At 68.2% G+C, this 46,387-nt stretch carries 40 protein-coding genes and 1 pseudogene (1 of these 41 running past the window's edge); 18 read left to right on the plus strand and 23 right to left on the minus strand.

Going from position 1 to position 46,387, the window contains the following annotated elements; genetic code table 11:
• The 4 genes from AX730_RS14800 to AX730_RS14815 form a co-directional block, all read left to right on the plus strand.
• On the plus strand, window positions 1-176 hold the 3' portion of the coding sequence (locus AX730_RS14800; protein ID WP_062357787.1) for a hypothetical protein. 100 nt of this gene lie to the left of the window's left edge; 176 of the gene's 276 nt are visible here — the last part of the coding sequence; its start codon lies off the left edge, out of view; the stop codon is at window positions 174-176.
• Window positions 177-239: 63 nt separating this feature from the next.
• On the plus strand, window positions 240-947 hold the full coding sequence (locus tag AX730_RS14805; protein WP_062357789.1) for a fumarylacetoacetate hydrolase family protein: 708 nt from the start codon (window positions 240-242) through the stop codon (window positions 945-947).
• A 76-nt stretch (window positions 948-1,023) separates the two neighbouring features.
• Window positions 1,024-1,425 carry a large-conductance mechanosensitive channel protein MscL gene (gene mscL / locus AX730_RS14810; protein WP_062357791.1) on the plus strand — a complete coding sequence of 134 codons (402 nt, stop codon included), beginning with the start codon at window positions 1,024-1,026 and terminating at the stop codon, window positions 1,423-1,425.
• 92 nt (window positions 1,426-1,517) lie between these two features.
• The gene (locus AX730_RS14815; protein ID WP_062357793.1) at window positions 1,518-2,921 is read left to right on the plus strand and encodes a M28 family peptidase; all 1,404 of its coding nucleotides are present in this window, start codon (window positions 1,518-1,520) and stop codon (window positions 2,919-2,921) included.
• Between the two features lie 3 nt (window positions 2,922-2,924).
• Here AX730_RS14815 and AX730_RS14820 read toward each other — a convergent pair whose 3' ends face one another.
• The 6 genes and pseudogenes from AX730_RS14820 to cysD all read right to left on the minus strand — a co-directional run bounded on the left by AX730_RS14820 (window position 2,925) and on the right by cysD (window position 11,695).
• Complete coding sequence (locus AX730_RS14820; protein ID WP_062357795.1) at window positions 2,925-3,776, minus strand: TrmH family RNA methyltransferase; 852 nt, start codon at window positions 3,774-3,776, stop codon at window positions 2,925-2,927.
• Window positions 3,777-3,855: 79 nt separating this feature from the next.
• A complete protein-coding gene (locus AX730_RS14825; protein ID WP_062357797.1) occupies window positions 3,856-4,425 on the minus strand; it encodes a GNAT family N-acetyltransferase in 570 nt (189 codons plus the stop codon).
• A 12-nt stretch (window positions 4,426-4,437) separates the two neighbouring features.
• Window positions 4,438-7,611 (minus strand): efflux RND transporter permease subunit, encoded by a 3,174-nt coding sequence (locus AX730_RS14830; protein ID WP_062357798.1) that lies wholly within the window; start codon window positions 7,609-7,611, stop codon window positions 4,438-4,440.
• Between the two features lie 5 nt (window positions 7,612-7,616).
• Entirely contained in the window at window positions 7,617-8,714 is a 1,098-nt protein-coding gene (locus AX730_RS14835) for an efflux RND transporter periplasmic adaptor subunit (protein ID WP_062357882.1), read from the minus strand.
• 163 nt (window positions 8,715-8,877) lie between these two features.
• Complete coding sequence (gene cysN / locus AX730_RS14840; RefSeq protein WP_062357800.1) at window positions 8,878-10,752, minus strand: sulfate adenylyltransferase subunit CysN; 1,875 nt, start codon at window positions 10,750-10,752, stop codon at window positions 8,878-8,880.
• Window positions 10,752-11,695 (minus strand): annotated as a pseudogene (gene cysD, locus AX730_RS14845) (sulfate adenylyltransferase subunit CysD). Before cysD ends, cysN begins: the two are co-directional and overlap by 1 nt.
• Window positions 11,696-11,898: 203 nt before the next feature.
• On the opposite strand from cysD, the gene AX730_RS14850 reads away from it, so the two are divergent.
• The 6 genes from AX730_RS14850 to AX730_RS14875 all read left to right on the plus strand — a co-directional run bounded on the left by AX730_RS14850 (window position 11,899) and on the right by AX730_RS14875 (window position 18,885).
• Complete coding sequence (locus AX730_RS14850; protein ID WP_062357801.1) at window positions 11,899-13,764, plus strand: assimilatory sulfite reductase (NADPH) flavoprotein subunit; 1,866 nt, start codon at window positions 11,899-11,901, stop codon at window positions 13,762-13,764.
• A gap of 52 nt (window positions 13,765-13,816) precedes the next feature.
• Window positions 13,817-15,520, plus strand: a complete 1,704-nt coding sequence (cysI, locus tag AX730_RS14855; protein WP_062357803.1) for an assimilatory sulfite reductase (NADPH) hemoprotein subunit — start codon at window positions 13,817-13,819, stop codon at window positions 15,518-15,520.
• On the plus strand, window positions 15,517-16,230 hold the full coding sequence (locus AX730_RS14860) for a phosphoadenylyl-sulfate reductase (protein ID WP_062357805.1): 714 nt from the start codon (window positions 15,517-15,519) through the stop codon (window positions 16,228-16,230). The genes cysI and AX730_RS14860 overlap by 4 nt, the downstream gene beginning before the upstream one ends.
• A gap of 146 nt (window positions 16,231-16,376) precedes the next feature.
• Window positions 16,377-17,639, plus strand: a complete 1,263-nt coding sequence (locus tag AX730_RS14865; protein ID WP_062357884.1) for a sensor histidine kinase — start codon at window positions 16,377-16,379, stop codon at window positions 17,637-17,639.
• Entirely contained in the window at window positions 17,636-18,406 is a 771-nt protein-coding gene (locus tag AX730_RS14870) for a LytR/AlgR family response regulator transcription factor (RefSeq protein ID WP_062357806.1), read from the plus strand. The genes AX730_RS14865 and AX730_RS14870 overlap by 4 nt, the downstream gene beginning before the upstream one ends.
• A gap of 113 nt (window positions 18,407-18,519) precedes the next feature.
• Window positions 18,520-18,885: a hypothetical protein gene (locus tag AX730_RS14875; protein ID WP_062357808.1), complete on the plus strand. Its 366-nt coding sequence runs from the start codon at window positions 18,520-18,522 to the stop codon at window positions 18,883-18,885.
• A 4-nt stretch (window positions 18,886-18,889) separates the two neighbouring features.
• Here AX730_RS14875 and AX730_RS14880 read toward each other — a convergent pair whose 3' ends face one another.
• From AX730_RS14880 to AX730_RS14890, 3 genes are all read right to left on the minus strand, one after another.
• On the minus strand, window positions 18,890-19,273 hold the full coding sequence (locus AX730_RS14880; protein ID WP_062357810.1) for a ribosomal maturation YjgA family protein: 384 nt from the start codon (window positions 19,271-19,273) through the stop codon (window positions 18,890-18,892).
• Entirely contained in the window at window positions 19,270-19,617 is a 348-nt protein-coding gene (locus tag AX730_RS14885; RefSeq protein ID WP_062357811.1) for a hypothetical protein, read from the minus strand. Before AX730_RS14885 ends, AX730_RS14880 begins: the two co-directional genes overlap by 4 nt.
• 78 nt (window positions 19,618-19,695) lie before the next feature.
• The gene (locus tag AX730_RS14890) at window positions 19,696-20,679 is read right to left on the minus strand and encodes a LysR family transcriptional regulator (protein WP_062357813.1); all 984 of its coding nucleotides are present in this window, start codon (window positions 20,677-20,679) and stop codon (window positions 19,696-19,698) included.
• 175 nt (window positions 20,680-20,854) lie between these two features.
• On the opposite strand from AX730_RS14890, the gene cysG reads away from it, so the two are divergent.
• Both cysG and cysK read left to right on the plus strand, forming a co-directional pair.
• Complete coding sequence (gene cysG / locus AX730_RS14895) at window positions 20,855-22,309, plus strand: siroheme synthase CysG (protein WP_232310273.1); 1,455 nt, start codon at window positions 20,855-20,857, stop codon at window positions 22,307-22,309.
• A gap of 25 nt (window positions 22,310-22,334) precedes the next feature.
• Window positions 22,335-23,309, plus strand: coding sequence for a cysteine synthase A (gene cysK, locus AX730_RS14900; protein ID WP_062357817.1), 975 nt, complete (start codon window positions 22,335-22,337; stop codon window positions 23,307-23,309).
• Window positions 23,310-23,315: 6 nt separating this feature from the next.
• Here cysK and AX730_RS14905 read toward each other — a convergent pair whose 3' ends face one another.
• The 12 genes from AX730_RS14905 to gap all read right to left on the minus strand — a co-directional run bounded on the left by AX730_RS14905 (window position 23,316) and on the right by gap (window position 37,961).
• A complete protein-coding gene (locus tag AX730_RS14905) occupies window positions 23,316-23,783 on the minus strand; it encodes a DUF6265 family protein (RefSeq protein WP_062357819.1) in 468 nt (155 codons plus the stop codon).
• 198 nt (window positions 23,784-23,981) lie between these two features.
• Entirely contained in the window at window positions 23,982-24,368 is a 387-nt protein-coding gene (gene gloA2, locus AX730_RS14910) for an SMU1112c/YaeR family gloxylase I-like metalloprotein (RefSeq protein WP_062357820.1), read from the minus strand.
• A 1-nt stretch (window position 24,369) separates the two neighbouring features.
• The gene (locus AX730_RS14915) at window positions 24,370-25,926 is read right to left on the minus strand and encodes a DHA2 family efflux MFS transporter permease subunit (protein ID WP_062357822.1); all 1,557 of its coding nucleotides are present in this window, start codon (window positions 25,924-25,926) and stop codon (window positions 24,370-24,372) included.
• A gap of 138 nt (window positions 25,927-26,064) precedes the next feature.
• The gene (locus tag AX730_RS14920; protein ID WP_062357823.1) at window positions 26,065-27,156 is read right to left on the minus strand and encodes an HlyD family secretion protein; all 1,092 of its coding nucleotides are present in this window, start codon (window positions 27,154-27,156) and stop codon (window positions 26,065-26,067) included.
• A 9-nt stretch (window positions 27,157-27,165) separates the two neighbouring features.
• Window positions 27,166-27,639, minus strand: a complete 474-nt coding sequence (locus tag AX730_RS14925; protein ID WP_062357825.1) for a MarR family winged helix-turn-helix transcriptional regulator — start codon at window positions 27,637-27,639, stop codon at window positions 27,166-27,168.
• A 227-nt stretch (window positions 27,640-27,866) separates the two neighbouring features.
• Window positions 27,867-28,871, minus strand: coding sequence for a class I fructose-bisphosphate aldolase (locus tag AX730_RS14930; RefSeq protein WP_062357826.1), 1,005 nt, complete (start codon window positions 28,869-28,871; stop codon window positions 27,867-27,869).
• A gap of 133 nt (window positions 28,872-29,004) precedes the next feature.
• Window positions 29,005-30,474 carry a pyruvate kinase gene (gene pyk, locus AX730_RS14935; RefSeq protein ID WP_062357828.1) on the minus strand — a complete coding sequence of 490 codons (1,470 nt, stop codon included), beginning with the start codon at window positions 30,472-30,474 and terminating at the stop codon, window positions 29,005-29,007.
• A 276-nt stretch (window positions 30,475-30,750) separates the two neighbouring features.
• The gene (locus AX730_RS14940) at window positions 30,751-31,392 is read right to left on the minus strand and encodes an HAD hydrolase-like protein (RefSeq protein ID WP_062357829.1); all 642 of its coding nucleotides are present in this window, start codon (window positions 31,390-31,392) and stop codon (window positions 30,751-30,753) included.
• Window positions 31,389-32,564: a phosphoglycerate kinase gene (locus AX730_RS14945; RefSeq protein WP_062357831.1), complete on the minus strand. Its 1,176-nt coding sequence runs from the start codon at window positions 32,562-32,564 to the stop codon at window positions 31,389-31,391. Before AX730_RS14945 ends, AX730_RS14940 begins: the two co-directional genes overlap by 4 nt.
• Window positions 32,565-32,635: 71 nt before the next feature.
• Window positions 32,636-33,988, minus strand: a complete 1,353-nt coding sequence (locus AX730_RS14950) for a DUF3999 family protein (RefSeq protein ID WP_062357833.1) — start codon at window positions 33,986-33,988, stop codon at window positions 32,636-32,638.
• The gene (locus AX730_RS14955; RefSeq protein ID WP_157074278.1) at window positions 33,985-36,666 is read right to left on the minus strand and encodes a DUF2339 domain-containing protein; all 2,682 of its coding nucleotides are present in this window, start codon (window positions 36,664-36,666) and stop codon (window positions 33,985-33,987) included. The genes AX730_RS14950 and AX730_RS14955 overlap by 4 nt, the downstream gene beginning before the upstream one ends.
• 290 nt (window positions 36,667-36,956) lie before the next feature.
• A complete protein-coding gene (gap, locus tag AX730_RS14960; RefSeq protein ID WP_062357837.1) occupies window positions 36,957-37,961 on the minus strand; it encodes a type I glyceraldehyde-3-phosphate dehydrogenase in 1,005 nt (334 codons plus the stop codon).
• A 164-nt stretch (window positions 37,962-38,125) separates the two neighbouring features.
• On the opposite strand from gap, the gene AX730_RS14965 reads away from it, so the two are divergent.
• The 6 genes from AX730_RS14965 to AX730_RS14990 all read left to right on the plus strand — a co-directional run bounded on the left by AX730_RS14965 (window position 38,126) and on the right by AX730_RS14990 (window position 43,846).
• A complete protein-coding gene (locus tag AX730_RS14965; RefSeq protein WP_062357839.1) occupies window positions 38,126-38,764 on the plus strand; it encodes an OmpW/AlkL family protein in 639 nt (212 codons plus the stop codon).
• A 65-nt stretch (window positions 38,765-38,829) separates the two neighbouring features.
• Complete coding sequence (locus tag AX730_RS14970; RefSeq protein WP_062357840.1) at window positions 38,830-39,645, plus strand: S1/P1 nuclease; 816 nt, start codon at window positions 38,830-38,832, stop codon at window positions 39,643-39,645.
• A gap of 31 nt (window positions 39,646-39,676) precedes the next feature.
• Window positions 39,677-40,465: a molybdate ABC transporter substrate-binding protein gene (gene modA / locus AX730_RS14975; protein ID WP_062357842.1), complete on the plus strand. Its 789-nt coding sequence runs from the start codon at window positions 39,677-39,679 to the stop codon at window positions 40,463-40,465.
• A gap of 7 nt (window positions 40,466-40,472) precedes the next feature.
• Window positions 40,473-41,174, plus strand: a complete 702-nt coding sequence (modB, locus tag AX730_RS14980) for a molybdate ABC transporter permease subunit (RefSeq protein ID WP_062357843.1) — start codon at window positions 40,473-40,475, stop codon at window positions 41,172-41,174.
• Window positions 41,174-41,791 (plus strand): molybdenum ABC transporter ATP-binding protein, encoded by a 618-nt coding sequence (gene modC, locus AX730_RS14985; protein ID WP_062357845.1) that lies wholly within the window; start codon window positions 41,174-41,176, stop codon window positions 41,789-41,791. Before modB ends, modC begins: the two co-directional genes overlap by 1 nt.
• 108 nt (window positions 41,792-41,899) lie before the next feature.
• Entirely contained in the window at window positions 41,900-43,846 is a 1,947-nt protein-coding gene (locus AX730_RS14990; protein WP_198147211.1) for an acetyl-CoA hydrolase/transferase C-terminal domain-containing protein, read from the plus strand.
• Between the two features lie 24 nt (window positions 43,847-43,870).
• Here AX730_RS14990 and AX730_RS14995 read toward each other — a convergent pair whose 3' ends face one another.
• Together AX730_RS14995 and tkt are read right to left on the minus strand one after the other, a co-directional pair.
• On the minus strand, window positions 43,871-44,437 hold the full coding sequence (locus AX730_RS14995; RefSeq protein WP_062357849.1) for a 2OG-Fe(II) oxygenase: 567 nt from the start codon (window positions 44,435-44,437) through the stop codon (window positions 43,871-43,873).
• Window positions 44,438-44,449: 12 nt separating this feature from the next.
• A partial coding sequence (gene tkt, locus AX730_RS15000; RefSeq protein ID WP_062357850.1) for a transketolase occupies window positions 44,450-46,387 on the minus strand: 1,938 nt, incomplete at its 5' end.

Consider the following 46,387-nt stretch of genomic DNA (forward strand, 5'->3'; position numbering starts at 1 on the left):
TCGCGCTGCTGGGTGTGCTGGTGTTCTTCAGTGTGTTCGTCGGCGCCGCCATGATCGCGGCCGGTCTGGTCTACAAGCTGGTGCGCCAGCGCGGCAAGCCGCAGGCCCGCGACGCGCGCGTGGTGGATGCCGAGTACCACGTGGTTCGCAAATCGGTGCTGCCGCTGCCGCGCTGAAGCTGCGTCCGGGAGCCCGTTCCCGCCTACACTCTGCGGCCATTCCCTGCTCGACTGGCCGACATGACCGATCTTTTCTCCGCGCCACTGGTACCGCGCGCGCCTGTCCGCGGCGGCGGCACGTTCCCGGTGCGACGCATCTTCTGCGTCGGCCGCAATTTCGCGGATCACGCGCGTGAGATGGGCGCAACCGCGCCGGCCTCGAAAGCGGAGCGTGGCATGCCCGTCTTCTTCCACAAGCCGGCCGACGCCATCGTCACCGGTGACGCCGACGTCCCCTACCCGCCCGGCACCCAGGACCTGCACCACGAGGTCGAACTGGTCGTCGCGCTGGGTTCGGACGCGCCCGCCGGCCCGCTCGCACGCGACGACGCGCAAGCGCTGGTGATCGCATACGGCGTCGGCCTGGACCTCACGCGTCGCGATCTCCAGGCCGCCGCGAAGGCCAAGGGCCTGCCCTGGGACACCGGCAAGGGCTTCGACCACTCCGCCCCGATCAGCGAACTGGTGCCGGTGGCCGACGTCGCGACGCTCGAGAACCACGCCCTCACCCTGCGCGTTAACGGCGAAACACGCCAGCACGGATCGCTGCGCGACCTGATCTGGGACGTACCCGACATCCTGCACGAACTGTCGAAGCTCTATGCACTGAAGGCCGGCGATCTGGTCTTCATGGGCACGCCGGCAGGCGTGGCGGCGCTGGTGCCGGGCGATACCTTCATCGCCTCGCTGGATGGCGTGGCGACATTGAGCGGCCGCATCACGGGCTGAGCATCGCAACAACCGTCTTCATGCGCGCTATAGTCCCCGCCGATGGCGCGACGGCGCCGACAGACAGGAGGACAGCATGGGCATGATCAGCGAGTTCAAGGAATTCATTGCGCGCGGCAACGTGGTCGATCTGGCCGTCGGTGTCGTCATCGGTGCCGCGTTCGGCAAGATCGTCAGCAGCCTGGTCGATGGCATCGTGATGCCGCTGGTGGGCCTGCTGTTGGGCGGCGTGAAGTTCAGCGACCTGGCGTTGACCCTGCGCACGGCCGAGATCGATGCGGCCGGCAAGGAAATCGCACCGGCGCTGTTGCTGAAGTACGGCGCCTTCCTGCAGACGACGATCGACTTCCTGCTCATCGCCTTCGTGATCTTCCTGGTCCTGAAGGCCTACAACCGCGTGCGTGCGCCGGCGCCGGCCGCCGCCACGCCCGAAGACATCCTGCTGCTGCGCGAGATCCGCGATTCGCTGAAGAAGTAAGCGGACGCTGTATTCCGAACCGGCAACACCGGCAAGGGAACGACGAGGCCACGGGCTGTTAAGCTCGTGGCCTTCGTTTTCCGGGATATGCCATGCGTCTTGCTCCGCTGCTGCTTGCCCTGCCCCTCGCCGTTCCTGCGCTCGCCGCCGATCGCGAGACACGCATTCCCGATGCCGCCCTCGCGACCGCCGCGACGCTGCGCGAACAGGCGCTGGCCGACGATACCGGCTGGAAGGTGGTCGAATCACTGACCACCGAGATTGGCCCGCGACTGGCCGGCAGCGAGGCCGATGCGAAGGCAGTGGCGTGGGCACAGGCGAAGTTCAAGGCACTGGGCTTCGACAAGGTGTGGATCGAACCGGTGACGTTTCCCAAATGGGTACGACGCAGCGAGAGCGCTGCGGTCCTGGGGCCGAATGCCCAGCCGCTGACCATCACCGCGCTGGGTGGCAGCCCGGCCGGCAAGGTGGATGCGGAGATCGTCCGCTTCGCCGACCTGGCGGCGCTGGAGGCCGTACCTGCCGATTCGCTGGCCGGCAGGATCGCCTTCGTCGACTACGCGATGAAGGCCGCGCGCGATGGCAGCGACTACCGCAACGGCGGCGCGATCCGATCGAAGGGTCCGTCGGCGGCGATCCGCGCGGGTGCCGTCGCCTTCCTGATGCGCTCGGCCGGCACGGACAACCACCGCGTCGCGCACACCGGCATCACCCGCTTCGACGAAGGCCTGACGCCGGTGCCGTCCGCCTCGCTGACCATTCCCGACGCCGACCAGCTCGCACGCCTGCTGCAACGCGGCCCGGTGCGCGTGTCCTTGGCACTGGATTGCGGCTGGGACGGCGCGTACACCTCGCACAACGTCATCGGCGAGATCACCGGGCGCAGCTTGCCGAAGGAGGTCGTGGTGATCGGCGGCCACCTGGATTCGTGGGACCTGGGCACCGGTGCGATCGACGATGGCGCCGGCATCGGCATCACCATGGCCGCGGGCCACCTGATCGGCAAACTGAAGCAGGCGCCGAAGCGCACGATCCGCGTGATCGCCTTCGCCAACGAGGAACAAGGCCTGTACGGCGGCAAGGCGTATGCGGAGAAGCACCTGGCCGACATCACCCGTCATCAGATCGCCGCCGAGAGCGACTTCGGCGCGGGGCGCATCTATGCGTTCAATACCGGCGCACCAGACCACGCGCGCAAGGCGACCGAACAGATCGCGCAGGCGCTGGCGCCGCTGGGCATCGAGTACGCCCCCGGCAAGGGCAGCGCAGGGCCGGACATCAGCCCGTTCGCCGCCAAGGGCATGGCGTGGGCATGGCTGGCCCAGGACGGCAGCGATTATTTCCACCTGCACCACAATGCCGACGACACGCTGGACAAGATCGACCCCGCCGCGCTGGCGCAGAACGTCGCCGCCTACACGGTGTTCGCGTATCTCGCGGCGGAAGCCGATGGCGATTTCGGCAGCCAGCTCAAGGACGCCGCTTCCGCCAAGTAAGGCTCAGCGGTTGCGCTGCGCCCATTGCGCCAGGAACACGGCGGTGGCGGCGGCGACATTGAGGCTCTCGACGGCACCACTGCCAGGAATGGACAGTCGCTGGTCGCAGGCTGCGGCGAGCTGCGCGTCCATGCCCTCGCCTTCGGCACCCATCACGTAGACCAGGCGCTGCGGCAGCGTCGCAGCGAACAGCGCATCGCCACCGCGCACCACCGTCGCGGCCAGCGAGAAGCCGGCGCCGCGCAGTTGGCCGATCGCATTTTCCGCATTGCCCATCCGTACCAGCGGGACCTGTTCCGCGCCGCCCTCGGCCACGCGCGCGGCCGCGCCTGACAGCGCCAGCGTCGAGTCGCGCGGCAGCAGGATGCCGGCCACGCCGAAGTGCGCGGCCGACCGCAGGATGGCGCCGAAGTTGTGCGGATTGCCTACGCCGTCCAGCCACAGCGCGGCCACCGGCCTGCCTTCGGGCAGCGCGCGCAACCAGTCGCCCATCGGCATCGGCTCGACCTTCAGCACGTCGGCGAGCACGCCTTCGTGATGCGTGCTCGCAGCGAGGCGATCGAGATCACCCTCCTCCACCACGCGATAGCCGACACGCTGCTTGACGCACCACGCCAGCAACGGCTTCAGCGCCGGGATGCGCGCTTCGGTCAGGTAGACCTTGCGGATGGCCTCCGGCCGGCGTGCGAACACCGCGTGCAGGGCATTGAGGCCATACAGGCGCAATTCGCTGCGATTCGCGGCGTGCGCGGGCGCCTCGGTCCGCTCGGCTGGCGGGGGCGGACGTCGCGCGGGAGGAGGACCGCCCGCACGCGGGGGACGCGGCGGAGATCGTTTGTCCCAGGGACCGCTCATGTCATGCCTGCCTGAAATACCGGATTCAACGGCAATTCTTCCATGTTCGCGGCACGCTGCGAAGCAGGAGCGTCCCGGATCAGGCGACCCATAGCCGGCCGAACAGCCGCAGGTCGTGCAGGCCGTCAGCCTTCAGGATCGCGGCGCGCCGTGTCCCCTCTTCGATGAACGCGTTGTTTTGCAGCACGCGCGCAGAGGCCGGATTGGCATCCAGCACGTTCGCCTCGACGCGGCGCAGCGCCAGCGCGGGCACCACCCAGTCGAGATAGGCCGCCACCACGCGCGTCATATGGCCGTGGCCCCAGTGCGCGCTGCCCAGCCAGTAGCCGAGTTCGGCGCTGTGCGCCTTTTCGCCCGCATGCGGACGCGCCGCGATGCCGCCACAGGCCTCGCCGTCGATCTCGATGGCCAACACCGGATGCGCGAGATCCACCACGCGTCCGGCGAGGAAGTCCTCGCCGTCTGCACGCGTGTAGGGATGCGGGAAGCGGTCGCTCAACCCACGCGGCACCCGCGGATCATCCGCATGGCGCAGCAGCGCCTCCAGATCATCCTGCCGCCAGGCACGCAGCAGGAACCCGTTGCCGTCGATGCGCACGCCGTCGAACGGGCGTGCAGAGGGCCTGCCGGGGCTATGCGGGTAGGTCATGCAGGCCCTGCGTCAGCCATGACCACCGACGGAAGGCGTTTCCGCCTCCAGCTTGCTCAATTCATGCGCGACTGCTTCCGGCGAGCGCGTGAACGGCGCCAGCAGCGCGTAGAACGCCGGCACCACGTACAGCGACAGCAGCGTGGAGAAGGTCACGCCGAAGATCACCACGATGCCGATGGTCGCGCGACTGGCCGAACCCGGACCGCCGGCCACGACCAGCGGGATGGCGCCGACCACCGTGGCCACCGACGTCATCAGGATCGGGCGCAAGCGCACGCGCGCGGACTCGGCAATGGCCTGCGCGACGCTGGACCCGTCATCGCGCAACTGGTTGGCGAACTCGACGATGAGGATGCCGTTCTTCGCCGCCAGGCCGATCAGCATCACGATGCCGATCTGGCTGAAGAGATTCAGCGTGCTGCCGGTGACCCAGAGGCCGATCAACGCGCCCAGCACCGCCAGCGGCACCGTCAGCATGATGATCAGCGGATGGATGAAACTCTCGAACTGCGCCGCCAGCACCAGGTAGACGATCAGCAACGCCAGCGTGAAGGTCAGCAGGATCGCGCCGCCCGCTTCCTGGTACTCGCGCGATTCGCCCTTCCAGTCGATCTGCGCGTAGTCCGGCAGTTCTTCCGCCACCGTCTGCCGCGTCCACTCCAGTGCTTCACCCATCGTGTAGCCGGGCGCGAGGCCGGCGCTGATGGTGATCGAGCGCAGGCGGTTGAAGCGGTTGAAGGTGCCGGGCTCGGCGACCTCACTGAGTGTCACCAGGTTGGACAGCGGCACCAGCGCCCTGTCGGTGCGACTGAGCCCGAGCGACGAGATCAACGAGCCGTCGCTACCCCGCACGTAGGTCTGCGCCAGGTCCTCGACGTTGGCGCGCTTGTCGCGACCGGCCTGCAGCATGACATCGTATTCCTCGCCGTTGTCGACGTAGGTGGTCACCTGGCGCGAACCCATCATCGTTTCCAGCGTGCGGCCGATCTCCTGCACCGATACGCCGAGGTCGGCGGCGCGGTCGCGGTTGATGTTCACGCGCATCTGCGGGCGGGTTTCCTTGTAGTCGGAATCCGGATCCTCGATGCCGGGATTGCCTTCCATGCGCTGCAGGATGCGGTCGCGCCACTGCGCCAGCTCGGCGTAGTCCGGACCACCCAGCACCAGCTGGTAGCGCTGGCCGCGGCTGCCGACCAGGCCACCCGCCACGTTGGCGCGCGCCTGCACGCCGGGCAGCTTGGACAACTCGGCCCGCAGGCTGCCGACGACTTCGTCGGTCGTGACGTCGCGGTCCTTCCAGTCCTGCAGGAACACGATCACCTGGCCGGTGTGCATCTCTTCGCCGCCACCGAAGCTTCGCGGCGCGCGCGAGTTGGCGCGCACGATCGGCTTGTCGCCACCGACCTGCTCCATGACGATGCGCTCGACCTGTTGCATCTGGTTGACCATGTAATCGAAGCCCGCGCCTTCCGGGCCGTCGACCATGACGAAGAAGCGGCCACGGTCTTCCGCCGGCGCGAGTTCGCTGGGCACACGCAGGCCGAGCAGGACGATCGCGATGCCGCACAGCGCCATCGCGGCCAGCACGAGGACGAGGATGCGCTTGCCCGTCATGCCGACCATGCGCTCCACATGACGCCCGTAGCCACTGCTGATCCGCGTGAGCGTGCGGTTGGTCCACGCATTCAGGCCGCGTGGCTCGGTGTGCGGGCGCACCAGCTTCGACGACATCATCGGCGTCAGCGTCAGCGCGACGAAGGCGGAGATCGCCACCGCCGCCGCCAGCGCCACCGACAGCTCGCGGAACAGGCGACCCGTGTTGCCCTCCATGAAACCGACCGGCAGGAACACCGCCACCAGCACCGCCGTGGTCGCGATCACCGCGAACGCGACCTGCGCGGTGCCGCGGCGTGCGGCCACGAGTGGCGGCTCGCCAAGGTCCGCGCGGCGCTGCACGTTCTCCAGCACCACGATGGCGTCGTCAACCACCAGGCCGATGCAGAGCACCAGCGCCAGCAGCGTCAGCAGGTTGATCGAAAAACCGAACGCGTACAGCGCGATGAACGACGCGATCAGGCACACCGGCACCGTCACCGCCGGGATCAGCGCGGCGCGCAGGCTGCCGAGGAACAGCCAGATCACCAGGAACACCAGCAGCGTCGCTTCGCCCAGCGTCCAGTACACGCGCTCGATCGAGGCTTCGATGAAGGTGGTGCTGTCGAAGGCGACGAAGATGTCCGTGTTCGCCGGCAAGGTCTGCTGGATGATCGCGGCCTCCGCACGCGCCGCGCGCGCCACATCCAGCGCATTGGCGGTCGACGTGCGCACGATGCCCAGGCCGACGTTCGGCACGGCGTTGCTGCGCAGGTAGGAGCGGCGCTCCTCCGCGCCCAGTTCGACCTGCGCCACGTCGCCCAGGCGCACCGGATAGCCGTTCGGGCCCTTGCGCAGCGGCAGTTGCGCGAACTGCTCGGGCCGCTGGTAACCACGCTCGACACGCAGGGTGAAGTCGCGCGTCTGCGATTCGATGCGGCCGGCCGGCAGTTCGACGTTCTGCGCGCGCAGCGCCGTCTCGACGTCGTTGGTGGTCACGCCGCGCGCGGCCATCGCCTTGCGATCCAGCCAGATGCGCATGGCATACCGTTGGCCACCGCCGAGTTGCACGCGCGCCACGCCGTCGAGCGCGGACAGGCGGTCCAGCACGTAACGGTCGGCGTAGTCGGTCAGCTCCATCGTGTCCATCACGGTGGAGCGCATGTTCAACCAGATGATGACTTCGGCATCGGCCTCGACCTTGGAGATCTGCGGCGGGTCCGCTTCTTCCGGCAGGCGGTTCATCACGCGGCTGACGCGATCGCGCACGTCGTTCGCGGCGGCTTCGATGTCGCGGCTGAGGTTGAACTCGATGGTGACGTCGGCGCGGCCGTTGCGGCTGCTCGACTGGATGGTCTTGATGCCCTCGATGCCGGACAGGCCGTCCTCGAGGATCTGGGTGATGCGGGTTTCGACGACCGCCGCCGATGCGCCCGGATAGTTCACTTCCACCGACACGATGGGCGGATCGATATTGGGCAGCTCGCGCAGGGTCAGGCGCAGGAACGACATCACGCCCAGCACGACCAGCAGCAGACTCACGACGACCGCGAAGACCGGACGTTTGATCGACAGATCGGAGAGGTTCATCGCGCTCAGCCCTGGCCGTCGGCGGGCGCGTCCTGCTTGGCGGGCGCCGGGGGCGCGGCATCGGCCACCTTCACGCCGGGACGCAGCTTGCCGGTGCCGTCGATGACGATGCGGTCACCCGCCGCCACGCCCTTCAGGATCTCGACCCGTCCATCGCGGCGCACACCGGCCGTGATCGGCGCCTGCTCGACGCTGCCGTCGGCCTTGACGCGGTAAACGAAGGAGTCGCGGCCCACCTGCACCACCGCGATTTCCGGAATCACCAGTGCCTGCCGCTCGGGGCGGAACAGGCGCACGTCCAGCAGCATGCCCGGGCGCAGCTGGCGCGCGTCGTTGGGGAATACCGCGCGCACGGTCACGGCACGGGTGGCGGTGTCGACGCGCGCGTCGATCGTTGCCACCTGCCCCTCGAACGACACCCCGGGATACGCGACCGCGCTTGCCGTCACGGCGTTGCCGGTTTCGACCGTGGCCAGCGCCGCTTCCGGCACCTGGAAGTCCACGTACATGCGCGAAATGTCGTCGAGCGTGGCGATGCTGCTGCTGGCCGTGATCAGCGAACCGGGGCTGACCTGGCGGATGCCCAGCACGCCCGCGAACGGCGCGCGCACGCTGCGATCGCTGATATCCGCGCGCGCCTGGCGCACGCGCGCGGCAGCGGCATCGCGCAGCGCCAGCTGGGTGTCGAGTTGCGAGCGCGCGATCAACTGCTGGTCGGCCAGTTCCTTCTGCCGGCGGTAAAGGCGCTCGGCTTCGGCGAAGGTCGCCTCGGACTGCACCAGCGCCGCCTGCGCGGAATCGCCCCTCAGCGTCACCAGCGTCTGCCCCGCCGATACCTGTTGCCCGCTCTCGAAGTGCACGTCCTGCACGATCTCGCTGACTTTCGCCGTCAGGATGACGGATTCGCGCGCCTTCGCGGTGCCCAGTGCCTGCAGGGTGTCGCTCCACGTGGACAACGCCACGGTGCCCGTGGTGACGGGGATCGGACGCTCGGCCGCGTTGCCGTTGGCCTTCGCCTGGGCGCCCTTGTCGCCGCCACAGGCAGCGAGCAACAGAAGGGACAGCGCGACCAGCACGGCACGGGGGGCGAATCGGTTCAGCATGGACATCCCGTAATTTTCGTTATTCAGGCAGTTTACCGGCCCTGCATGACGCAAGCTGCAGTCGATGCGGCGGTTCGTGCCGGAAACGCGCCAAAGGGCGTGTGGTGCACACGCCCTACCATGACCTATGACCCTTGCCTGCCGCGGCAGGTCGGCGGGGATGCTACTCCAGGCCCAGCTTCGCGAGCACCTGGAGCGCCAGGGCTTCGGGGTCATGCTCGGCCGCATGCAGGTGCACGTCGGGCTGCCGGGGCACTTCGTACGGCGAGTCGATGCCGGTGAAATTGGGAATCTGGCCGGCACGCGCCTTCTTGTACAGGCCCTTCACGTCACGCGCCTCGGCGAGCGCCAGCGGCACGTCGACGAACACCTCTATGAACTCGCCATCGCCGAAGCGCTCGCGTGCCATCTGACGTTCCGCGCGGAACGGCGAGATGAAGCTGACCAGCACGATCAGGCCGGCGTCGGTCATCAGCTTCGCGACTTCCGCCACGCGGCGGATGTTCTCGACGCGGTCCTCGTCGGTGAAGCCGAGGTCGCGGTTGAGGCCGTGGCGCACGTTGTCGCCGTCGAGCAGGAAGCTGTGGTAACCCAGCGCGTGCAGGCGCTTGTCCACCAGGTTGGCGATCGTCGACTTGCCCGCACCGGACAGGCCGGTGAACCACAGCACCTTCGGCGCCTGGCGTTTCTGGCGCGCCCGCGCGGCCTTGTCGACATCGACATGCTGCCAGTGCACGTTGCCGGCGCGGCGCAGCGCGAAATCCAGCGTGCCGGCGCCCGCGGTGGTGTTGTCGTAGCGGTCGATCAGGATGAAGCCGCCCAGCACGCGGTTGCGCGCATAGGCCTCGAACGCGATGGGCTCATCCAGGCTGAGGTTGCAGTAGCCGACCTCGTTGAGCTCCAGCCGGCGTGCGGCCAGATGCTCCTGCGTGTTCACGTCGATGCGGTGCTTGATGTCGGTGACCGTGGCCGCGACGGTGCGCGCACCGATCTTCAGCCAGTACGGACGGCCCGGCAGCAGTGGCGCGTCCGACATCCACAGCACGTGCGCGGCGAACTGGTCGGCCACTTCCGGCGGATCGCCGCCGGCGGCGATCACGTCGCCGCGGCTGATGTCGATCTCGTCGGCGAGCGTGAGGGTCACGGCCTGTCCTGCGGACGCCGAAGCCACTTCGCCATCGGCGCCGAACACCTGCGCCACCCGCGAGCGGCGCGCCGACAGCAGCACGATGACCTCATCACCCGGCTTCACCTCACCCGCGGCAATCGTGCCGGCGTAGCCGCGGAAATGCTGGTGCGGGCGGTTCACCCACTGCACCGGCAAACGCAGGCCGCCGCCACCGTCGAGCGCTTCGACCTGCACCAGTTCAAGATGCTCCAGCAACGCGGGACCGCCGTACCACGGCGTGCGTGCGGAACGCGATGACAGGTTGTCGCCGTCCAGCGCCGACAGCGGGATGCAGGTGACCTCGGCGATCCCCAGCCGTTGCGCGAGTGCGCGATAGTCGGCGGCGATGCGCTCGAACACGGCTTCGTCGAAATCGACCAGGTCCATCTTGTTGACCGCCAGCACCACGTGGCGGATGCCGAGCAGCGAGACGATGTAGCTGTGCCGGTGCGTCTGCGTCAGCAGACCCTTGCGCGCGTCGACCAGCACGACGGCCAGATCGGCGGTGGAGGCGCCGGTCGCCATGTTGCGCGTGTACTGCTCATGGCCCGGGCAGTCGGCGACGATGAACTTGCGCCGGTCGGTGTCGAAGTAGCGGTAGGCCACGTCGATGGTGATGCCCTGCTCGCGCTCGGCCGCCAGCCCGTCCAGCAGCAGCGCGTAGTCGATGCGTTCGCCCTGGGTGCCGTGCTTGCGGCTGTCTTTCTCCAGCGCGGCCAGCTGGTCGTCGAACAGGCGCTTGCTGTCGTGCAGCAGGCGGCCGATCAATGTGCTCTTGCCGTCGTCCACGCTGCCGCAGGTGATGAAGCGCAGCAGCGGCTTGTCTTCGTGCTGCTTGAGGTAGCTGGCGATGTCGGTCGCGGCGTTCATCAGAAGTAGCCCTCCAGCTTCTTCTTCTCCATCGACGCGCCGGGGTCGTGGTCGATCACGCGGCCCTGCCGTTCGGAACTGGTGGTCACCAGCATCTCGGCGATGATCTTCTCCAGCGAGTCGGCCTCGGAGTCGATGGCGCCGGTCAGCGGATAGCAGCCCAGGGTGCGGAAGCGCACACGTCGTTGTTGCGGCACTTCGCCCTCGCGCAACGGCAGGCGTTCGTCATCGACCATCAGCAGCGCACCGTCGCGCTCGACCACCGGCCGCTCGGCGGCGAAGTACAGCGGCACCACCGGGATGTTTTCCCGGTAGATGTAGAGCCAGATATCCAGCTCGGTCCAGTTCGACAGCGGGAACACGCGCACGCTCTCGCCGCTGTGGATGCGGGCGTTGTAGAGGTTCCACAGCTCGGGGCGCTGGTTTTTCGGGTCCCAGCGGTGCCTGTCGTTGCGGAAGGAGAACACGCGCTCCTTGGCGCGCGACTTCTCTTCGTCGCGCGCCAAGGAGCGCGTGTTCTCCTTCCGCAACGACAGGCACCGCCGATGGCGGCATCGAACCTGTAGTGGTCCAGCGCCTGCTTCAGGCCCTGGGTCTTCATCACGTCGGTGTGGACGCTGGCGCCATGGCTGATCGGACCGATGTCGCGGGCGATGCCGTCCGGGTTGATGTGCACGCGCAGGTCCACGCCGGTCTCGGCGGCGCGCTGGTCGCGGAAGGCGATCATCTCGCGGAACTTCCAGCGGGTGTCCACGTGCAGCAGCGGGATCGGCGGGCGCGCCGCCGAGACCGCCTTCAGCAGCAGGTGCAGCAGCACCGAGCTGTCCTTGCCCACCGAATACAGCAGCACGGGATTGCGGAACTCGGCGGCGACCTCCCGCAGGATGTGGATGCTTTCCGCTTCCAGGCGGTCGAGGTGGGACAGGCGGGGTACGGCGGTCATCGAGGCGGGCAGCGGGGACGGTGGACCGGACGGGCTAGCCTAGCAGGCGTCGCCACGGGGTCCGGGAGGCAGGCCAGTATTCGGCCGGCCGCTCATGCGGACGAAATAAGCGGGCGACATAAGCCCATAACCATGCGTCCTTTCAGCCCGGCGCAACGCCTTCCTAACATCGGTCGTCCCAGTCGCGCCCACGGGCCACGCCGATGTCCGCCACCCAGCCAGTCCTCGCCCCCATCCCCCTCGTGGAGGAACGGCGGGCGCTGCTGGCCCAGGCGGTGGCCGGGCTGGACGGCGCCAGCCTGTGGTGGGTCTCCGGCTACGCCGCCGGCCTGGCGCAGGCGCAGCTGGCTCCACAGTCCGCATCGGCTCCCGCCTCACCCAAGGCGATTGCGCCCGCCACCGGCGCCCTGACCGCCCAGCGCCTGACCATCGTCTACGGCAGCCAGACCGGCAATGCCCGCCGCGCCGCCGAGGCCCTGGCCCAGCAGGCCGAAGCCAGCGGCCTGTCGGTCCGCCTGCTGCGCGCCGATGCCTACCCGCAGCGCGAACTGGCCAGCGAGCGCCTGCTCTATATCGTCATCAGCACCCAGGGCGAAGGCGATCCGCCGGACGACAGCATCGGCCTGGTCGAATTCATCAGCGGCAAGCGCGCACCCAAGCTCCCGGAGCTGAAGTACGCCGTGCTCGGCCTGGGCGACTCCAGCTATGCGGATTTCTGCGGCATCTCCCAGCGTCTGGATGTCCGCCTGGCCGATCTCGGCGCGACCCGTCTGCTCCCGGCCGGCGCGGCCGACCTCGATATCGACACCGTCGCCACCCCGTGGCGCGAGCAGGCGCTGACGCAGGCCCGCGATCTGCTGAAAGCACCGGCCGCCGCGACGGCGCTGGCAACCGTCACGCCGCTGCGCCCCGGCCAGGCGGCGGTGTGGTCGCACGAACACCCCTTCCCCGCCGAACTGCTGCTCAACCAGCGCATCAGCGGCCGAGACTTCAAGGGACCGCGCTTCGGCCAGCACGGCACCGCCGACAAGGATGTGCGCCACATCGAACTGTCGCTGGACGGCAGCGGCCTGCACTACGAACCTGGCGATGCGCTCGGCGTGCGCCACCGCAATCCCGGCGTGCTGGTCGAGGGTGTGCTCGAGGCGCTGCGGCTGGACGGCGAGACGGCCGTCAGCGAGGGTGGCGACACCCTGCCGTTGCGCGAATGGCTGGCGGCGCGCCGCGAACTGACCCGGCTGTCGCGCCCCTTCCTCGCCACCCATGCCGCGCATGCGCAGGCCGACGACCTCAATGCCCTGCTTGCCCCGGCGCAGAACGGCACGCTGGCGCAGCTGTTCAACACGCACCAGCTGGTCGACGTGCTGCGTCGCTGGCCGGCGGGCTGGAGTGCGCAGGAGCTGGTCGCCGCGCTGCGTCCGCTGGCGCCGCGCCTCTACTCCATCGCCTCCAGCCGCAAGCGCGTCGGCGAGGAAGCGCACCTCACCGTCGACGTCCTCGGCTACGACGCCTTCGGCCACGCCCACGGCGGCGCGGCCAGCGGCTTCCTCGCCGCCCGCGAGGAAGGCGACCAGGTGCCGGTCTACATCGAAGCCAACGAGCGCTTCCGCGTGCCGGCCGACGGCAGCCGCGACATCATGATGATCGGTCCGGGCACCGGCGTGGCGCCGTTCCGCGGCTTCGTGCAGGAGCGTGCGGAAACCGGCGCGCGCGGCCGCAACTGGCTGCTGTTCGGCGCCCCGCATTTCAACCACGGCTTCTTCTACCAGAGCGAATGGCAGGACGCGCTGCGCAACGGCGAACTGCACCGCCTGGACCTGGCGTTCTCGCGTGACCAGGCCCGCAAGATCTACGTGCAGGACCGCCTGCGCGAGCGCGGCCGCGACGTCTATGACTGGCTGCAGAACGGCGCCCATCTCTACGTGTGCGGAGCCATCGCGATGGGCAAGGACGTGCATGCCGCACTGCAGGCGATCGTGGTCGAACACGGCGGGCTGGATGAAGACGCCGCCCGCGAATACCTGGTGGACCTGCAGACGGAGGGACGCTACGGGCGCGACGTGTATTGACGACCTGCAACCTTCCGGTCGCGACTCACGTCGCTCCTACAGTGGAAACCCCATGAGCAACCATTCCGTCGAAGACATCAAATCCGAGAGCAACCGCCTGCGCGGCAGCCTGCTCGACAGCCTGGCCGATCCGGTCACCGGCGCGCTGCGCGAATCGGACCAGACCCTGATCAAGTATCACGGCAGCTACCAGCAGGACGACCGCGACCTGCGCGACGAGCGCCGCCGGCAGAAGCTGGAGCCGGCCTACCAGTTCATGATCCGCACGCGCACGCCCGGCGGCGTGGTCACGCCGGAGCAGTGGCTGAAGCTGGACGCCATCGCCACGCAGTACGCCAACCACTCGCTGCGCATCACCACGCGGCAGGCCTTCCAGTTCCACGGCGTGATCAAGCGCGAACTGAAGGCCACGATGCAGGCCATCAACGCCGCGCTGATCGACACGCTGGCCGCCTGCGGCGACGTCAACCGCAACGTGCTGGTCGCGGCCAACCCGCTGGAGTCGCGCGCGCATGCCGAGGTGCAGGCGTGGGCGGCGAAACTGTCCGAGCACCTGCTGCCCAACACCCGCGCCTACTACGAGATCTGGCTGGACGAAGAGCGCGTGGCCGGCAGCGGCGAGGAAGAGGAGCCGATCTACGGCGCCACCTACCTGCCGCGCAAGTTCAAGGTCGGCTTCGCCGTGCCACCGGTGAACGACGTGGACGTATTCGCCAACGACCTCGGCTTCATCGCCGTGCTGGAAGACGGCGTGCTGGCCGGCTTCAACCTGGTCATCGGCGGCGGCATGGGCGCGACCCATGGCGATGCGGAAACCTATCCGCGCGTCGGCAACGTGGTCGGCTTCATCACGCCGGAACAACTGCTGGACGTCGCCACCGCCGTGGTCACCACCCAGCGCGATCTCGGCAATCGCGTGCAGCGCAAGCGCGCGCGCTTCAAGTACACCATCGACGACCACGGCCTGGACACGGTGGTCGCGGAAATCGAGCGGCGCAGCGGTATCACGCTGCAGCCGGTGCGGGCGTTCCGTTTCGAGCACAACGGCGACCGCTACGGCTGGGTGGAAGGCGAGGACGGCCGCTGGCACCTGACCCTGCATCTGTACGCCGGTCGCATCGCCGATACCGCGCACGCCACGCACCTGACCGGGCTGCGCGAGATCGCCAACGTCCATCGCGGTGAGTTCCGCATGACGGCGAACCAGAACCTGGTCATCGCCGGCGTGCCGGCAGGCGAGCGCGAGCGCATCGACGCGCTGGCGAAGACGCATGGCCTGGATGCCGGCCAGCGTCTTGGCACGGCGCTGCAGCGCGCCGCGGTCGCCTGCGTGTCGCTGCCGACCTGCGGCCTGGCGATGGCGGAAGCCGAGCGCTACCTGCCGGACTTCACCACCAAGCTGCAGCCGCTGCTGGAAGCCCATGGCCTTGGCGAGTCGCCGATCGTGCTGCGCATCTCCGGTTGCCCGAACGGGTGCTCGCGGCCGTACCTCGCGGAGATCGCGCTCGTCGGCAAGGCGCCCGGACGCTACAACCTGATGCTCGGCGGTGATGCGCGCGGCCAGCGCCTCAACACGCTGTACCGCGAGAACATCGACGAAGCCGCCATCCTCGACACGCTGGACGGCCTGTTCGCTCGCTATGCCGGCGAACGCAGCGACGGCGAAGGCTTCGGCGACTTCCTCCACCGCAGCGGCGTGGTCGCCCTGCCCGCCTACCCCACCCACCGACAGATCGCACTGGAACTTCACGCATGAGCGCCCTCGCCCTCTCCCTCGACACGGACCAGATCGTGGAGCACAACGCGTGGCTGGAAACGCAGACCGCCGAACAGCGCGTCGGCTGGGCACTCAAGCACGGCCCGGCGGAAGCCGCGATGTCGTCCAGCTTCGGCGCACAGGCCGCGGTGCTGCTGCACATGGTCACGCAGCAGAAGCCGGACGTGCCGGTGGTACTGATCGACACCGGCTACCTGTTTCCCGAGACCTACCGCTTCGCCGACGAGCTGGTCGAGCGGCTGAACCTCAACCTGCAGGTGTTCCGCCCGCTGGTCAGCCGCGCCTGGATGGAGGCGCGCCACGGCCGCCTGTGGGAACAGGGCCTGGTCGGCATCGAGCAGTACAACAGCCTGCGCAAGGTCGAGCCGATGAAGCGCGCTCTGAAGGAGCTGGGCGTGGGCACCTGGTTCACCGGCCTGCGACGCGTCCAGGCGACCAGCCGCGCTGGCGCGCCGGTGCTGCAGCAGCGCGAGGAACGCTGGAAGATCAACCCGATCGTCGACTGGACCGACCGCGACGTGTGGCAGTACATGAAGCAGCACGACCTGCCCTACCACCCGCTGTGGGAGCAGGGCTACGTGTCGATCGGCGACTTCCACACCACGCGGCGTTGGGAGCCCGGCATGCGCGAGGAGGACACCCGTTTCAACGGCCTCAAGCGCGAGTGCGGCATCCACATCGACGTCTGAGACGCCGCCGGCGCCCGCCGGACTGATCCGTTCGCACCCTCGCTTCCCGGTTTCGTCGCCGCATCGCCGCGTCCGTCGCGGCCCCTCTTCCCTCTCCGGACCAGCGGGCTATCCTCCACGGCACTCCCAACGCCGTGGTGTCCGACGTGTTCCCCAGCCTGCTCCTGATCATCCGCATCCTGGTCGCCTGGTTCGGCGCGGTGCTCATCGCAGGCCTGGTGTGGAACGGCATCTTTGACCGGACGTTCGTAGCCGACGGCGCCAACTGGATCTTCAGTCTGGCGATGACCCTGGTCATGGCCTCGGTGCTGATCGGCACGATCAGCCACCTGCGTCGCATCTGGCTGATCACCGGACGCCTGGACAGCGCGGCGCTGTCCAGCCGGCAGCGCCGGCAGATCGAAGTGCCGCTGGACACCGCCGCGGCCTTCGCCCTGATCGAAGGCGCGCTGCGCGAACTGCCTCGCGCCGAGGACGCGGAAAGCGCGCCCGACAGCCTGCAGGTGCGGGTCAAGGTGCGCCGCATCGACAGTTTCGACGGTCCCAGCCAACCTTCGCGCTTCAACATCATGGCCCGCTTCGCGGTGAAGCGTGACCTGGTGCAGGCCACGGTCACGCCCGGCAACGGCACCAGCAGCATCACCCTGATGGTGGGTCCGGACGCGAGCGCATGGCTGGACCTGTTCGTGCTTGACGACGGTGTCAACGTGGAGAACGCCGAAGCGGTCACCCGTGCGATCACCCGCCGCGTCGCCGACCAGCGCCGCCAGGAACAGGCCGATGTCGTGCAGACCGTCAACGAAAAGGAACTGACGGTGGCGCGCCTGAACCTGCTCAATGCGCAGGTGGAACCGCACTTCCTCTACAACACGCTGGCCAGCGCGCAGGTGCTGACGCGCACCGATCCGCCGCGCGCCGACGTGATGCTCGGCCACCTGATCCAGTACCTGCGCAGCTCGCTGCCGCGCACCGACGATGCACTGTCGACGCTGGGCGAGGAACTGGAACGCACGCTGGCCTACCTCGAGATCCTGAAGATCCGCATGGGCAGCCGCCTGTCCCTGCAGATCGAAGTGCCGGATACGCTGAAGTCGGTGCCGATGCCGTCGATGATGCTGCAGACGCTGGTCGAGAACGCGATCAAGCACGGCCTCGAGCCCAAGACCGGCGGCGGCACCATCTGGATCCTGGCCCGCCAGCACGACGACCACGCCACGCTCACCGTCGCCGACGACGGCCAGGGCTTCGGCGGCCAGAGCAGCGGCACCGGCATCGGCCTGAAGAACCTGCGCGAACGACTGCGCCTGACCTTCGGTGGCGACGCCTCGTTCGCCATCGTCTCCAACTTCCCCAGTGGCGTCGCCGCCACGCTGACGCTGCCGCTGACCGGCAAGGCAGGTGCCGCATGAACTTCCGGGGCGTGATCGCCGAAGACGAGGAACTGCTGCGCACCGCGCTGTCCTCGCTGCTGAAGGAAGCCTGGCCGCAGCTGGACATCGTGGCCGAATGCGAGGACGGCGCCAGCGCGCTGGAATCGATCGCCGAGCTGCAGCCGGACGTGGCCTTCCTCGACATCCGCATGCCGGGCCTGACCGGCATCGAAGTCGCGCGCGGCCTGGCCGAAGCAAGCCCGCGCACGCAGGTGGTGTTCGTCACCGCCTACGACCAGTACGCGGTCGATGCGTTCGAGCAGGGCGCGATCGACTACCTGCTGAAGCCGATCACCCGCGAACGCCTGCTGGCCACCGTACAGCGCATCCAGGCGCGCGCGACGGCGGGACATCCGGACGGCGCCACACTGGACGCGTTGCTGCGCCACCTGTCCGCGCGACAGGAAACGTCGAGCAAACCTGCGCTGGTCTGGATCACCGCCAGTGCGGGCAAGGACACCAAGCTGATCATGGTGGACGACGTGGCCTACTTCCAGGCCGACAACAAGTACACCACCGTGATGACGGCCGATGGCGAATCGCTGCTGCGCACACCGCTGCGTGAACTGCTCGATTCGCTGGACGCGAACACCTTCAAGCAGATCCACCGTTCCACTATCGTCAACATGAAGCAGGTCGCCTCGGTCAGCCGCGACGATGCCGGTCGCGGCCGGCTGAAGCTGAAGACGCGCCCGGAAGTGCTGACCGTCAGCCAGCCCTTCATGACGCTGTTCCGCACCATGTAGCACCGCTCTAAACCCGCCCGCCCTGCGCGGCATCCAACGTGGCATCGCCGGCACGACGCGCCCGCGTCGTGGAGGGCATGCCTTTGCCCAACGGAACACCCAAGGAAACCGCCATGCGCATCATCACCTCCCTGATGTCCTGCCTGCTGGCCCTGGCAGGATGCGACGACAAGCCCAGCGTCACCACCATCCACCGCAGCACCGCCAACGGGGTCGACACGCTCTTCAGCAAGAGCACGCTGAAGGAAGGCGTGGCCAGGTTCGAGTGCTTCGCCAGCGAAAGTGGCCAGTGCCACTACCTTGTCTACACCGAGCGTTGCCCGACGCCGGCACCCGGCGAGAACCCGGCCGCGTGCGCCCGCACCACATTGGAGAATTTCGTGCTGGCGCCCGGCAGGACGCACGAGATCCGCGGCCTGCCCGACGGTTACCGCGAGTGCGTCGCGCAACAGGCAGTCGGCGAACGCTGCCCGTCGTGACCGGTCAGGCGGTTGGCGCCTTCGCCATGCGCCGCTCCATCACGCAGGCCAGCACGAAGCCGATCAGGTAGGCGACCACGTCGAGCAGGTCCGGCGTGCTGCCCAGCACGATGCGCAGCACTGGCGACGCGGGCTGCCAGCCCGCCAGCTGGTTGACGTACTGCGCCGCTTCGACAGCCAGCCCCACGGCGAGCGCGATCAGCGGACGCGTCGGTGGACGCAGCCACGCGACACTGGCGAGCAGGCCATGCACCCAGACAACGGCGAGCACGTCGCCGACGAAACTGCGCACCCAACCCAGTCCTGCGCCCACGGTCGCCAGCAGGACGAGCAACACGAACAGACCGAGCGCCCACCCCGCCGCGACCGGATCGAACCGCCACCTCATGCACTGCCGCAATGCGCGCCTTCGAGGCTCTTGCTGCCACAGGCCAGGCATTTGCGGTACTTCTGCCGTTGCCGGTTGTAGCGGATGCGCGACATCATGCCGCCGCAGGCGCAGCGCAGCTCGCGGCCACGCGCCCAGCGATAGAGCCGCCAGCTGGAATGCAGCGCCCACGCGGTGCCCAACAGGATCGCCAGCAGGAACGAGAGCGAAGCCAACCGCTGCGGCGTGAGATCACCGAACGCGCGCTCGGTGCGCGTGACCACCTCCGCCGTGGCGAAACCGCCCACCGCGAGTACCACGGCCGGGGCGTACATGCGGGCGACCATCCGGGAGATGCGGTTCATCGAGAGCCATGAAGGAGGGAGTGCATGCAGACTCGCTCCCGCAGGCACGCCGCGTCAATCACACCGCCGGAGTAGCCGTCAGCTGGTGATGGTCTGGGTCAGCGACTGCCAGGTCGGCGGCTCCGGCCAATCCGGATCCTGGTTGCCGTCGATGACCCGGCGCAGGTCGCGGCGGTCGATCTGCGGCGCCAGCGCGCGCACCAGGTCCAGCGCGTAATCGCGCAGGACGCGCTCGCGCGGCAGCACGGCCCACGCGATGCATTCCTTCACTTCCGTTGGGGCCGGCCAGGCGCGCAGGTCGGTGTCGGACGCATTCACCGCCATCTCGGCCAGCAGGCCGACGCCGAGGCCGGCGCGGACATAGGTCTTGATCAGGTCGGCGTCGAGTGCGGTCAGTGCGATGTTCGGTTCCAGCCCGACCTTGGCGAAGGCACGCTGCAGGGACGACCCCGGTCGCGTCGAGGATTCGTAACTGATCAGCGGCTGGTCGGCCAGGTCGGCCATGCCGGGTACGCGACCGAGCTGTTCCAGCGCGTGGCCGCGCGGCACCAGCACCAGACGACGCCAGCGGTACAGCGGCACGGCGATGCCGGCCTGCGGCTGGTCGCCGGCAGTGCTGACCACCGCCATATCGGCATCGCCCTGCGTCAGCAGGTCCAGCGCCTGACTTTCCGGCGCCTGCTGCAGGTGCACGCTGACCTGCGGGAAGTCGCGCTTGATCTGCGCGATGGCCGGCGGCAGCACGAAGCGCGCCTGCGTATGAGTGGTGACCAGCACCAGCTGGCCCTGGCTCTCGCGGCGCTGGTTGGCCGCGTAGGTGCGGATGTTGTTGGCCTCGGCCAGCACCAGCCGCGCACGGTCGATCACTTCCTGCCCGGCCGGCGTCACGCTCTCCAGGCTGCGGCCCTTGCGCACGAACAACAGGAAGCCCAGTTCGTCCTCCAGTTGCTTGAGCTGCTTGGACAGGCCGGGCTGGGTGGCGTGCACGCGCGCCGCCGCCAGCGTGATGTTGAGGTCGGCATCGGCGATCGCCACCAGGTAGCGGAGTTGGGTCAGCGTCATCGGCGTTGGAGGGCCCACGGGCCCACCGGGAGGGGCCTTGGACTGTAGATGATTTGCCGGGACCGTAGCCGGCACCGCTCATAACCGCAAGCTATATGGTTTTGGTGGGATGTCATTTCCGACCACCATGAGCCGGCAGTACGGTCAACAGCCCAGCCGACCTGTGCCAACGCCCGTGAGCGCTCCGTTGTTTCCCTTGTTCGCCGACCTGCAAGGCCGCCGGGTCCTGGTCGTCGGTGGCGGCCCAGTGGCGGAGCGCAAGACGGAAGCCCTGCTGCACGCCGGCGCCCGCCCACGCGTCGGTTCGCCCGAGCTGAGCCCACGCCTGCGCGCGTGGCATGAAGAGGGCCGGATCGAGTGGATCACCGGGCGCTTCGATGCCCACTGGCTGTCGGGTACCTGGCTGGTGGTCGCGGCGACCGACGATGCGACCGTCAACCGCGCCGTCGCGGCCGTCGCCGAAGCCCGCCACGTATTCGCCAACATCGTCGACGACGGCGAACTGTCCTCCTTCCAGGTCCCGGCCATCGTCGAGCGCGGCCCGCTGCAGGTCGCCATCTCCAGCGGCGGCGGCGCACCGATGCTGGCCCGGCACCTGCGCCGCCAGCTCGAGACCCTGCTCGACGATTCCTGGGCCTCGCTGGCCGACCTGTTCACCCGCCAGCGCCGGCGGATCCGCCAACGCTTTCCTCAGACCGCCGAGCGTCGCCGCTTCTTCGAAAAGCTGCTGGCCGGCCCACTGCCGCGCCTGTACCGGCAGCAGCTGCATACGCAGGCCGAGCAGCATTTCCAGGCGATGCTCGACGAGCATGTGCCCTCCACGCGCGGCGGCTCGGTCGCGGTGGTCGGCGCCGGCCCGGGCGACGCCGGCCTGCTCACGCTCAATGCGCTGCGGGCGATGAACGAGGCCGACGTGATCCTGCACGACCGCCTGGTCAGCGAGGACGTGCTGCGTCTCGGTCGGCGGGACGCGACCTACATCGAAGTCGGCAAGTCGGCGACGGGCCAGAGCACGCGCCAGGACGACATCCACGCGCTGATGCTGGAGCATGCGCGCGCCGGCAAGCGCGTGGTGCGCCTGAAGGGTGGCGATCCGTTCGTGTTCGGTCGCGGCGGCGAGGAAATCGAGTACCTGCGCGCGCACGGTATTCCGTACGAGGTGGTCCCCGGCATCACCGCGGCGCTGGCGTGCGCGGCCTATGCCGGTATTCCGCTGACACATCGCGAGCATGCGCAGTCGGTGAAGCTGGTGACCGCGCACTGCAAGGATTCGTTCGACACCCTCGACTGGCAGGCGCTGGCGCAGGAGCGGCAGACGCTGGCCGTGTACATGGGCGTGGCCGGACTGGAAGGCCTGCGCGACCGGCTCATCGCGCACGGACGTGCGCCGTCCACGCCCTTCGCCCTGATCGAGAACGGCTCGCGCCGCGATCAACGGGTGGTGAACGGCTCCCTGGCCGATCTGCCGGAAACCGCGCGTTTCCACCAGGTGCGCTCACCCGCGCTGCTGATCCTCGGCGAGGTGGCCGCGCTGGCGGATACGCTGCACTGGTTCGGCCAACCGCCCATCGGCGCCGCCACCCCGACACACTCCCGCAACCTGCCGACGCCCACACTGCAGGCTGCCTGACCTTTCGACGCCCCAAGGACACCTCATGGCCCTCTACGACAGCATCCTGGACACCATCGGCCGCACCCCGGTCGTCAAACTGCACCGCGTCGCGCCCGAGCACGTCACCCTCTACGCCAAGGTCGAATCGTTCAACCCGGGTGGCTCGGTGAAGGACCGCCTGGCGCTGGCGATCATCCTCGACGCGGAAGCGAAGGGCCTGCTGAAGCCGGGCGACACCATCGTCGAAGCGACGTCCGGCAACACCGGCGTGGCGCTGGCGATGGTGGCCGCCGCACGCGGCTACAAGTTCGTCGCGACGATGGTGGAAACCTTCTCGATCGAACGCCGCAAACTGATGCGCGCGTACGGCGCCAAGGTCATCCTGACGCCGGCCGCCGAGCGCGGCAGCGGCATGGTGCGCAGGGCCGAAGAACTGGCCAAGCAGCACGGCTGGTTCCTCGCCCGCCAGTTCGCCAATCCCGCCAATCCGGCTTATCACCGGCAGACGACGGCGGCGGAAATCCTGCGCGATTTCGCCGGCCACCGTCTCGACCATTTCGTCACCGGCTGGGGCACCGGCGGCACGCTGACCGGCGTCGGCGAAGTGCTGAAGGTGGCGCGACCGGAAGTGCGCATCACGGCATCGGAACCCGCCGGTGCGTCGCTACTGCAGGGCAAGGAATGGCAGCCGCACAAGATCCAGGGCTGGACGCCGGACTTCGTGCCGGACGTGCTGAACCGCGAGGTCGCCGACGAGATCCTGCCGGTCACCGACGTCGACGCCATCGCCACCTCGCGCCGGTTGGCCGCGGAGGAAGGCATCTTCGTCGGCATCTCCGCCGGCGCCACCGTCGCGGCTGCGCTGCAGGTCGCGCAGAAAGCCAAGCCCGGCGACGTGATCCTGGCGGTCCTGCCGGACACCGGCGAGCGCTATTTCTCCACGCCGCTGTTCGAAGGCGTCAACGAAGGCTCGGACGACGAGTGGCTGTCGTCGCTGGGTGACGCCGCCCTGCCGTAACCGATGTCAGGACAATGGCGGCGCGACGCAATCGCGCTGCCATGTCCATTCCATGGCCTGGCCGTCGTCGTGCCCGTCGTCGACGCGTGCATGCAGTGTGTCGGCATCGGACCGCGAATAGATCACGCGCTTCGGAAAGCCATGCGCGGGATTGGTGAACACAACGCGATCCTGCTCTACCCGCTCCGCCGGAAATTCAGTGACGGCTTTCCCGCCAGGTTGCGCGAGCAACACCCAGCGTCCGTCCTGATGCGCGATGCGCATGAACTCGAAGCCCGTCGCCTTGCCATCGCGCGTGTCGCGGTGCATGCCGACCAGCACCCCGCCGCGCGGCGCCATCCAGGTCTCTTCGCTGAAGGTCTTGCCGCTCACACCACACCAGTGGCCGGCGAGCCAGTCCAGATCGCCGGCCAGTGCCGGCGTGGCCATCAGTACCGTCGACAGGGACAGGAAAGATGTCACCAGGCGCTTCATGGGTACGCTCGCAACGTTGATCGCTTGTCTCGCGACCTTAGCAGGCGCAACAGCGGACGGGCGATCCGAATGTCGGCGTGGGAGCGACGTGAGTCGCGATCGTGAGCGCTGAACGTCGGAGGTCTTGCAGCAGGCCGGCGATCTATCGAGGACTGGTGGCGTGCGATCGCGACTCACGTCGCTCCCACAGCGAGCAGCCTATTGCTCGTAGAACTCCAGCGGCAGGTCGTCCGGATCGGCGAAGAAGGTGAAGCGACGACCGGTGTATTCGTCGATGCGAACCGGCTCGCTGGCCACACCGTGCGTGCTCAGGTGCGCGACGGCGGCATCGAGGTCGGCGACCCGCAGCGCGAGATGGCGCAAGCCGCAGGCTTCCGGACGCGACACGCGCGGTGGTGGCGACGGAAACGAGAACAGCTCGACCTGCGTGCCGTCAGGCAGCGCGAGATCGAGCTTCCACGAGTCGCGCTCGGCACGGTAGTGCTCCGCGACCACGCGCAGGCCCAGCACCTCGACATAGAACTGCTTCGACCGCGCATAGTCCGACGCGATGATCGCGACGTGATGCAGGCCGTCGATGCGCATGTCAGTGCGCCGCCGCGGCGTCCGCGCCGGCATTGCCGCCCGACGGCGCCTTGCCGCCCCGCATCAGCAGCACCAGCGGCATCGACACCAGCGTCAGCAGCATCATCAGCTTGAAGTCGTTGAGGTAGCCGATGGCCGCCGCCTGCCGGTTCACCTCGGCATTGAGCAGCGCCAGGCCGGTGGCGGTGGATGGATCCATCGCCGGAGGCAGCAGCGTCGTCTCGGCACCGAAGGCGGGAATGCGCGCGCCGATCTCGGCATGGTTCACCTGCATGGCGCGCGACAGCATCGTCATCACCACCGAAATGCCGACCGACGAGCCGATGTTGCGCACCAGGCTGAAAAGGCCGGCGGCCTCGGTGCGCTGGTGCGGTTCCAGCGTGGCGTAGGCGACCGTGGAGATCGGTACGAACACCAGGCCCAGTCCCATGCCCTGCACCACACCGAGCCAGACGATCGATTCCATCGACGCATTCGGTCCGAACTGGGTCATGCCGTGCAGCGAGACCACCATCAGGCCCATGCCGACCAGGATCGGCCAACGCGCATCGATGCGGCCCAGCAGGCGGCCGACGATCATCATGCTGAACATCGTGCCGACACCGCGCGGTGCGAGCACCAGGCCGATGGTCAGCACCGGATAGTTCATCAGCGTGCTGAGGTAGGGCGGCAGCAGCGCCAGCGTGGCGAACAGCACGATGCCGACGACGAAGATCAGCGCGCAGCCGACGGCGAAGTTCGCGTTCTTCAGCAGGCCGAGGTCGAGCAACGCATGGTCGCGCCGACGCCACCACCACAGGCCGTACATGTAGAGCGCCAGGAACGCGAGCGCGGCTTCGATCTGGATCTCGACGCTGCCGAACCAGTCCTCGCTCTGCCCGCGGTCGAGGAACAGCTGCAGCGCGCCGATGCCGAGCGCCAGCAGCGCCAGGCCGACGCCATCGAGCGGACGCTGGTGCGGCACGTCCTTCTTGACGCTGGCCATGATGCCGAGCAGCGCGAGGATGCCGATCGGCAGGTTGATCAGGAACACCCAGTGCCAGCTGTAGTTCTGGGTCAGGAAGCCGCCCAGCGGCGGACCGAGGATCGGCCCGACCATGATGCCCATGCCCCACATCGCCATCGCCGCGCCATGCTTCTCTTTCGGGAAGGCGTCGAGCAGCAGCGACTGCGAGATCGGCACCAGCGACGCGCCGAACACGCCTTGCAGGATGCGGAACGCCACCATTTCGCCAATGCCGCTGGCGATGCCGCACAGCAGCGAGGCGACGGTGAAACCGCTGACCGCGATGATCAGCAGGCGGCGGCGCCCGAGGCGTCCGGCCAGCCAGCCGGTAACCGGCGTCAGGATCGCGGCGGCGACGATGTAGCTGGTCAGCACCCACGACACCTGGTCCTGGGTGGCCGACAACGAGCCCTGCATGTCGGGCAGCGCGACGTTGGCGATGGTGGTGTCCAGCGCCTGCATCAGCGTGGCCAGCATCACCGAGCCGACCAGCAGCGTGCGCTTGCCGGTGTCGTCCTGTGCAGGCGCGGCGGTAGCGGTGGAAGTGCTCATGGAGAAATCCGGAAGGGATCGGTGCACGTGGCGTGCGGCGATCCAGAGGTCACCCGGGGCGCGGCGTCAGCGGGGCCGGGCCCCACCACAGTGCCCTCGCCCGTCTCCGCGCACGCCCGGGATGACATGGAAACGGACTCAGCGCGCGGCGGTGGCGCGGCTGGAGGCGGTACCGCCGTCACGCAGCTCGACGTGCACGTCGGCGCTCATGCCGGCGCGCAGTTGCGGCGCATCGGCGGCAGCACTGTCGATCTCGAGGCGCACGGGAATGCGCTGCACGATCTTCACCCAGTTGCCGGTGGCGTTCTGCGGCGGCAATACGCTGAACTCGGCACCGGAGGCCGGGGCGATGGACGCGACGTGCGCCTTCCACTTCACGCCCGGATACGAGTCGACTTCGATCGTCGCGGCCTGGCCGACCTGCATCTTCGTCAGCTCGGTTTCCTTGAAGTTGGCTTCCACCCAGATCGGCGACGTGGCGACCAGTGGCATCGCGGACTGGCCGACGTTGAGGTATTCGCCGACCTGCAGGTCGTGCAGGCCGACGATGCCGTCGACGGGGGCACGCACTTCCGCGCGCGCCAGGTCGAGCCTGGCCTTGGCCAGCATCGCCATGGCGGCGCGGTATTCCGGCAGGTCCTGCGTCGGTGTGCCGGGGCTGCCGCTCAGCGAAGCGGTGGCTTCGGACTGCGTGGCGATGGCATCGGCCAAGTCGGTGCGCGCTTCGGCGACCGCATGACGCGCGTCGTCCAGCATCTTGCGCGACACCAGTTGCTGCCCGGCGAGCTGCTGCATGCGCTCGAAATCGCGCTGCGCCCAGGCCAGCGTCTCGCGCGCGGCCTGGATCGACGTACCGGTGCCGACGACCTTGGCGCGGCTGGCGCTGGCGGTATTGGCCATGCGCGCAACCAGCGCTTCGTTCTGGGTGACCGCGATCGCCAGCGGATCGGCGTCGATGCGGAACAGCAGGTCGCCTTTCTTCACCGGCTGGTTCTGCTGCACGGCCACTTCGACGACGCGCCCGCCGACCTGCGGTGCGATCAGGATACGCTCGGCCTTGATGTAGGCGTTGTCGGTGCTGACCTCGCGGCTGGAGGTGACGTACTCCCAGCCGAAGAAGCCGGCGACGGCGAGCGGACCGGCGATCCACAGCCACACCGGGACGCGGCGGCGCTTGGGAGCGGGAGTCTTGGCCGCGTTCTCGGCGGCCTCGTTGATCTTGCTGGTCATGGTGGGGATTCAGCTCTTGCGGAGGGAGGAGTCGCCGCGGCTGGCGCGGTCGAGCTGGGAGAGGTTTTCGCGGATCTGGCCGAGCACCTTGAGTGCAGTCGCCAGTTCGTCCGCATCGACGCCGGCCAGGCAGTCCTCGCGGACGGAGGTGGCCACGGCTTCGATGTCGTGCATCACGGCGTCGGACTGCGGCAGCAGGTGCAGGCGCCACACGCGGCGGTCATCCGGATCGCTGCGGCGCTCGACGAAGCCGGCTTTCTGCAGGCGGTCGATGACGCGGCCGACGGCGATCGGCTCCATGTCGAGCAGGTCGGCAAGTTCGGACTGGGTGATGCCCTCGCTCTGGTGGATGCGCTTGAGCGCGCGCCATTGCACGCGGGTCAGGCCCAGGTGCGCGGCACGGCGATCAAACACACGGCCGAACAACCGGCTCAGGTCCGCGATGAGGTAACCGATGGTGCTTTGGCCGGCAGGTATCTTCATTGGTGCCTATGATATAGATGCCTAGGCAATGATATTCAAGGCGAGGAATGCCTGTTCAGCCAAGGATCCGACCAAGCGCTTGTTATTCAAGAAAATTCGCGCAGGATCCTGAACGATTTGCGTGGTTCTGGAGATCCTCTGGGGACGCTGGACACCAGGCGCGAGCGCCGGAAACGACGACGCCGGCACAAGGCCGGCGTCGGATCACTCCAAGGCAGCGGGGAGGCTTACCCCTCCCACTTGCCCAGCGCGGCCAGGCCGTTTTCCTTGGCACGCTCGTACACCACGGCCTGGGCCTTGGCGAAATTGCCGGTCAGGTCCTGCGACCACAGCTTCAGCGCAGCGGACTGCATGGCACGACCGTAGGAGAAGCTCAGCGGCCACGGCAGGCTACCCAGCTGGTTCATGGCATTGAGGTGCGCGGTGGACTGCTCGTCGGTCTGGCCGCCGGACAGGAACACCACGCCCGGCAGGATCGCCGGCACGGTGCTCTTCAGGCACATGACGGTGGACTCGGCCACTTCGTCGACGTCGGCCTGCTCTTCGCAGTCCTTGCCGGCGATGACCATCGAGGCCTTCAGGATGGTGCCTTCCAGCAGCACGTTCTGCTCGTACAGCGCGCCGAACAGCGAGCGCAGCACGGCTTCGGTGACTTCGTAGCAGACTTCGATGTTGTGGTCGCCGTCCATCAGCACTTCCGGCTCCACCATCGGCACCAGGCCGCATTCCTGGCACAGCGCGGCGTAACGGGCCAGCGCGTGGGCGTTGGCCTCGATGCAGGTGCCGGAGGGGATGTCTTCGCCGATGGTGATGACCGCACGCCACTTGGCGAAGCGCGCACCCAGCTTGTAGTACTCCTTCAGGCGGTCACGCAGGCCGTCCAGGCCCTCGGTGACCACTTCGCCCGGGCAGCCGGCCAGGGCGTGCGTGCCCTTGTCGACCTTGATGCCGGGGATGATGCCGTGGTCGGCCATGTACTTGGCGAACGGCACGCCGTCCTTGGTGGACTGGCGCAGGGTTTCGTCGAACAGGATGGCGCCGGAGATGTAGTCCGACAGCTTCGGCGTGGTGAGCAGCAGCTCGCGGTAGGCGCGACGGTTCTCTTCCGTGTTCTCGATGCCCACGCCCTGGAACCGCTTGGCGATGGTGGTGGTGGACTCGTCGATCGCGATGATGCCCTTGCCCGCGGCCACCATGGCCTGGGCGGTTTCGGCAAGCTGTTCGATGCTCATGGGGTTCCTGTGGCGGGGCGAAAAAGAGACCAATTATAGACCGCGCCACGATGGCAGCGGGCAATCGCGACGATGAGCGCGCCGCAGCGCGCCCGGATCTGGAAGCAGCGGGCCGGCGCTCGGCCGAAACCGGTTACAGCTCGCCCAGCCCCTCGGCCTTGCCGCGCTCGCCCATCTGCAGCAGGCGCAGCGTGTTGGTCGCGCCGTGCTTTTCCATGTGGTCGCCGCTGGTGAAGATCACGCGGTCGCCTTCGGCCAGCAGTTGACGGTCATGCAGCACGCGCATCGCATCGCGCGCGGCCTCGCGCGGCGCCAGGCCGCGGCTGTCGAAGGCGATGGGGAACACGTCGCGGATCATCGCCATCTTGCGGCGCGCGCCGTCGTGGCGCGAGAACGCGTAGATCGGCGCGCTGGAACGGAAGCGCGACAGGAAGCGCGCCGTACCGCCGGACTCCGTCATCGCGACGATCGCACGCACGCCGATGTGTTCGGACAGGAACATCGTCGCCATCGCGATGGCCTGGTCGACGAACTCGAGATTTCGCGGTGCCTTCTCGAAATCGGTGTCCATCTCGAACTGCTTCTCGGCACCCAGGCAGATGCGCGCCATCGCCTCCACCGCACGCACCGGATAGCTGCCCGCCGCGGTTTCCGCCGACAGCATCACCGCGTCGGTACCGTCGATGACGGCGTTGGCCACGTCCAGCACTTCGGCGCGCGTGGGAATAGGGCTGTCCACCATCGACTGCAGCATCTGGGTGGCGGTGATTACCACCTTGTTGCGTGCCAGCGACTCCTTGATGATCTTCTTCTGCAGGCCGGGCAGTTCGGCATCGCCGATCTCCACGCCCAGGTCGCCACGCGCCACCATCACCACGTCGCTGGCATCGACGATCTCGGCGAGATTCTCGATGGCTTCGGTGCGCTCGATCTTGGAGACCAGCGCCGCGTCGCAGCCGTGCTCACGCGCGATGCGCCGGGCCTCGTTCATGTCGTCGGCATTGCGGCAGAACGACACCGCGATGAAATCCACGCCGATATTCTCGGCCACGTAGGCGATCAGCTCGCGGTCTCGCTCGGTCAGCGCGCCCAGCGACAGGCCGCCGCCCTGCTTGTTCAGCCCCTTGCGGTCGGACAACACGCCGTCGTTGAGCACGGTGCAGATGATGCGTTCGCCATCGACCTTCACGACCTGCAGCTGCATCAGGCCATCGTCGAGCAGCAGGACATCGCCCGCCTCCACGTCGCCCGGCAGGCCGAGGTAGCTGACGCCGACCTGCGACGCATCGCCCGGAGGTGCATCGACACTGGCCACCAGGTCAAAGCGGTCGCCCAGCTTCAAGACGACCTTGCCTTCGGCGAACCGCTCGACGCGGATCTTCGGGCCCGGCAGGTCGGCGAGGATGCCGACCTCGGCGCCGACACGCTGCGCCGCGAGGCGCACGGCAGCGGCACGCTTCGCCTGGCCGGAGGGATCGCCGTGCGAGAAGTTCAAACGCACCACGTTGACGCCGGCGCGGAACAACTCTTCCAGCACGCCCGGCGGGTCCGTCGCCGGTCCGAGGGTGGCAAGGATCTTGGTGCGGCGCTGGCGTTCGGTCATGGTGCGGGTTCCGTGTGATCGCGCAAACGCTACCACAGCGAAACGGTGCCGTTGCGACCGGCATTCCTCATGTCATGCAGCTGTCCCGGGACAGCTGGGCGCATGGGTGAGGCGACCAGCGGAAAGGGCTGTTTTCAAGCACTTTCCAGCCTGCGCGCGATGTTGCGCGACTGGTATTTTTTTGGTCTCTGCGCGTATGCCGGATGCTGCGTACGCACACCCGACTGCGCGAAAACGATGGCGATGAAACGCACGTTTGAGCGCGCGTCTTTCCACTCAAGCGAGCAGTGGCCGCAATTGGTCCGGTGTGCGTACGAGATGGAGTGCACCGGCGTCGCTCAGCTCCTGCTCGCCGCCGAAGCCCCACAACACACCGATGCTGCGCATGCCGTGGTGGCGCGCGCCGTCGATGTCCATGTGGCGGTCGCCGATCATCCAGCAGGCATCGGGCGCCAGCGACAGGCGACGCAAGGCTTCGCCGATCAGGTCCTTCTTGTGGCTCAGGCGACCGTCCGCCGTGGCGCCGATGATGTCCTCGAAGCGATGCCCGAACGGCAGGTGCGCGAGGATCTTGCGCGCGTGCGGCTCGTTCTTCGCGGTGACCACGGCGAGCCGGTGTCCGTCCGCATGCAGCGCTTCGATGGCCTCACCGATGCCGGCGTAGACCTGGTGCTCCAGCCAGCCATGCGACTCGAAGCGTTCGAGATAGTGTTCGACCGCGGCTTCGACCTTGGCCGGATCGCCGAGCAGCGGCAGGAAGCTGGTCCGCAGCGACGGGCCGATCCAGCCCCGCAGCTCGGCGTCCGACGGGATCGGATGCTCGAGCTGCGTCAGCGCATGCGCGATGCAGCGGGTGATGCCGACGGCCGAATCGATCAGCGTACCGTCGAGATCGAAGAACAGCGTGTCGCGGCTCACGCGGCGCGCGCTGCCAGCGCGGCGACGGCCGGCAGTGTCTTGCCTTCCAGGAATTCCAGGAAGGCGCCGCCGCCGGTGGAGATGTAGCTGACATCACCGGCGATGCCGTACTTGTCCACTGCCGCCAACGTGTCGCCGCCACCGGCGATCGAGAACGCGTTCGACTGCGCAATCGCGCGCGCCAGCGTTTCCGTGCCCTTGCCGAACGCATCGAACTCGAACACGCCCACGGGTCCGTTCCACACCACGGTGCCGGCCGACCTGATCAGTTCGGCGTAGCGCTGCGCGGTCTGCGGGCCGATATCGAGGATCAGATCATCGGCCGCGACGGCATCGACGGCTTTCACCAGCGCGGGCGCATCAGCGGAAAACGTGGTGGCGACCACCACGTCGGTCGGTAGCGGGATCTCCGCCCCGCGCGCCTTGGCGTCGGCGTCGATCTTCTTCGCGGTCTCGATCAGGTCCGCCTCGTACAACGACTTGCCGACCGCATGGCCTTCCGCCGCGATGAAGGTATTGGCGATGCCCCCACCGACGATCAGCTGGTCGACCTTGCCGACCAGGCTGGTCAGCAATTCCAGCTTGGTGGACACCTTGCTGCCGGCGACGATGGCGAGCAGCGGGCGCGCCGGATTGGCCAGCGCCTTGTCGAGTGCGTCCAGCTCGGCCATCAGCAGCGGGCCGCCCGCCGCGACCGGGGCGAAGCGGATCACGCCATGCGTGGACGCCTGCGCGCGATGCGCGGTGCCGAAGGCGTCCATGACGAACACGTCGCACAGCGCCGCATACTGCTTCGACAGGCCATCGTCGTCCTTGCCCTCGCCGACGTTCATGCGGCAGTTCTCGAGCAGCACGATCTGGCCCGGCTGCACGTCTACGCCATTCACCCAGTCCTTGACCAGCGGCACGTCGACACCCAGCAGTTCCGACAGGCGCGCGGCGACCGGCGCCAGCGAATCGGCTTCGCTCCACACGCCTTCCTTCGGGCGACCGAGGTGCGAGGTCACCATGACTGCGGCGCCCTTCTGCAGCGCCAGCTTCAGCGTCGGCAGCGATGCGGTGATGCGCTGCTCGGAGGTGATGCGGCCAGCGTCGATCGGCACGTTCAGATCCTGGCGGATCAGCACGCGCTTGCCGGCGAGGTCGAGGTCGGTCATGCGGACGATGGGCATGGAGGTTCCTGGGAAGCGGGAAAGACCGCTATTGTCCCGCCTGCCCCCGCATGCCGCAAACGAACGGTGGGCTATGCCGGGGGACGGCTGCGCAGCAGGCTGAAGGCGAACGCCGCCACCAGCGCCGCGCCCAGCACCAGCAGGCCCCACAGCAACCAGGTCTTCCAGTCACGCGGCGTCGGCGGCGGGATCAGTGCGGCGTCGCCGGCCAGGGCGGCGGACGGCGAAAGATAGGCAGGTGCGGGTTGCCAGTCTTCGCCACGATCGCGACGCAACGCATCGACCAGCGCCGGCATCGGCACGGCGGCGCGGCGTGCGGATGCGCTGCCCGCCACCAGCGCGTACGGTGGCGTGCCCTGCGCCAGGAAGACCATCACTTCGGGGTGATAACCCAATCGCAGCGTGGGCACCTGGTCGGGCAATGCGCTGCGGTTGCGCAAACGCCAGTAGCGGTCGCGCGCCGGTTCGCTCGCCAGCGGCTGCGCGGGGGATGCGCTCGGACGATCACCACCGACCCGATACGCCACCCACGGACCGGCGCGGAGCCGCCACGGCGCATCGGTCGCATCGCGACTCTCCAGCGTCCACTCCCCCACCGCGTAGTCGTCCATCGCCAGGTCGGCAAGGTCGATCGGATGCCGCCCGGTGTTCTCGTAGGTGAAACCGTCGACGCCCTGTTCGGAGACGCGTCGTCCCTGCAGTTCAGACCATTGCACGGCCTGCTGCAGGTGCACGGCGTCCAGGCGCACGCGGGCTTCGCGGATCGGCAGCGCAGGCGACGCATCCAGCGGCACGAAGCGCACGTAGCGAAGGCCGCTGCGGATCGGCACCTCATCGCGCAACAGGCGCTGCGAACCCCGCTGCAGTTCCACCAGCGTTGCGCGCTCCTGCACCACGTCCCAGGCCTGCAGGTCGAGGCTGTCTTCCACCCGATAGCTCGCCTCGCGCGGCGTCCCGGCGTCCCAGCTGAACTCCAGAGCTTCGGCACGGTCGCGGATGCCGCTGAGGTCGACCAGGAACGCGCGCGCCGGCGCGGCCGCGGTCACCGCGCCGCTGTCGGCCTCGATGCGGACGATGCGCCCGTTCTCGCCGAACTGCGCCGACACGCGCGACGACGTGCCCGCGTCCTGCATCGAGGCAGGCAACGGGAACCACGGCACGACGATGCGGCGCGCCGGCAGGGCCGTCGGCTGTTCGGGACCGAACAGCGCCGCCGCGACCGGCTTGCCGTGCGCATCCAGCACGTCCACGTCGCGCAGGTCGGGCCACGCCGTGGTGGCGTAGACCTCGGGATCCAGCACGACGCGATACGCACCCGCCTGCTCGCCGGACAGCACCAGCGGCCACCGCTTCGCATAGGGCGCGGGTGCTTGCGCCGATGCCAGCGCAGGCACCAGCAGCAGGGCCATCAGGAACGTCTTCATGCCGTCGCCTCCTCGTTCTCCACACGACGCGGCGGTGCCGGCGCCAGATATCCCACCACCGTGCACAGCAGGCCGTACGCGATGAACGAACCGATGCCCAGCAGATTGCCCAGATGCTGGCGATCGACGAACACCAGCTTCGCCAGCACCACCCCCATCAGCACCGCACCGCCCAGCCACAGCATGCGCTGGCCGCGACGCGACCCGATCACCCAGCCGAGCACGCCCAGTACGCTCCAGGTGACGGTCAGGCTGGTCTGCGCCAGGCTGCCGGAGACCAGGCTTTCATTCCACGGCACCCCACCCCAGTGATGCACGGCATGCAGCACGACCGAGGTGATCCACACGAAGGCCAGCGACGACAGCGGCACGATGCGTGACGGCGGCAACACGCGCGACTCCGGCATCCACCAGCACAACAGCAGCACCAGCGTGGCGAGCTGGGCCAGCTCCATCGGATTCAGCACCGGAATCCACGGCAACGGCTGCGCGTCGCCGGACAGGAACAGCGAGACCAGCCACCACAAGCCCAGCGCGACGAACAGCACACCGAACAGCGGCGTGCGCCACGCGTCGAAGCGCTCGCCCAGCGGCGCCGCCAGCCAGTCCCAGCGGAACAGCGCCAGCGACACGACGACCAGCCACGGCAGCGCGATGAGACCTGCCTGCCAGCCAGCCCCCATGCCTTCCACGTGATCGGGCAACCAGGCCAGGAGCAGGCTCGCCACCAACGGCCACACCAGCCACCACACGAACTGCGCAGCGCCGGCGAGGCGATGGTCGCTGTCGCGCAGGCATATCAGGCTGCGCACGCCCAGCACGGCATAGACCAGCCACGCCCAAGCGCCGTGGCCGGCGAACGGCTGCTGGTGCACCTCTGATTGCCACAGCGCGAACGGCACCGCGGACGCCAGTGCAGCCAGCGTGGTCCACGCCAGAGCGGTGGACGGACGACGACGATGCACTTCCGCGGCCAGCCAGCCGGTCAGCGCGAGGAATGCGAGCATCGCGTCGGGCTGGTCGCGGTAGCCGAGGTAAGCGTTCACCTCTGCCGCGCCGTTGCCCAACCACCAGGCGAGCGCCCACAGGTAGTACACCATCGCCACGACGGCGCCGCGCGTGCGATACGCCCATGCGCTGGCGAAGCCGGCGATGGCAATCAGCAATGCGCTCATGAAAGCGGCGTTGGCGAACATTGGTGCAATGGTCTCCAACGAGTGCCACGACACCACATCGCCCTGCGCGATGAAGAACGCCACGGCCGCCGCGATCTGCAGACCGGCACCGGTCAGCTGGGGCAGCAGGCGCGATTGCCGCAGGCCCAGCCATGCCAGCGCGGCGCCTTCCAGCGCGAACACGCACGCCGTGGCCTGCGCCGACAGCGCCAGCGGCACCGACAGGGTGGCGAAACCGACCGCCAGCAGCGCATACGACTGCGCGAGCACGTCGTAGTTCGCGCGACGGCGCAACACCCACGAGAGTCCCGCGTACAGCACGCCCAGACCGAGCGCGCAGAATGCCAGCGGCAGGCGGCTGTCCTCGAAGCTGCCGCCCTGCATCAGGCCGGCCTGCAGCGAGAACGCCACCAGCGGCATGCCGAACACCAGGCAGCCGTCGATGAAGTCGCGGCGGCTCGCCGGCTGGCGACGCGCGAACAGCAGCGGGATCAGCAGGTAGAACACGAAGAACAGGGCCAGGAACGGCTGCGTGCTGGCGTACTTCTCCGGCGCGTAGTCGAACAGGCCCCACGCGGTGCCGATGCCGAACGTGAAGGCGAAACCGAGCAGGTTCAACACGCGCCAGGACTTGTACCAGGCGATGCCGACGATGGCCGCGTTCAGCACGGCGTAGTACGAGAACAGCGCGACGTGGTTGCCGCCGCCGGTGGACAGCCAGATCGGCGCGAGGAACCCAGCGAGCAGCGCGAACACGGCCAGCGACTTCGCGTCCTGCAGCACCGCCAGCATGCCGGCGCCGGCGATCAGCACGATGCTCAGCGCGAAGGCCGCGCCGGCCGGGATCACGCCGAATATCTTGAACGCGGCGAACACCACCAGCAGCAGCACGCCAATGGCGCCGCCCTGCAGACTGAGCGCGAACGTGCGGTTGCTGTCGCGCTTGCGCCACGCGAATACCAGCGCACCCAGCGCGGCCGCGGCGATGCCGGCCAGACGCAGCTCCGGCGGCAACGAGAACCAGCCCTGGTCGGCGCCGTACTTCAGCAAGGCAGCCACACCCGCGAACAGCACCAGCACACCGATCTTCACCGGCACGTTGCCGACGGTGAACCAGCGCTGCACCGCACGGAGCGCGAGGGTGAACACATCGGGCTTCGCGGGGACCGGGGGCGCCTCCGCACGTGGCGGGCGTGGTGCCGAAGGAACCGGTTCCGCCCGTTCGGACGGCGGCGGCGCCGACGCAGGCACGGGACGTTGTGGCGGAATAGGCGGCGGCGTTGCCGGCCGCACGGGCTCCGGCGCAGGTTCGGCGGCCGCAGGCGGGGCCGTCACGGTGTCGGCGCGCGTCGCGGGCGCTGCGGGCGACATGCGCAGCAGGACGACCTGCTGTTCGAGCACCGCCACGCGGCGCTTCAGTCCGCTGATCGCCACCAGCGCCACGATCATCAGCACCGGCACCGCCAGCACGGCCAGGCCCAGCAACACCAGGATTCCCGCCAGATCATCCATCGCCTACCCCGCCTTTGCGTGTTCGGTGCGGGAACGGACATCCGCTCCCCGGCCGTCCATTCAGCCTCGCGGCAGCCTCGGGCAACGCGGGCGGATTTGCAAGAATCCGATGCGCCGGTGGCGCCATCCCGCCCGCCTCGTATCACATGGCGATACCCGGAAACGACACGGGCGCCCCCAGGGCGCCCGTGTCGTACCGCGGATACGTGCGGCTTACTTGCCGGCGACCACGCGGACCATTTCCAGGCACTGGTTGGTGAGCCCCACGGGGCGTCGCACCATTAGCGGGCCGCGACGACCTTCACCATTTCCAGGCACTTGTTGGAATAGCCCCACTCGTTGTCGTACCAGCTGACGATCTTCACGAAGGTCGGGTCCAGCGCGATGCCGGCCTCGGCGTCGAAGATCGAGGTGCGGGTGTCGCCGCGGAAATCGGTGGCGACCACCTTGTCCTCGGTGTAACCCAGGATGCCCTTCAGCGCGCCCTCGCTCTGCGCCTTCATCTCGGCCTTGATCTCTTCGTACGTCGCCGGGTTCTCGAGCTCGGCGGTCAGGTCGACCACCGACACGTCGCTGGTCGGCACGCGGAACGACATGCCGGTGAGCTTCTTGTTGAGCGACGGGATCACCACGCCCACGGCCTTCGCGGCACCGGTGGACGACGGGATGATGTTCTCGAGGATGCCGCGGCCGCCGCGCCAGTCCTTGTTGCTCGGGCCGTCGACGGTCTTCTGCGTCGCAGTCGCCGCGTGCACGGTGGTCATCAGGCCGCGCTTGATGCCCCACTTGTCGTGCAGCACCTTGGCGATCGGCGCCAGGCAGTTGGTCGTGCACGAGGCGTTGGAGATGATCGCCTCGCCGTTGTACGTCTCGTGGTTCACGCCGTAGACGAACATCGGCGTGTCGTCCTTCGACGGTGCCGACAGCACGACCTTCTTCGCGCCGGCATCGAGGTGCTTCTGCGCGGTGGCCTTGTCGAGGAACAGGCCGGTCGATTCGATGACGATGTCGGCGCCGACTTCGTCCCACTTCAGGTTGGCGGGGTCGCGTTCCTGGGTCAGGCGGATCTTCTTGCCGTTGACGAACAGCGCACCGCCTTCGATCTTCACGTCGCCGTCGAAGCGGCCGTGCACGGAGTCGTACTGCAGCATGTAGGCCAGGTAGTCCGGCTCCAGCAGATCGTTGATGGCGACGATCTCGATGTCGTTGCCGAAATTCTGCACGGCGGAACGCAGCACGTTGCGTCCGATGCGGCCGAAGCCGTTGATACCCACCTTGATCGACATTGCTCAGGACTCCTGCGGCCACGCGCGCGGCGCGGCGGGGTTGACGGGGCCGTCATTCTAACAGCCCGCTCCCGTCGCGAAGGCCCATGGGCATTGATCAGGATCAAGGCATGGCAGGAAACCGGGGCAGAGACTGGCGCCACATTCCAACGAGCGTCACCACCATGAAGAAGACCCTGATCCCGATTGCCATCGCCCTTGCCCTTGGCGCCGCCGTTCCCGCCTTCGCCCAGTCCAAGGGCGACTGGACGCTGGGCGTGGGCATCCACAACGTCGCGCCGAAGTCCGACAACGGCAGCCTCGATGCGACCGCCCTGGGCCTGGGCAAGCTGCCGCCCACCGAAGTGAGCAACAGCGTCCGCCCGACCATCACCTTCGAATACTTCGTCGCCAGGAACCTGGGCGTGGAAGTGCTGGCGGCACTGCCGTTCGAGCACGACATCAGCATCCGTGGCATCGGCAAGGTCGGCAGCACCAAGCAACTGCCGCCGGTGGTCTCGTTGCAGTACCACTTCACCAACAAGAGCAAGGCCACGCCGTTCGTGGGCGTCGGCCTCAACTACACCACGTTCTTCCAGCAAGACACGCGTGGCGCCCTGGCAGGCACCAAACTCGAACTGGACAACTCCTGGGGTGCCGCCGCGCACGTGGGCGTCGACTTCGCACTCAGCGAACGCGGCTCGCTGCGCGTCGATGCCCGCTGGGCCGACATCAACACCGATGTCTCCGTCAACGGCATCAAGGTGGGCGAAGCCGAGATCGATCCACTGGTCTACGGCCTGGCTTATGTCATGAAGTTCTGAGTCATCCGCTGTATCCGTGGGTTTGTCTTAATTTGGGGACGGCCTGTGTCGGTTAAAGTACCGGCATGGTCCGTCCCCTTCTTGTTTCGCTCGCCCTCGTCGTTGCCCTCGCACTGGCGCTGCTGCCCATGCCGGCGCACGCATGGGGTCCACTCGGCCATCGCCTGGTGGCGCTGCTGGCGTGGGACGACCTGTCGCCGGCGACACGTCGCCATATCGACGCATTGCTGCAGGGCGAGCCGGACCCCACGCTGGCCGGCATCGCAAGCTGGGCAGACGATCTGCGCGAGCGCGATCCGGATCTCGGCCGCAAGACGGCACGGTGGCACTTCGTCAATATCGGCGAGCACGATTGCGCTTACGAAAAATTGCGCGACTGCCCCGGCGGCAACTGCGTGGTGGAAGCGATCGGGTCGCAGACCCTCATCCTTGCCGACGCGAAGCGCTCGCGTGCCGAGCGCCTGCAGGCACTGAAGTTCGTGGTGCATTTCGTCGGCGACGTGCACCAGCCGCTGCACGCGGGCTACGCGCACGACAAGGGTGGCAATGACGTGCAGGTGAACTGGAACGGACGCGGCACCAACCTGCATACGCTGTGGGACAGCCGCATGATGGTGACCACCGGACGCACCGAGGCCGACTATCTGCGTCACCTGCGCGCGCTGCCCAAACCCGGGCTGGGCGCGATCGCGTTGCCACCGCCCGCGTCTGCGTGGGCCGAACAATCGTGCCGCGTGGCGACCCGGCCGGATTTCTACCCGCGCCGTGCAAAACTCGAGCAACGCTACGTGGAGCAGCACCTGCCTGTTGCGGAGCGCCAGTTGCGCGTCGGCGGTGTTGCACTGGCGGCCGTGCTGAACGAGGCGCTGGACCGGCGCTGACGGTGGCCCCTTCCCCATTGGAGACGTTCGCATGAACCGGTTCGCGTTGCTCCGCCCCGCCGCAATCGCTGCCCTCCTGCTCGCCATCACGTTCGCACCCTTCGCTTCGCGCGCCCAGGACAAGGCGGGGATCACCGTCTTCGCCGCCGCCAGCCTGAAGGAGTCGCTGGACGAAGCCGCCGCGACCTACCAGAAGCAGACCGGCGTGCCGGTCCGCGTCTCGTACGCCGCCAGCTCCGCGCTGGCACGGCAGATCGAACAGGGCGCACCGGCCGACGTGTTCTTTTCCGCCGACCTGGAGTGGATGGACTACCTGCAGGCGCGCAACAAGCTCGAGCCCGCCACGCGCTACACCCTGCTGGACAACCGGCTGGTGCTGATTGCACCGAAGGCGAGCAAGGCGCAGGTCGACCTGAAGCGTCCCGCCACGCTGCTCGCCGCACTGGGGAGCGACCGCCTCGCGGTCGGACAGACGCAGACCGTGCCCGCCGGCAAGTACGCCAAAGCCTCGCTGGAATCGCTGTCGCTGTGGCATGGCGTCAAGGCGCGACTGGCCGAATCCGACAGCGTGCGCGCGGCGCTGATGCTGGTGGCGCGCGGCGAGACGCCGCTGGGCATCGTGTATGCCTCCGATGCGAAGGCGGAACCTGCCGTGCGCGTACTGGCGACTTTTCCCGAGGATTCGCATCCACCGATCGTCTATCCGGTCGCCGCGCTGCGTGGTGCGCGTTCGGTCCAGGCGACGAAGTTCGTGCAATGGCTGAGCTCGCCGGCGGCGGACGCGATCTTCAAGCGCCGCGGTTTCGCCGTGAAGGATTGAGCAGCGCATGCTCGACGCCTTCTCACCGGAAGAACTCACCGCCATCCGCCTGAGCCTGAAGGTGGCGGTGGTGGCGGCGCTGGCCAGCCTGCCGTTCGGCGTACTGGTCGGTTGGCTACTGGCGCGCACGCGATTTCCCGGCAAGGCGCTGCTCGACGCTCTCGTGCATCTCCCGCTCGTGCTGCCGCCGGTCGTGATGGGTTACGCGCTGCTGGTCACGCTCGGCACGCAGGGCACTGTCGGCGCGTTCCTGCAGGAGCACTTCGGCATCGTCTTCGCGTTCCGCTGGACGGGTGCCGCGCTGGCCTGCGCGGTCATGGGCTTCCCGTTGATGGTGCGCTCCATCCGGTTATCGCTTGAAGCGACGGACCGCCGGCTGGAACAGGCCGCGTCCACGCTCGGCGCCGGGCCGTGGCGGGTGTTCTTCACCGTCACCCTGCCGCTGGCGTGGCCCGGGCTGGTCGCCGGCAGTGTGCTGGCGTTCGCCAAGGCACTGGGCGAGTTCGGCGCCACCATCACCTTCGTCTCCAACATCCCCGGCGAAACCCAGACGCTGTCCTCCGCGATCTACGGCCTGATGCAGGTGCCTGGCGGCGAAGCCGGCATCTGGCGGCTGGCGGCCGTGGCTGTGGTGATCTCGCTGGCCGCGCTGCTGTTCTCCGAATGGCTGGTACGGCGCCACCACACGCGCCACGGGGAGGAGAGCTGATGCTGAAGCTGGACATCGAGCTGCGGCGCGGCCTCTTCCATCGCCACGTGCGCATCGACGACGGCGCCCGCGTGATCGCGCTGGTCGGCCCCTCGGGCGCGGGCAAGACGTCCGTGCTCAACGCCATCGCCGGTCTGGTAACGCCAGTCGCCGGCCGGATTGAAGTCGACGGCCACTGTCTGTTCGACAGCGCACAACGCATCAACGAACCCGTGCATCGCCGTCGCGTGGGTTACGTGTTCCAGGATGCCCGCCTGTTCCCGCACCTCGATGTGCGCCGCAACCTGCAGTACGGGCGACATGGCGGACGCGGCAAGCCCCGGTTCGGCTTCGATGCGGTGGTCGACCTGCTGGGCATCACGCCATTGCTGGCACGTCGCACACGCAATCTTTCCGGCGGCGAAGCGCAACGCGTGGCGATCGGCCGCGCCTTGTTGTCGCAGCCCTCGCTGCTGCTGTTCGACGAGCCGCTGTCGGCACTGGACCAGGCGCGCCGCGAGGAACTGATCCCCTATCTGCAGCGCGTACGCGACGAGATCCGCCTGCCCATCGTCTACGTCAGCCACCACCCGGACGAAGTCCGGCGCGTCGCCGATTCCGTACACGCGCTCGACTGAGCCGGTGTCCGCTACTTCTGGCATTCCGAGCCGTATCGCGACCCATGGCACACCGGAGCAAGCCGTGAACCCATGCCCGTTTAACATCCGCCCCGGTACGCTTTGCCGATGACCACCCACCTCACGAGTCTCGAAGAAGCCGTCGACCTCATCCTGTCCCATATCGACGGACCGCTGCGCATGGGCGCGCCACTCGGCATCGGCAAGCCGCACCGGCTGTTGAATGCGCTGTACGCGCGCATCGCCGCGGATCCGTCGCGCCCGTGGACGCTGTACACGGCGTTGTCGCTGGATCCGCCGGGCGGCGGCAAGGGCCTTGAAGGCCGCTTCGTGAAGCCGTTCGCGGCGCGCCACTTCGGCGAGGACTTCACGCGCCTGGCGTACGTGCAGGCGATCAGGCGCGACGCGCTTCCACCGAACATCGAGGTGGAGGAGTTCTACATGCAAGGGGGGGCGCTGCTGCGCTCGACCACGGCGCAGCGCCATTACGCCAGCCTCAACTACACGCACGTGGCGCGAGCGCTGGCTGATCGCGAGCTCAATGTCATCGTGCAGAAGGTGGCACGCGAAGCCGACGGCACGCGGTTGTCGTTCTCGTGCAACAACGACCTGACCCAGGACGCCGTCGACGCCATCGTCGCGCGCGGCCTGCCGCGCCCGCTGCTGGTGGCCGAGGTCGATCCCGACCTGCCGTGGATCGGCGGCACGGCGGCCGTGGACGAGGACTACTTCGATATCGTCATCTCGCCGCCTGGCCCCTACCCCACGCTGTTCGGCCTGCCGCGGCAGCCGGTGTCGGACGTCGACTACGCCATCGGCCTGTACGCCAGTGCGCTGGTGCGCGACGGCGGCACGCTGCAGATCGGCATCGGCGCGCTCGCCGATGCGCTGTGCCATGCGCTGGTGCTGCGCCATACCGACAACGCGACCTACCGGCGCGTGCTGGCTGCGCTGGATCCGGAACTGGAACGGCATCCCGCCGTGATCGCCAGTGGCGGCCTCGATCCGTTCGCCGTCGGCCTGTACGGCTGCAGCGAGATGGTCAACGAGGGATTCAAGCGGCTGGTCGAGACCGGCGTGATCCGCCGCAAGGTGGTCGACGACGAGGCACTGATGCGGCGACTCGCCGATGGCGCCGCCAACCTGGGCGATCAGGCACGGCTGGAGCGCGATGGCGAGTACCTGCATGGTGCGTTCTATCTCGGCTCGCCGGCCTTCTACGACTGGCTGCGCACGTTGCCGGACGACCAGCGGCGCGCCATCGGCATGCGCCGCATCAGCCTGATCAACGAACTGGAACGCGGACGCGAATCGCTGGCCCGCCTGCAGCGCCACGACGCGCGCTTCTTCAACTCCTGCATGATGGCGACCGTGCTGGGCGCCGCCGTGTCCGACGGGCTGGAAGACGGCCGCGTGGTGTCCGGCGTGGGCGGGCAGTACAACTTCGTCGACATGTCGAACGCGCTGGACGGCGCGCGCAGCGTGCTGATGTTCCGTGCGGCGCGCGAGGAGGCCGGCACCGCGGAATCGAACGTGCGCTGGAACTACGGCCACACGACGATCCCTCGCCATCTGCGCGACCTGTACGTCAACGAGTACGGCATCGCGGATGTGCGCGGCAAGAACGACGAGGATTGCATCATCGCGATGGGCGGCATCAGCGATGCGCGCTTCCAGCAGGCACTGATGGCGCAGGCGCAGCAGGCCGGCAAACTGCGTGCCGGCTTCCACGCGCCCGCGCACTGGATCGACAACACGCCCGTGCACTTGTCCGCACGGCTGCGCGCGTTCCGCCACGACGGCACCCTGCCCGACTATCCGCTGGGCAGCGATTTCACCGAGGTGGAACAGCGCATCGTCAGGGCACTGGGCTGGCTGAAGGCGAACACCGCGACGCCGCTGAAGAAGATCGGCACCGTGCTGCGCGCGCTGGGCGCGAAGCCCGATGACGAGGAGGCCATGGCACGCATGCAACTCACCGCACCAGCAAGCCTGGGCGACCGCATCGAAGCGAAGCTGTTGGCGCTGGGACTTGGCGAGACGCGCCAGCGATGATCCGGTCGACCCCGCGGCGCGGCGTCAGGCTTTCACCGGCTCCAGCTTTACCGCCAGGGTGAAGCGCGCCGCGTGGCAGTTGCGGTTCGGCGGTCGCCCTGCGTGCAGGATCTCGCCATCGAACACCACCAACCGTCCAGGACGCGGACTCACCGCGGCGCGCACATCGCGGTGTTCGTCGAAGAACACCGTCTCACCGCCCCACTCGTGGTCCCATTCTTCGCAGACGTACCACAGTGCGGTCAGTTCGCCCGCGCCAGCCACGCAATCGACATGACTGAACAGCATGTCGCCGTAATGGGCGACGTTGACATAGCTTCGATAGGCGCGATACGCCGATGACGGCGCATGCACCGCGACGGCGGCCATCGTCGGCGCGGTGAACGGCATCGCCGGCAGGTTCGCCACCGGGATCTCCGTGGCCCAATGCCGGTACTCGGCCGTGTCCGGACGCGCAATCTCCGATCGCGTATATCCTGCTTGCAGCAGGATGCGATGCAACTCCGCAAGCTGGTGAGTCGCCAGCAGGTCGTCGAACACCGAAATGCGGCGACCGTCGACCTGCTGCGTGTAGGAGGGCGTTGCCATCATGGGCGCTCGCGGTTATAGCGCCTTCGCCGCCTCGACCACCGCATCGGCGGTGATGCCGAAGTGCTTGTACAGCGCGTCGGCCGGTGCCGACGCGCCGAACGTGGCCATGCCGATCACTGCGCCGTCGAGGCCCACGTACTTGCCCCAGAAATCGGCGATGGCCGCTTCCACGGCCACGCGCTTGCGCACGGCCTTCGGCAGCACGGCTTCACGGTAGGCCGCGTCCTGGCGGTCGAACACGTCGGTCGACGGCATCGACACGACACGTGTCTTGAGGCCCTGCGCGTCCAGCGTGGCCTTGGCCTGCGTGGCCAGGCCGACTTCCGACCCGGTGGCGATCAGGATCACGTCCGGCGTGCCGTCGGCATCGGCCAGCACGTAACCGCCGCGTGCGATCTCGCCGACCTGCGCGTCGGTACGCGGCTGGTGCGGCAGGTTCTGGCGCGAGAACACCAGGCAGCTCGGGCCGTCCTGGCGCACGATGGCCTGCTTCCACGCCACCGCCGATTCGACCGCGTCGCACGGACGCCACACGTCGTTGTTCGGGATGTAGCGCAGCGAGGCGAGGTGCTCGACCGGCTGGTGGGTGGGACCGTCCTCGCCCAGGCCGATGGAGTCGTGCGTGTACACGTGGATGGCGTGCGCCGGGATCAGCGCGCTCATGCGCACGCCGTTGCGGGCGTAGTCGCTGAACACCAGGAAGGTCGCGTCGAACGGCACGAAGCCGCCGTGCAGCGCCAGGCCGTTCGCGATCGCGGTCATGCCGAACTCGCGCACGCCGTAGTAGACGTAATTGGCGTTCGGGTCGGTGGTGGAGACCGATTTGCTGGCCTTCCACAGCGTCAGGTTGGAGTGCGCCAGATCGGCAGAACCGCCGACCAGTTCCGGCAGCAGCGGCGCGAAGGCTTCGATGGCGTTCTGCGAGGCCTTGCGCGAAGCGATGACCGGGCCTTCGGCCTGCACCTTGGCGATGTAGGCATCGGCCTGCGCGACGAAGTCGGCCGGCAGTTCGCCGGATGCGCGGCGCAGCAACTCGGCGGCCTGCTCCGGGAACTGCGCGGTGTAGGCGTCCAGCAGCGCGTTCCAGTCGGCTTCCAGCGCCTTGCCGGCGTCGACCTTGTTCCAGCCCGCGTAGATGTCGGCGGGCACCTCGAACGGACCGTACGGCCATTCCAGCGCGGCGCGCGTGGCCTCCAGTTCGTCCTTGCCCAGCGGCGCACCGTGGCTGGATTCCTTGCCGGCCTTGTTCGGCGAACCAAAACCAATCGTGGTGCGGCAGCAGATCAGCGTGGGCTTGCCGGTGGCCTTCAGCGCGGTGTCGATGGCGGTCTTGATCTCGACCGGATCGTGGCCGTTGACGTTGCGCACCACCTGCCAGCCGTACGCCTCGAAGCGGGCCGGCGTGTCGTCGGTGAACCAGCCATCGGTGTTGCCGTCGATGGAAATCTTGTTGTCGTCCCAGAAGCACACCAGCTTGCCCAGGCCCCAGGTGCCGGCGAGCGAAGCCGCCTCGTGCGACACGCCTTCCATCAGGCAGCCGTCGCCCATGAACACGAACGTGCGGTGGTCGACGATGTCGAGGCCTTCACGGTTGAAGCGCTGCGCGAGCAGCTTCTCGGCCAGTGCGAAACCGACCGCGTTGGCGAAGCCCTGGCCGAGCGGACCGGTGGTGGTCTCGACGCCGGGGGTCTCGTGGCGCTCCGGATGGCCGGCGGTCTTGCTGTGCAGCTGGCGGAAATTCTTCAGCTCCTGCAGCGGCAGGTCGTAGCCGGCCAGGTGCAGCAACGCGTACTGCAGCATCGAGCCGTGGCCGTTGGACAGGATGAAGCGGTCGCGGTTGAACCAGTGCGGGTTCGACGGGCTGTGGCGGTGGTAATCGTTCCACAGCACTTCGGCGATGTCGGCCATGCCCATGGGCATGCCGGGATGGCCGGAATTGGCGGCCTGCAC

Origin of the sequence: Pseudoxanthomonas mexicana (genome assembly GCF_001556105.1) — a bacterium.
Taxonomy (GTDB): domain Bacteria; phylum Pseudomonadota; class Gammaproteobacteria; order Xanthomonadales; family Xanthomonadaceae; genus Pseudoxanthomonas_A; species Pseudoxanthomonas_A mexicana_A.

Bases quoted from the DNA above. Each gene is read 5' to 3' on its own strand.
- AX730_RS14805 (WP_062357789.1), top strand. From the start codon at position 240: ATGACCGATCTTTTCTCCGCGCCACTGGTACCGCGCGCGCCTGTCCGC.
- mscL (WP_062357791.1), top strand. From the start codon at position 1,024: ATGGGCATGATCAGCGAGTTCAAGGAATTCATTGCGCGCGGCAACGTG.
- AX730_RS14815 (WP_062357793.1), top strand. From the start codon at position 1,518: ATGCGTCTTGCTCCGCTGCTGCTTGCCCTGCCCCTCGCCGTTCCTGCG.
- AX730_RS14820 (WP_062357795.1), bottom strand. From the start codon at position 3,776: ATGAGCGGTCCCTGGGACAAACGATCTCCGCCGCGTCCCCCGCGTGCG.
- AX730_RS14825 (WP_062357797.1), bottom strand. From the start codon at position 4,425: ATGACCTACCCGCATAGCCCCGGCAGGCCCTCTGCACGCCCGTTCGAC.
- AX730_RS14830 (WP_062357798.1), bottom strand. From the start codon at position 7,611: ATGAACCTCTCCGATCTGTCGATCAAACGTCCGGTCTTCGCGGTCGTC.
- AX730_RS14835 (WP_062357882.1), bottom strand. From the start codon at position 8,714: ATGCTGAACCGATTCGCCCCCCGTGCCGTGCTGGTCGCGCTGTCCCTT.
- cysN (WP_062357800.1), bottom strand. From the start codon at position 10,752: ATGAACGCCGCGACCGACATCGCCAGCTACCTCAAGCAGCACGAAGAC.
- AX730_RS14850 (WP_062357801.1), top strand. From the start codon at position 11,899: ATGTCCGCCACCCAGCCAGTCCTCGCCCCCATCCCCCTCGTGGAGGAA.
- cysI (WP_062357803.1), top strand. From the start codon at position 13,817: ATGAGCAACCATTCCGTCGAAGACATCAAATCCGAGAGCAACCGCCTG.
- AX730_RS14860 (WP_062357805.1), top strand. From the start codon at position 15,517: ATGAGCGCCCTCGCCCTCTCCCTCGACACGGACCAGATCGTGGAGCAC.
- AX730_RS14870 (WP_062357806.1), top strand. From the start codon at position 17,636: ATGAACTTCCGGGGCGTGATCGCCGAAGACGAGGAACTGCTGCGCACC.
- AX730_RS14875 (WP_062357808.1), top strand. From the start codon at position 18,520: ATGCGCATCATCACCTCCCTGATGTCCTGCCTGCTGGCCCTGGCAGGA.
- AX730_RS14880 (WP_062357810.1), bottom strand. From the start codon at position 19,273: ATGAGGTGGCGGTTCGATCCGGTCGCGGCGGGGTGGGCGCTCGGTCTG.
- AX730_RS14885 (WP_062357811.1), bottom strand. From the start codon at position 19,617: ATGAACCGCATCTCCCGGATGGTCGCCCGCATGTACGCCCCGGCCGTG.
- AX730_RS14890 (WP_062357813.1), bottom strand. From the start codon at position 20,679: ATGACGCTGACCCAACTCCGCTACCTGGTGGCGATCGCCGATGCCGAC.
- cysK (WP_062357817.1), top strand. From the start codon at position 22,335: ATGGCCCTCTACGACAGCATCCTGGACACCATCGGCCGCACCCCGGTC.
- AX730_RS14905 (WP_062357819.1), bottom strand. From the start codon at position 23,783: ATGAAGCGCCTGGTGACATCTTTCCTGTCCCTGTCGACGGTACTGATG.
- gloA2 (WP_062357820.1), bottom strand. From the start codon at position 24,368: ATGCGCATCGACGGCCTGCATCACGTCGCGATCATCGCGTCGGACTAT.
- AX730_RS14915 (WP_062357822.1), bottom strand. From the start codon at position 25,926: ATGAGCACTTCCACCGCTACCGCCGCGCCTGCACAGGACGACACCGGC.
- AX730_RS14920 (WP_062357823.1), bottom strand. From the start codon at position 27,156: ATGACCAGCAAGATCAACGAGGCCGCCGAGAACGCGGCCAAGACTCCC.
- AX730_RS14925 (WP_062357825.1), bottom strand. From the start codon at position 27,639: ATGAAGATACCTGCCGGCCAAAGCACCATCGGTTACCTCATCGCGGAC.
- AX730_RS14930 (WP_062357826.1), bottom strand. From the start codon at position 28,871: ATGAGCATCGAACAGCTTGCCGAAACCGCCCAGGCCATGGTGGCCGCG.
- pyk (WP_062357828.1), bottom strand. From the start codon at position 30,474: ATGACCGAACGCCAGCGCCGCACCAAGATCCTTGCCACCCTCGGACCG.
- AX730_RS14945 (WP_062357831.1), bottom strand. From the start codon at position 32,564: ATGCCCATCGTCCGCATGACCGACCTCGACCTCGCCGGCAAGCGCGTG.
- AX730_RS14950 (WP_062357833.1), bottom strand. From the start codon at position 33,988: ATGAAGACGTTCCTGATGGCCCTGCTGCTGGTGCCTGCGCTGGCATCG.
- gap (WP_062357837.1), bottom strand. From the start codon at position 37,961: ATGTCGATCAAGGTGGGTATCAACGGCTTCGGCCGCATCGGACGCAAC.
- AX730_RS14965 (WP_062357839.1), top strand. From the start codon at position 38,126: ATGAAGAAGACCCTGATCCCGATTGCCATCGCCCTTGCCCTTGGCGCC.
- AX730_RS14970 (WP_062357840.1), top strand. From the start codon at position 38,830: ATGGTCCGTCCCCTTCTTGTTTCGCTCGCCCTCGTCGTTGCCCTCGCA.
- modA (WP_062357842.1), top strand. From the start codon at position 39,677: ATGAACCGGTTCGCGTTGCTCCGCCCCGCCGCAATCGCTGCCCTCCTG.
- modB (WP_062357843.1), top strand. From the start codon at position 40,473: ATGCTCGACGCCTTCTCACCGGAAGAACTCACCGCCATCCGCCTGAGC.
- modC (WP_062357845.1), top strand. From the start codon at position 41,174: ATGCTGAAGCTGGACATCGAGCTGCGGCGCGGCCTCTTCCATCGCCAC.
- AX730_RS14990 (WP_198147211.1), top strand. From the start codon at position 41,900: ATGACCACCCACCTCACGAGTCTCGAAGAAGCCGTCGACCTCATCCTG.
- AX730_RS14995 (WP_062357849.1), bottom strand. From the start codon at position 44,437: ATGATGGCAACGCCCTCCTACACGCAGCAGGTCGACGGTCGCCGCATT.